Source organism: Streptomyces sp. WAC03905 (assembly GCF_057371075.1).
In genome coordinates this window covers 5,981,821-6,039,491 of sequence record NZ_JBXYDZ010000003.1, presented here as the reverse complement: position 1 = coordinate 6,039,491, position 57,671 = coordinate 5,981,821, and the positions used below count along the sequence as shown (strand labels likewise).

The 57,671-nt window shown below is 71.6% G+C and carries 46 protein-coding genes, 3 rRNA genes and 1 pseudogene (2 of these 50 only partly in view); 17 read left to right on the top strand and 33 right to left on the bottom strand.

The annotated features are described in order from the left end of the window. The 7 genes from AC2RP6_RS29795 to pyrG all read right to left on the bottom strand — a co-directional run. A protein-coding gene (locus AC2RP6_RS29795) for a segregation and condensation protein A (protein WP_486448972.1) crosses the window boundary here: on the bottom strand, positions 1–986 show its 5' portion. It extends 160 nt beyond the left edge of the window; 986 of the gene's 1,146 nt are visible here — the first part of the coding sequence; its start codon is at positions 984–986; its stop codon lies off the left edge, out of view. 357 nt (positions 987–1,343) lie between these two features. After that, the gene (locus AC2RP6_RS29790) at positions 1,344–1,883 is read right to left on the bottom strand and encodes a hypothetical protein (RefSeq protein ID WP_486448971.1); all 540 of its coding nucleotides are present in this window, start codon (positions 1,881–1,883) and stop codon (positions 1,344–1,346) included. Beyond that, positions 1,868–3,028: a ParA family protein gene (locus tag AC2RP6_RS29785; RefSeq protein ID WP_486448970.1), complete on the bottom strand. Its 1,161-nt coding sequence runs from the start codon at positions 3,026–3,028 to the stop codon at positions 1,868–1,870. The genes AC2RP6_RS29790 and AC2RP6_RS29785 overlap by 16 nt, the downstream gene beginning before the upstream one ends. Positions 3,029–3,354: 326 nt before the next feature. Beyond that, positions 3,355–4,470 carry an alanine dehydrogenase gene (gene ald / locus AC2RP6_RS29780; RefSeq protein WP_486448969.1) on the bottom strand — a complete coding sequence of 372 codons (1,116 nt, stop codon included), beginning with the start codon at positions 4,468–4,470 and terminating at the stop codon, positions 3,355–3,357. A gap of 153 nt (positions 4,471–4,623) precedes the next feature. Next, complete coding sequence (locus AC2RP6_RS29775) at positions 4,624–6,600, bottom strand: tetratricopeptide repeat protein (protein WP_486448968.1); 1,977 nt, start codon at positions 6,598–6,600, stop codon at positions 4,624–4,626. Between the two features lie 402 nt (positions 6,601–7,002). Beyond that, the gene (locus AC2RP6_RS29770) at positions 7,003–7,635 is read right to left on the bottom strand and encodes an NUDIX domain-containing protein (RefSeq protein ID WP_486448967.1); all 633 of its coding nucleotides are present in this window, start codon (positions 7,633–7,635) and stop codon (positions 7,003–7,005) included. Positions 7,636–7,716: 81 nt separating this feature from the next. Next, a complete protein-coding gene (pyrG, locus tag AC2RP6_RS29765) occupies positions 7,717–9,369 on the bottom strand; it encodes a CTP synthase (protein ID WP_351001513.1) in 1,653 nt (550 codons plus the stop codon). Positions 9,370–9,833: 464 nt separating this feature from the next. Between pyrG and AC2RP6_RS29760 the strand changes: the two genes are divergently transcribed. The 4 genes from AC2RP6_RS29760 (at position 9,834) to AC2RP6_RS29745 (ending at position 16,143) form a co-directional block, all read left to right on the top strand. Then, positions 9,834–11,645: a glycoside hydrolase family 15 protein gene (locus AC2RP6_RS29760; protein ID WP_486450497.1), complete on the top strand. Its 1,812-nt coding sequence runs from the start codon at positions 9,834–9,836 to the stop codon at positions 11,643–11,645. A gap of 191 nt (positions 11,646–11,836) precedes the next feature. After that, complete coding sequence (locus AC2RP6_RS29755) at positions 11,837–12,910, top strand: IS630 family transposase (RefSeq protein WP_486448966.1); 1,074 nt, start codon at positions 11,837–11,839, stop codon at positions 12,908–12,910. 208 nt (positions 12,911–13,118) lie between these two features. Then, positions 13,119–14,501: an FAD-binding protein gene (locus AC2RP6_RS29750; protein ID WP_486448965.1), complete on the top strand. Its 1,383-nt coding sequence runs from the start codon at positions 13,119–13,121 to the stop codon at positions 14,499–14,501. A 22-nt stretch (positions 14,502–14,523) separates the two neighbouring features. Continuing rightward, positions 14,524–16,143, top strand: a complete 1,620-nt coding sequence (locus AC2RP6_RS29745) for a PucR family transcriptional regulator (RefSeq protein WP_486448964.1) — start codon at positions 14,524–14,526, stop codon at positions 16,141–16,143. A 430-nt stretch (positions 16,144–16,573) separates the two neighbouring features. On the opposite strand, the gene AC2RP6_RS29740 is transcribed toward AC2RP6_RS29745, so the two are convergent. From AC2RP6_RS29740 to AC2RP6_RS29720, 5 genes and pseudogenes are all read right to left on the bottom strand, one after another. Then, positions 16,574–17,683: a glycosyltransferase family 4 protein gene (locus tag AC2RP6_RS29740; protein WP_486448963.1), complete on the bottom strand. Its 1,110-nt coding sequence runs from the start codon at positions 17,681–17,683 to the stop codon at positions 16,574–16,576. A gap of 254 nt (positions 17,684–17,937) precedes the next feature. Beyond that, positions 17,938–19,663, bottom strand: a pseudogene (gene recN / locus AC2RP6_RS29735) (DNA repair protein RecN). 354 nt (positions 19,664–20,017) lie between these two features. Beyond that, positions 20,018–20,926, bottom strand: a complete 909-nt coding sequence (locus AC2RP6_RS29730) for an NAD kinase (protein ID WP_486448962.1) — start codon at positions 20,924–20,926, stop codon at positions 20,018–20,020. Then, positions 20,923–21,738: a TlyA family RNA methyltransferase gene (locus AC2RP6_RS29725; protein ID WP_486448961.1), complete on the bottom strand. Its 816-nt coding sequence runs from the start codon at positions 21,736–21,738 to the stop codon at positions 20,923–20,925. The genes AC2RP6_RS29730 and AC2RP6_RS29725 overlap by 4 nt, the downstream gene beginning before the upstream one ends. Positions 21,739–21,745: 7 nt before the next feature. Then, positions 21,746–22,075, bottom strand: a complete 330-nt coding sequence (locus tag AC2RP6_RS29720) for a hypothetical protein (RefSeq protein ID WP_486448960.1) — start codon at positions 22,073–22,075, stop codon at positions 21,746–21,748. 65 nt (positions 22,076–22,140) lie between these two features. Between AC2RP6_RS29720 and AC2RP6_RS29715 the strand changes: the two genes are divergently transcribed. Next, entirely contained in the window at positions 22,141–22,488 is a 348-nt protein-coding gene (locus AC2RP6_RS29715; RefSeq protein WP_486448959.1) for an SCP2 sterol-binding domain-containing protein, read from the top strand. Between the two features lie 45 nt (positions 22,489–22,533). Here AC2RP6_RS29715 and AC2RP6_RS29710 read toward each other — a convergent pair whose 3' ends face one another. Genes AC2RP6_RS29710 through AC2RP6_RS29695 form a run of 4 tightly spaced genes read right to left on the bottom strand, consistent with a single transcriptional unit; the run spans position 22,534 to position 26,616 of the window. Further along, positions 22,534–23,364, bottom strand: coding sequence for an ABC transporter ATP-binding protein (locus AC2RP6_RS29710; RefSeq protein WP_486448958.1), 831 nt, complete (start codon positions 23,362–23,364; stop codon positions 22,534–22,536). Next, positions 23,361–24,401, bottom strand: a complete 1,041-nt coding sequence (locus tag AC2RP6_RS29705; RefSeq protein WP_486450496.1) for a FecCD family ABC transporter permease — start codon at positions 24,399–24,401, stop codon at positions 23,361–23,363. The genes AC2RP6_RS29710 and AC2RP6_RS29705 overlap by 4 nt, the downstream gene beginning before the upstream one ends. 2 nt (positions 24,402–24,403) lie before the next feature. Then, positions 24,404–25,462, bottom strand: a complete 1,059-nt coding sequence (locus AC2RP6_RS29700; RefSeq protein ID WP_486448957.1) for a FecCD family ABC transporter permease — start codon at positions 25,460–25,462, stop codon at positions 24,404–24,406. Between the two features lie 50 nt (positions 25,463–25,512). After that, entirely contained in the window at positions 25,513–26,616 is a 1,104-nt protein-coding gene (locus AC2RP6_RS29695) for an HAD-IIA family hydrolase (protein WP_486448956.1), read from the bottom strand. 87 nt (positions 26,617–26,703) lie between these two features. Here AC2RP6_RS29695 and AC2RP6_RS29690 point away from each other — a divergent pair, with 87 nt between their 5' ends. Then, positions 26,704–27,975, top strand: a complete 1,272-nt coding sequence (locus AC2RP6_RS29690) for a DUF1015 family protein (protein WP_486448955.1) — start codon at positions 26,704–26,706, stop codon at positions 27,973–27,975. An 84-nt stretch (positions 27,976–28,059) separates the two neighbouring features. Here AC2RP6_RS29690 and AC2RP6_RS29685 read toward each other — a convergent pair whose 3' ends face one another. The 5 genes from AC2RP6_RS29685 to AC2RP6_RS29665 form a co-directional block, all read right to left on the bottom strand. After that, positions 28,060–30,282 carry a tetratricopeptide repeat protein gene (locus tag AC2RP6_RS29685; protein WP_486448954.1) on the bottom strand — a complete coding sequence of 741 codons (2,223 nt, stop codon included), beginning with the start codon at positions 30,280–30,282 and terminating at the stop codon, positions 28,060–28,062. 141 nt (positions 30,283–30,423) lie between these two features. Continuing rightward, a 5S ribosomal RNA gene (rrf, locus tag AC2RP6_RS29680) occupies positions 30,424–30,540 on the bottom strand. A 106-nt stretch (positions 30,541–30,646) separates the two neighbouring features. Then, positions 30,647–33,770 (bottom strand): 23S ribosomal RNA (locus AC2RP6_RS29675). A 286-nt stretch (positions 33,771–34,056) separates the two neighbouring features. After that, positions 34,057–35,580 (bottom strand): 16S ribosomal RNA (locus tag AC2RP6_RS29670). The 16S, 23S and 5S rRNA genes sit together here, the layout of an rRNA operon. A 555-nt stretch (positions 35,581–36,135) precedes the next feature. Then, a complete protein-coding gene (locus tag AC2RP6_RS29665) occupies positions 36,136–36,777 on the bottom strand; it encodes a DNA-3-methyladenine glycosylase (RefSeq protein ID WP_486448953.1) in 642 nt (213 codons plus the stop codon). A 108-nt stretch (positions 36,778–36,885) separates the two neighbouring features. On the opposite strand from AC2RP6_RS29665, the gene AC2RP6_RS29660 reads away from it, so the two are divergent. The 3 genes from AC2RP6_RS29660 (at position 36,886) to AC2RP6_RS29650 (ending at position 38,937) form a co-directional block, all read left to right on the top strand. After that, positions 36,886–37,668: a sporulation protein gene (locus AC2RP6_RS29660; protein WP_385915526.1), complete on the top strand. Its 783-nt coding sequence runs from the start codon at positions 36,886–36,888 to the stop codon at positions 37,666–37,668. Positions 37,669–37,747: 79 nt separating this feature from the next. Further along, positions 37,748–38,284 carry a YbhB/YbcL family Raf kinase inhibitor-like protein gene (locus AC2RP6_RS29655; protein ID WP_486448952.1) on the top strand — a complete coding sequence of 179 codons (537 nt, stop codon included), beginning with the start codon at positions 37,748–37,750 and terminating at the stop codon, positions 38,282–38,284. A 149-nt stretch (positions 38,285–38,433) separates the two neighbouring features. Beyond that, the gene (locus tag AC2RP6_RS29650) at positions 38,434–38,937 is read left to right on the top strand and encodes an HNH endonuclease (RefSeq protein ID WP_486448951.1); all 504 of its coding nucleotides are present in this window, start codon (positions 38,434–38,436) and stop codon (positions 38,935–38,937) included. Positions 38,938–38,974: 37 nt separating this feature from the next. Here the strand turns inward: AC2RP6_RS29650 and AC2RP6_RS29645 are convergent, their stop codons facing one another. The 4 genes from AC2RP6_RS29645 to AC2RP6_RS29630 form a co-directional block, all read right to left on the bottom strand. Continuing rightward, complete coding sequence (locus AC2RP6_RS29645; protein WP_486448950.1) at positions 38,975–39,745, bottom strand: sulfite exporter TauE/SafE family protein; 771 nt, start codon at positions 39,743–39,745, stop codon at positions 38,975–38,977. A gap of 89 nt (positions 39,746–39,834) precedes the next feature. Further along, positions 39,835–40,821: an SPFH domain-containing protein gene (locus tag AC2RP6_RS29640; RefSeq protein WP_486448949.1), complete on the bottom strand. Its 987-nt coding sequence runs from the start codon at positions 40,819–40,821 to the stop codon at positions 39,835–39,837. 83 nt (positions 40,822–40,904) lie between these two features. After that, positions 40,905–41,333, bottom strand: coding sequence for an NfeD family protein (locus AC2RP6_RS29635; RefSeq protein WP_486448948.1), 429 nt, complete (start codon positions 41,331–41,333; stop codon positions 40,905–40,907). A gap of 134 nt (positions 41,334–41,467) precedes the next feature. Then, complete coding sequence (locus tag AC2RP6_RS29630) at positions 41,468–42,262, bottom strand: ABC transporter ATP-binding protein (protein WP_030829467.1); 795 nt, start codon at positions 42,260–42,262, stop codon at positions 41,468–41,470. 133 nt (positions 42,263–42,395) lie between these two features. Here AC2RP6_RS29630 and AC2RP6_RS29625 point away from each other — a divergent pair, with 133 nt between their 5' ends. Next, positions 42,396–43,178, top strand: a complete 783-nt coding sequence (locus AC2RP6_RS29625) for a hypothetical protein (protein WP_486448947.1) — start codon at positions 42,396–42,398, stop codon at positions 43,176–43,178. Between the two features lie 312 nt (positions 43,179–43,490). Here AC2RP6_RS29625 and AC2RP6_RS29620 read toward each other — a convergent pair whose 3' ends face one another. From AC2RP6_RS29620 to AC2RP6_RS29610, 3 genes are all read right to left on the bottom strand, one after another. Beyond that, positions 43,491–43,736, bottom strand: a complete 246-nt coding sequence (locus AC2RP6_RS29620; RefSeq protein WP_486448946.1) for a chaplin — start codon at positions 43,734–43,736, stop codon at positions 43,491–43,493. Positions 43,737–43,884: 148 nt separating this feature from the next. Further along, positions 43,885–44,547 (bottom strand): response regulator, encoded by a 663-nt coding sequence (locus AC2RP6_RS29615; RefSeq protein WP_486448945.1) that lies wholly within the window; start codon positions 44,545–44,547, stop codon positions 43,885–43,887. Beyond that, entirely contained in the window at positions 44,540–45,688 is a 1,149-nt protein-coding gene (locus AC2RP6_RS29610; protein WP_486450495.1) for a GAF domain-containing sensor histidine kinase, read from the bottom strand. Before AC2RP6_RS29610 ends, AC2RP6_RS29615 begins: the two co-directional genes overlap by 8 nt. A 194-nt stretch (positions 45,689–45,882) precedes the next feature. Here AC2RP6_RS29610 and AC2RP6_RS29605 point away from each other — a divergent pair, with 194 nt between their 5' ends. The 3 genes from AC2RP6_RS29605 to AC2RP6_RS29595 all read left to right on the top strand — a co-directional run bounded on the left by AC2RP6_RS29605 (position 45,883) and on the right by AC2RP6_RS29595 (position 48,952). Beyond that, positions 45,883–46,623: an SDR family NAD(P)-dependent oxidoreductase gene (locus AC2RP6_RS29605; RefSeq protein WP_486448944.1), complete on the top strand. Its 741-nt coding sequence runs from the start codon at positions 45,883–45,885 to the stop codon at positions 46,621–46,623. A 263-nt stretch (positions 46,624–46,886) separates the two neighbouring features. Continuing rightward, positions 46,887–47,963, top strand: a complete 1,077-nt coding sequence (locus AC2RP6_RS29600) for an S-adenosylmethionine:tRNA ribosyltransferase-isomerase (RefSeq protein WP_486450494.1) — start codon at positions 46,887–46,889, stop codon at positions 47,961–47,963. Positions 47,964–48,259: 296 nt separating this feature from the next. Then, positions 48,260–48,952, top strand: a complete 693-nt coding sequence (locus AC2RP6_RS29595) for a transglycosylase SLT domain-containing protein (protein WP_486448943.1) — start codon at positions 48,260–48,262, stop codon at positions 48,950–48,952. Between the two features lie 96 nt (positions 48,953–49,048). Here the strand turns inward: AC2RP6_RS29595 and AC2RP6_RS29590 are convergent, their stop codons facing one another. Continuing rightward, entirely contained in the window at positions 49,049–51,568 is a 2,520-nt protein-coding gene (locus tag AC2RP6_RS29590; protein ID WP_486448942.1) for an ABC transporter ATP-binding protein/permease, read from the bottom strand. Positions 51,569–51,665: 97 nt separating this feature from the next. Between AC2RP6_RS29590 and AC2RP6_RS29585 the strand changes: the two genes are divergently transcribed. From AC2RP6_RS29585 to serB, 3 genes are all read left to right on the top strand, one after another. Then, on the top strand, positions 51,666–52,211 hold the full coding sequence (locus AC2RP6_RS29585; protein WP_486448941.1) for a streptophobe family protein: 546 nt from the start codon (positions 51,666–51,668) through the stop codon (positions 52,209–52,211). A gap of 206 nt (positions 52,212–52,417) precedes the next feature. Beyond that, entirely contained in the window at positions 52,418–53,257 is an 840-nt protein-coding gene (locus AC2RP6_RS29580; RefSeq protein ID WP_486448940.1) for a streptophobe family protein, read from the top strand. Positions 53,258–53,358: 101 nt separating this feature from the next. Next, positions 53,359–54,558 carry a phosphoserine phosphatase SerB gene (serB, locus tag AC2RP6_RS29575; RefSeq protein ID WP_486448939.1) on the top strand — a complete coding sequence of 400 codons (1,200 nt, stop codon included), beginning with the start codon at positions 53,359–53,361 and terminating at the stop codon, positions 54,556–54,558. A 93-nt stretch (positions 54,559–54,651) separates the two neighbouring features. On the opposite strand, the gene AC2RP6_RS29570 is transcribed toward serB, so the two are convergent. The 4 genes from AC2RP6_RS29570 to AC2RP6_RS29555 form a co-directional block, all read right to left on the bottom strand. Continuing rightward, entirely contained in the window at positions 54,652–55,173 is a 522-nt protein-coding gene (locus AC2RP6_RS29570; RefSeq protein ID WP_486448938.1) for a SixA phosphatase family protein, read from the bottom strand. A gap of 82 nt (positions 55,174–55,255) precedes the next feature. Continuing rightward, entirely contained in the window at positions 55,256–55,477 is a 222-nt protein-coding gene (locus tag AC2RP6_RS29565; protein ID WP_486448937.1) for a hypothetical protein, read from the bottom strand. Positions 55,478–55,647: 170 nt separating this feature from the next. Then, entirely contained in the window at positions 55,648–55,767 is a 120-nt protein-coding gene (locus AC2RP6_RS29560) for an SGM_5486 family transporter-associated protein (protein WP_253910784.1), read from the bottom strand. Positions 55,768–55,771: 4 nt separating this feature from the next. Next, positions 55,772–57,070 carry a CynX/NimT family MFS transporter gene (locus AC2RP6_RS29555; protein ID WP_486448936.1) on the bottom strand — a complete coding sequence of 433 codons (1,299 nt, stop codon included), beginning with the start codon at positions 57,068–57,070 and terminating at the stop codon, positions 55,772–55,774. Positions 57,071–57,138: 68 nt separating this feature from the next. Between AC2RP6_RS29555 and AC2RP6_RS29550 the strand changes: the two genes are divergently transcribed. Further along, on the top strand, positions 57,139–57,671 hold the 5' portion of the coding sequence (locus AC2RP6_RS29550) for a FadR/GntR family transcriptional regulator (protein ID WP_486448935.1). Its footprint extends 247 nt past the window's final position; only the first 533 of its 780 coding nucleotides appear in the window; it begins with the start codon at positions 57,139–57,141; its stop codon lies beyond the right edge, outside the window.

The window sequence follows — 57,671 nt, the reverse complement described above, 5'->3', positions numbered from 1 at the left end:
GCCACGACGGTGAGGGTGTCCTCGGCGTCCTCGGTGAGTTCCTGGAAGGTGGCCTCCCCCCGCGCCTTCAGCATCCGCACCACGAGCCCGGCCTGCTCGCGCACGCTGACGAGGGGCGCGTGGATGTGGTCCACGTAGACCTGGGGCTTCGCCTTGGGCTGCATGGCCTTGACCGCGAGCCGGGCGAATCCGTCGGCACCGATGCTGATGACCACGTCGGGCAGCAGGTCCGCGTGGTGCGGTTCCAGCCCCACCGTACGCGGGTAGCGGCGGCCCTCGCTCTCCGCGCGGCGCTCGAAGATCTCGGCGATCTGCTTGTACGCGCGGTACTGGAGCAGGCGCGCGAAGAGCAGGTCCCGTGCCTCCAGGAGGGCGAGGTCGGCCTCGTCCTCCACCTCGGCGGCCGGCAGCAGCCGGGCGGCCTTCAGGTCGAGCAGCGTCGCGGCGACGACGAGGAACTCGGTGGTCTGGTCGAGGTCCCAGTCGGGGCCCATGGCCCGGATGTACGCCATGAACTCGTCGGTGACCTTGGACAGCGCGACCTCGGTCACGTCGAGCTTGTGCCGTGAGATCAGCTGGAGCAGCAGGTCGAAGGGACCCTCGAAGTTGTCGAGCCGCAACGTGAACCGCCCGTCGCCCCCGGCGGGCGCCGCCCCGGCCCCGTCCGCAGTCCCGGCGGGCACGTCGGCGGTCACGACCGGCTCCCCCGTCCCGGCGGCCGCGTCGGCGGGCCCGTCGGTCACCTCGGCCGGCTCCGGTCCCGGCTCGGGCGCGGCCGGGGCCCGGGGGGCTCCGCTCGGAGGCCCCGCCGTGTCCGCGTTCCCGCCGGACACGTGAGCACGCCGTGCCGGGCCCGTGCCGGGTGGCTCGGCCGCCGTCGGCTCGGACACCGGGAACCGTCCGGCAACCGTGGTCTCGGCGGCCACCGCCGGCCCGCGCCCCAGGCTCCGGCGGGCCGGGCGGGCGGCGTCGTGGTCGAGGGGCATGGCGGTCCAGGTGGGTACGGAAGAAACGGCAGGTCGGCCAGGAAGAGCCTAGGGGGTGTGGTGGCGATCGGGCCGGATCGGGGAGCGGAGTCCGGTGTCGTGCGCCGCGCGGCGCACGACAGAGGCGACGCGGAGCGCCGTCGACCGAGGACGAAGCGGCAGGGCGCGGCGCCGGACCCCGCGAGCTCGGCGTGCCGGCACGACACACCCCAAGGCGTGAGGGAGGGCGCGCAGGGGGCACGGCGGGCCGCGAAGCCGAAAGGCCGCCGACGGCGGGTCGGCGGCCTTCGGCGGAGCGTCGGGCTCACCCGGCGGACCGGTCCGGATCGGCGGCGCCGCGGAGCGGCCGGCAGGCGGTCAGCGGCCGCGGAGGCGGCGGACCAGGATGCTGGCGTCGCCGCGCGACTCCAGGTCGGCCAGGACGACCGCCACCGCCTCGCGGACGATGCGGCCGCGGTCGACGGCCAGGCCGTGTTCGCCGCGCAGCACCAGCCGCGCGTGCTCCAGGTCCATCAGTTCCTCGGCGGAGACGTAGACCGTGATCTTCTCGTCGTGCCGCTCGCGGCCGCTGGGCCGCCGGTTCGCGCCGCGGCCCTGCCCCTTGCCCCGCCGGGTCGCGCCGGCCGGGGCGGAGGCCGCCCCGGCGGTCGGCCCGACCGGGCTGACAGAACCTTCCTGCGGTCGCCTCGGCTGCCCCACCACGGGGCCGACCGCATCCGTACCGGCCTCAGCCTCCCGGCTGCGGCCCTCTCCCGTCGTGCCCCCGGCCGGAGCGGCCGAGTGTTCCGCGGCGGGCGCCTCCTCGGCCCCGCGGCGCGGCGAGGACGACTGGAGCGCCATCCCACCCGTCGTACGGAACAGTTCGTCGGCTCCGGGCAGACTCACTCGGCGTGACACCGGGCGAGCACCTCCCTGGCGAGCTGGCGGTAGGCGGCGGCGCCGACGGAGTTGGAGGCGTACGTCGTGATCGGCTCGCCGGCGACCGTGGTCTCCGGGAAGCGCACCGTCCGGCCGATGACCGTGTGGTAGACGTGGTCGTCGAAGGCCTCGACGACGCGCGCCAGCACTTCGCGGCTGTGCACCGTACGGGAGTCGTACATGGTGGCGAGGATCCCGTCGAGCTCCAGCTCGGGGTTGAGCCGCTCCTGCACCTTCTCGATGGTCTCGGTCAGCAGCGCCACGCCGCGCAGCGCGAAGAACTCGCACTCCAGCGGGACGATGACCTTGTGAGCCGCCGTCAGGGCGTTCACGGTCAGCAGACCGAGCGAGGGCTGACAGTCGATCACGATGTAGTCGTAGTCGGCCATCAGGGGCTTGAGGGCCCGCTGCAGGGTGGACTCGCGCGCGACCTCGCTGACCAACTGCACTTCCGCAGCGGACAGGTCGATGTTGCTCGGCAGCAGGTCCATGTTGGGGACCGCCGTCTTGAGCAGCACCTCGTCGGCCGACATGCCCCGCTCCATGAGCAGGTTGTAGACCGTCAGGTCGAGCTCCATCGGGTTCACGCCGAGTCCCACGGACAGCGCGCCCTGCGGGTCGAAGTCGACGAGCAGCACGCGGCGCCCGTACTCGGCGAGCGCCGCACCCAGATTGATGGTCGACGTGGTCTTGCCCACGCCGCCCTTCTGGTTGCACATCGCGATGATCTTCGCCGGACCGTGGTCGGTCAGCGGACCCGGGATCGGGAAGTACGGAAGCGGGCGTCCGGTCGGGCCGATCCGCTCACGGCGCTGACGGGCAGCGTCGGGGGCGAGGGTGGCCGCGTACTCGGGGTCCGGTTCGTACTCCGCGTCGGGGTCGTAGAAGTGCCCCTCGGGCACCTTGTCGTAGTCGGCGAATCCCGTGGGCGTATCGCCGCTCAGGTCGCCGGCCCTGGAGTTCACGTCTAGGCCGTCCATGCTCTTTTGGGGCGTCGTCATGTGCTGGTGGTTTGCGAAGGTGCGTACTGCGACGGAGCCGACAGCTTCGAGTCCGGCAGGACTCTGGCCCCGCTCAGGGACTCCTGCTCCACCACCCCCAGGAGTAAATGTCGACTCATTCACAAGTCGTCTTACCTCCTCGGACGTGACCAGGACACTTATCGATAGGTCAGCGTGGCACCATGCCGACGGTTGGCGACTCTATGGCGTGTCACCACTCAGCGGCAACACAATCCGCCGGACCCGGCACGATGTGTCGGCAACCGAACACCACTCTGTCAAGGGCGTCCGAGCTGTCGCTGCGAAGTTTCGCGGGTGCGCGAAAGGGTTAAAGGGTTACGTTCGAGGCGAGTTGAGCCGGATCCCGGCCCGCCGCGCATACGCGTCCGGCCGGACCTTGCGGGCAAGGTCCGGCCGGATACGTGAGATTGACGTCAGTCGTTGACGTGTCAGCCGAGCAGGGTGCTGAGCTCCAGGGTCTCCAGGCCGTGGGCCTCGGCGACCGGACCGTAAACGACCTGGCCGTCATGGGTGTTGAGGCCCAGCGCGAGCGCGTGGTCACGGCGCAGCGCCTCGGCCCAGCCGAGGTTCGCGAGCTGCACGATGTAGGGCAGCGTGGCGTTGGTCAGCGCGTAGGTGGAGGTGTTCGGCACCGCGCCCGGCATGTTGGCGACGCAGTAGAAGACCGAGTTGTGGACCTGGAAGGTCGGCTCGGCGTGGGTGGTCGGACGGGAGTCCTCGAAGCAGCCGCCCTGGTCGATCGCGATGTCGACAAGTACACTTCCCGGCTTCATCTTGGCGACGAGCTCGTTGGTGACCAGCTTCGGGGCCTTCGCACCCGGGATCAGGACGGCGCCGATGACGAGGTCGGCCTCGACGACGGCCTTCTCCAGCTCGTAGGCGTTGGAGACGATCGTCTTGATCTTCGTGCCGAAGATCTTGTCGGCCTCGCGGAGCTTGTTGATGTCGCGGTCGAGCAGGGTCACGTGGAAGCCCATGCCGATGGCGATCTGCGCGGCGTTCCAGCCGGAGACGCCGCCGCCGATGACGACGCACTCGCCGGCGTGGGTGCCGGGGACACCGCCCGGGAGGACGCCGCGGCCGCCGGCCGAGCGCATCAGGTGGTAGGCGCCGACCTGCGGGGCCAGGCGGCCCGCGACCTCGGACATCGGGGCGAGCAGCGGGAGGGCGCGGTTGGCGAGCTCGACCGTCTCGTACGCGATGGCGGTGGTGCCGGACTCCAGGAGGGCGTCCGTGCACTCGCGGGAGGCCGCGAGGTGCAGGTACGTGAAGAGCGTCTGGTCCTTGCGGAGGCGGTGGTACTCCTCCGCGATCGGCTCCTTGACCTTGAGCAGCAGGTCGGCGATGGCCCAGACCTCGTCGGCGGTGCCGAGGATCTCGGCGCCGGCCGAGACGTACTCGGCGTCCGTGATCGAGGAGCCGACGCCGGCGTTCTGCTCGATGAAGACCTGGTGGCCGTTGCGGACCAGCTCATGCACGCCGGCGGGCGTGATGGCGACCCGGAACTCGTTGTTCTTGACCTCGCGGGGGATGCCGACCTTCATCGTCGATCACGGTCCTTGACTCAGGGGGAAATAACGGGGCACTTCCATACATACCCGCCCACAAGAGTGCGCAACGGGATGCACCACGAGATGACGTGGTGAACCCAGTTTAATGAAGGACGACGCGCTGTCTAGCCTTGCAAACCAATAATCTCAGTCGGATCCACTGCGGATTTCGCAGGCTGCGGGGTCATCTCCCAGCAATCTGTCTGCGGCGGAGCGGTGCAGCCGGGCCGCCGCGGGGTCCCCGAGCCGGTCCAGCGTGTCGGCCAGCCGGACCTGCAGCGCGGCCTGAAGCCGCTGGTCGCCGGCCCTGCGCGCCAGCTCCACCGCCTCGCGGCAGGTGTGCAGGGATTCCTCGGGCCGGCCGGCGTACTCCTGGACCCGCGCCATCTCGCTCAACGCCTTGGCCTGTCCCGGGACATCGGCCAGTTTCCGGTAGCCCGCGGCGGCCGCCCGCCAGCTGCGCAGCGCGTCCCCGTACCGGCCCGCGTACGTGTGGACGTTGCCGAGCCGTCCGTACAGCCGGGCCTCGTCCGCGCGCTCCCCCCGCGAGAGGGCCTGGGCGAGCGCCCGGCCGAACCAGTCGGCGGCCCGGTGCCAGTCGGCCAGCTCCTGGTAGGCACCGCCTACGGATTCCATCGCGCGGCCCGTCGCGTACGGGTCGTTCGCGGCCCGCCCGGCGTCCAGAGCGGCCCGGTAGCGCTCCAGGGCCTCCTGGGTGCGGCCGGTCTCGGCGTCCAGGTCGGCCAGGTTCAGCAGTGCGGCGGCCTGTTCCCGGTGCAGGTCGCGGCGCTCGGCCACGTCGAGGACCAGGCGGTGCAGGCCGTACAGCTCGGGGGCGGCCTCGGCGGTGCCGCGGTGGTCCGCGAGCGCGCGGACGAGGGCCGCGACGAGCCGGCGGGCGAGGGTGTCCAGCTCGCCGTCGGCCACCGCGAGGGACGCGGCCGCGGAGAGGGCCGGCAGGCGGGTGTCCAGCCAGACGGCGGCGGCCCGCCGGTCGGGGAACCGCAGGGCGCGCGGGAGGCCGTCCATCAGCTCCTGGAGGTCGGCGTCGAGGTCGTCGCCCTCGGCGGCCGCCATGGCCCGGCAGGAGTGCAGGAGCCGGACGGTGCGCTCCAGCATCCGGGCGCGGGCCAGCTGGACCTCGGCGGGGCGCTCCTTGGTCTCCAGCAGGGCCTGGAGCATCGGTGCGAGGCAGCCGGGCAGCAGGAACAGGCCGTCGGGGGCGTGCCGGACCAGTCCCAGCCCGGCGAAGTCGTCCAGCGTGGACTGGGCGGCGGCCACGGAGCAGCCGGCCAGCGCGGAGGCGGTGTGCGAGTCGACGAGGCCGGCGGGGGCCAGCGGCAGCAACCGCAGGGTCCGCTGGGCGGGCTGTGGCAGGGAGTCGTAGACGAGCCGGAAGGCGCGGCCCAGCGGCCCGCCGGAGCCGGCGGGCATGTCGTGGAGCTGCTTGGCCACGTCGGCGACGGCGGCCTTGGGGCGGGCCGCGAGCCAGCCGCCGACGAGTTCGAGGGCGGCGGGCTGGCCCCCGCAGGCCTCGGCGAGGGTCTCGGCGGCCCGCGGGTCGGTGGTGACGCGGGTGTCGCCGATGCGGCGGGCGAGCATCCCGACCGCGGAGACGGTGTCCAGTCCGCCCAGGGTGCAGGGACGCACGTCGGGGATGCCGGTGAGCGGGCCCTCGGCGGTCACCACGACGAGGCAGTCGGGGGTGTCCGGGAGCAGGGCGTCGACCTGGTGCGGGTCGGCCGCGTCGTCGATCAGGACGATGGCGCGCCGGTCCTTCAGGGCGGTGCGCAGGGCGGAGCTGAGCTCGTCCTCGGCGGCGCCGGGCGGGGTGGGCCGGCCCAGTGCCACCAGCAGGCCGCGCAGGACCCGCTCGGTCGCCACGGTCTGCCCGCCCGGGGTGGTGAGCCGGGTGCGCAGCACGCCGTCGGGGTACTGGTCGGCGACCTCGCGGACGAGCGTCTCGGCGAGGGCGGTGCGGCCGGAGCCCGGGCGTCCGGCGACGAGCAGCACCCGCGCCCGGGGGGCCTTGGCCTTGCGGCCCGAGAGGGTGTCGAGCCCGGTCCGCGCGATGTCCTCGCGCAGCTCCTTGAGCTCACGCCGCCGCCCGACGAAATCCGTCACGGATCCGCTCCTCTCCCTGCCTTCGGATTGCGAGCGTAGTTCACGCAGAGCGACGGCCCGTGTGGAGCGCGGCGGGTAAATCCCCCAATCGGATCAGCGGATGGTCGGCTTTTCCGCCCGCCCTGGGCGGGGGCGGTTTCCCCCGCGAGCGGCGGCGGCTTCCGCCGCCGGCGGCACCGATGGTTCGTGCCGGCTGCCGTGCGGGCGGTCGTTGAACCCCCCTGTGTCCCGAGCGGGAAGGGCCGGCCTGCGCGGCGGGCGGCCCGGTGCGGCCGGTTCGCGCCGCCCCGGCTCGCCGCCCCGCGGCGGCGGGGCCGGAAACCTCCGTCCGGGACGGAGGCCGCGGCGGGGCGGTGCCCCCAAGGCGGCGCCGCGGGGGCAACCGCGGGCGGGGCGCCCCCGCTACGCCTCGTACGGCCGGGCCGGCCACGGCGCGAGGGCCGGGCGCAGGGCGTCGACGCCGCCCTCGGAGGCCAGTGCGGCCGACAGTGCCAGCACCCCGGTCACCAGGCCCGGGTTGCCGAGCTCGCCCGCCAGGATCCCGCGCACCAGCTCGGCCAGCGGCACCCAGGCGACCTCCATGTCCGCCTCCTCCGAGCCCGTCTCGGCGTAGCGTTCGCCGTCCGCCTCCGAGACACCGCGGGCGAGGAAGACCCGGATCGCCTCGTCCGACCCGCCCGGTGAGGCGTAGAAGTCGACGAGCACCCGCCAGTCCTCCGCCTTGACGTGCGCCTCCTCGTAGAGCTCGCGCTGCGCGCCGAGCAGCGGGTTCTCCCCGGGCACGTCCAGCAGGCCGGCCGGCAGCTCCCACAGCCGCCGGCGCACCGGGTGCCGGTACTGGCTGAGGACGAGCACCCGCCCCCGCTCGTCCAGCGCGAGCACGCAGACGGAGCCGGGGTGCACCTGGTAGTCGCGGCGGGCGGTGGAGCCGTCCGGCATCCGGACCTCGTCGGAGTCCACCGCCGTCTTCGCGCCCTGGAACGGCCGCCGGGTCGACAGGGTCTCCCAGGTTTCCGACGTGTCCTTGATGTTCATGCCCCGAAGCCCTCCACAACGCGCGACAGCCGGGGTACGGATCTTCCGTACCCCGGCCGTCTACGTTATGCGGTCAGGCGCTCACTTCGCGGACTGCTGCCGCTCCACGGCCGCCTTGACCAGACCCGCGAACAGCGGGTGCGGGCGCGTCGGGCGCGAGCGCAGCTCCGGGTGGGCCTGCGTGGCCACCAGGTAGGGGTGGACCTCGCGCGGGTACTCGACGTACTCGACGAGCTTGTTGTCCGGGGAGGTGCCGGAGAAGACCAGGCCCGCCTTCTTCTCGAGCTCGCCGCGGTAGGCGTTGTTGACCTCGTAGCGGTGGCGGTGGCGCTCGTCCACGTACGCCTCGTCGCCGTAGACCTCGCGCACGATGGACCCCTCGGCGAGCTTCGCCGGGTACATGCCCAGGCGCATGGTGCCGCCCAGGTCGCCCGCGCCCTCGACGAAGGCCAGCTGCTCCTCCATGGTCGAGATGACCGGGTGCGGGGTGGAGGCGTCGAACTCGGTGGAGTTGGCGTCCTCGATGCCCGCCAGGTTCCGCGCGGCCTCGATGACCACGCACTGCAGGCCGAGGCACAGGCCGAGCAGCGGGATCCGGTTCTCGCGGGCGTAGGTGATCGCGCCGACCTTGCCGTTCACGCCGCGGTCGCCGAACCCGCCGGGCACGCAGATCGCGTCCACGTCGGACAGCTGGGCCGCGGCGCCGGCCGGGGTCTTGCAGTCGTCGGAGGTGACCCACTTGATCTGGACGCGGGCCTTGTTGGCGAAGCCGCCGGCGCGCAGCGCCTCGGTCACCGACAGGTAGGCGTCGGGCAGGTCGATGTACTTGCCGACGAGCGCGACCTTGACCTCGTGGTCGGGGTTGTGGACGCGGTCCAGGAGGTCCTCCCAGACGGTCCAGTCGACGTCGCGGAAGGGCAGGTCGAGCTTGCGCACGACGTAGGCGTCCAGGCCCTCGGTGTGCAGGACCTTCGGGATGTCGTAGATCGACTTGGCGTCGATGGCCGCGACCACGGCCGCCTCGTCCACGTCGCACATCAGCGAGATCTTGCGCTTGATCGAGGTGGGGACGTCGCGGTCGGCGCGCAGCACGATGGCGTCGGGCTGGATGCCGATGTTGCGCAGGGCGGCGACGGAGTGCTGGGTGGGCTTGGTCTTCAGCTCGCCGGAGGGGCCGATGTAGGGCAGCAGCGAGATGTGCACGACGAAGACGTTGTCGCGGCCGACCTCGTGGCGGACCTGGCGGACGGTCTCCAGGAACGGCAGCGACTCGATGTCGCCGACGGTGCCGCCGACCTCGGTGATGACGACGTCGACGTCATCGGTCGCCATGCGGCGGATGCGGTGCTTGATCTCGTTGGTGATGTGCGGGATGACCTGCACGGTGTCACCGAGGTACTCGCCGCGCCGCTCCTTGGCGATGACCGTGTTGTAGACCTGGCCGGTGGTGACGTTGGCCGAGCCGTCGAGGTCGACGTCGAGGAAGCGCTCGTAGTGGCCGATGTCCAGGTCGGTCTCGGCGCCGTCGTTGGTGACGAACACCTCGCCGTGCTGGAACGGGTTCATCGTGCCCGGGTCGACGTTCAGGTACGGGTCGAGCTTCTGCATCGTGACCCGCAGACCGCGCGCCTTCAGGAGCGCCCCCAGGCTGGAGGCCGTCAGGCCCTTGCCGAGGGAGGAAGCGACACCCCCGGTGACGAAGATGTGCTTGGTCGTCATGGATTTGGGCGGCATCGCCAAGAGGGGGCTCCCGTGGTCGCGAGGTGAGGTGCGTCCGGCGCCGGCCACCGTCGATCCGGAAGGGTCTCAGGGGGCGCCGAAGCTGCGGTTTCGGGGCCCCTGATTCGCACAGGCAGACCACCGGTCCACGGGGTACCAGCCTATCAGCGCCGGGGCCGGTCCGCCTCCGGCCACGCGCCGTCGACGGCTCGTAGCAGAGCGCCGAAGTGCGCCGGGGCGCGGAGCCCGCCGCTCACCCGTTCGGCCGAACGGCATTCCCCGCGGCCTGGAGAAGATCACTAGGGTGCCGTCATATCCTGCTCGGATATTGCACACATCACCGCCGGGCAGTCCGTCGGACGGCCTAACCGAGCCGATATACGGAATCATGGGCTCACGCGGAGGTCCCTGCACACAGGAGACCGCGCAAACGCGCATTGCAAGCGCCCTTCGGGGCGGACGTGGCCGTTCGACTGGAGATGCACGTGTCCGGGCGCATCGAGGATTACGCACTGATCGGGGACATGCAGACCGCCGCGCTGGTCTGCCGGGACGGGGCGGTGGACTGGCTGTGCCTGCCCCGCTTCGACTCCCATGCCGTGTTCGCGAGCATTCTCGGCACCGAGGATCACGGGTTCTGGCGGATCGGGCCGGCGCACCCGGCCGGCGCCGGGGCCCCGCCTGCCACCCGCCGCCGCTACCGCGGTGATTCGCTGGTGCTGGAGTCCGAGTGGGACACCCCCCGGGGCACCATCCGCGTCATCGACTTCATGCCGCCGCGCGAGCACCACGCGCCGCAGCTGATCCGCATCGTGGAGGGCGTCAGCGGGCGCGTCCCCATGCGCTCCAGCCTGCGGATGCGCTTCAGCTACGGCCGGGTCGTGCCGTGGGTGCACAAGGTCGACGGGCGCACCGTCGCCGTGGCCGGTCCCGACTCGGTCTGGCTCGACACGGACGCCGAGACGTACGGCAAGGACCTGACGACGTACTCGGACTTCACCGTCGGGCCCGGCGACCGGGTCGCCTTCAGCATCAGCTGGCAGGCCTCGCACCGCGGGGCGCCCGAGGCGCCGGACGCCGAGGCGGCCCTGGAGTCGACCGCCGAGTTCTGGCGCGAGTGGGTCGGGCAGTGCACGTACCACGGGCCCTACCGGGAGGCGGTGGTACGCTCCCTGATCACCCTCAAGGCCCTCACGTACGGCCCCACGGGCGGGATCGTCGCCGCGCCGACGACGTCCCTGCCGGAGGAGATCGGCGGCGTCCGCAACTGGGACTACCGCTACACCTGGCTGCGGGACGCGGCCATCACCCTCTCCTCGCTGCTGCGCACCGGCTACCGCGAGGAGGCCCGCGCCTGGCGCGAGTGGCTGCTGCGCGCGGTCGCCGGCGACCCGGAGAACCTGCAGATCATGTACGGGATCGCGGGCGAACGGGAGCTCGGCGAGACCGAGCTGGACTGGCTGCCCGGCTACGAGGGCTCCCGCCCGGTGCGCGTCGGCAACGGCGCCGCCGGCCAGCTCCAGCTGGACGTGTACGGCGAGGTCACCGAGGCCCTGCACCTGGGCCACATGACGGGTCTGGCCCGCAGCGACTACGCCTCCGTCCTCCAGCTCAAGCTGATCCGCTACCTGGAGACGCACTGGTCGGAGCCGGACGAGGGCATCTGGGAGGTCCGCGGCCCGCGCCGGCACTTCGTGCACTCCAAGGTCATGGCCTGGGTGGCCGTCGACCGCACGATCAAGCTGATCGAGAGCGGGGACGCGGACGGCCCGCTGGAGCGCTGGCGGGAACTGCGCGACGAGATCCACCAGGACGTGTGCGAGAAGGGCTACGACAAGGAGCGCAACACCTTCACCCAGTCGTACGGGTCGAAGGAACTGGACGCCTCCCTGCTGCTGATCCCGCAGATGGGCTTCCTGCCGCCGGACGACAAGCGGGTCATCGGCACCATCGAGGCGATCCAGCGCGAGCTGTCCACGCCCGACGGTTTCATCCTGCGCTACCCGACGGCGGGCGAGGAGGCCGGTGTCGACGGCCTGGAGGGCGACGAGGGCGCCTTCCTCGCCTGCTCGTTCTGGATGGCCGACGACCTGGCGATGATCGGCCGGGTGGACGAGGCGCGGCGGCTGTTCGAGCGGCTGCTGGCGCTGCGCAACGACCTGGGCCTGCTGGCGGAGGAATGGGATCCGCGGCTCCAGCGGCAGGTGGGCAACTTCCCTCAGGCGTTCAGCCACGTCCCGCTGATCGACACGGCGCTGCGGCTGACCGCGAGCGGGGCGTACGGCGGCTGACGCGCCCGGCCGCGCCCGGCGGGGGGTGCCCACGGGGCGGCCCACGCCGGGGCGCGGGCTCGCCGTGCCCCGGTGATCCGCCGGGCCTAGTGATCTGGTCGTGAGTTGATTCGGCACCACGTGAGTCGCTTTGCGTACCAATTCGCGGGTTTGGCTGACGGGCGCTGGCCGGCTTCGGTGTGCTGTGGGTTGTGGGTGACAGCAGGCTGGAGCCGCTGGTCCTCAGTGAGGCCGAGCGGCAGGTGTTGAGCAACTGGGTCAAGCGCCGGGCGACCGCGCAGGGTCTGGCCCTGCGGGCGAGGATCGTGCTGGCGTGCGCGGAGGGTGGGCCGAACCTGGCGGTGGCCGCCCGGCTGGGAGTGAACCGCGGCACCGTGGCGAAGTGGCGGGCCCGGTTCCTGCGAGACCGGCTCGATGGACTCGCGGACGAACCGCGGCCCGGGGTCCCGCGGACCATCACCGACGCCCAGGTGGAAGAGGTGGTGGTCCGCACCCTGGAGGAAACCCCTCCTGGCGGGACGCACTGGTCCAAGCGGGAACTGGCCAAGGCCGTGGGCATCTCGCCAGCCAGTGTGCTGCGGATCTGGCATGCCTTCGGCCTCCAGCCGTGGCGGACCGAGACCTTCAAGATCTCCCCGGACCCGTTCTTGATCGAGAAGATCCGCGACGTCGTCGGCCTGTATCTCGCTCCGCCGGCGAACGCGGTGGACGAGAAACCGCAGATCCAGGCCCTTCAGCGGACCGCGCCGGTGCTGCCCATGATCCCGGGGGTGCCCGAGCGGCGCAGTTTCGACTACGTCCGGCACGGCACCGTCGACCTGTTCGCCGCCCTGAACACCGCGACGGGCAAAGTGATCACGAAACTGTCCGCGCAGCACCGGGCAGTGGACTTCCGGGACTTCCTCGACGAGATCGACCGCCAGACCGACAAGGGCCTGGCGGTCCACGTGATCTGCGACAATCTCTCCGCCCACAAGGCGCCGGTGGTGCACAGGTGGCTTCTGGCGCACCCCCGGTTCCAGCTCCACTTCACCCCCACGTACTCGTCGTGGATCAACCAGGTCGAGCGGTGGTTCGCCGAGCTGGAACGGCGCTGCCTGGAGCGCGGAGTGTTCTGCTCACTCGACGACCTCAAAACCGCACTCGAAGGCTGGATCAAGGTCTGGAACGACGACGCCCGGCCCTTCAAGTGGACCAAGACCGCCGACCAGATACTCGACCGGATCTGCCGCTACTGCTCACGCATCTCCGAACCAGATCACTAGGTCCTGTCGTCAAAGTGGCGCCGGTCAGGCCCGCGGTGTCCGGTGCCGTGCATCGCAAGGCGGAGGGGCGCCCGAGTACTGGACGTACTTGGGCGCCCCGACAACGCGGCGAGGTGCGGTGCCGGGCGCCGCGGGCCAGGTGCAACTTTGACGACAGGGCCTAGGCTGGAAGGGTCTTTCGCCCTCCGTCCGTTGGAAGGGGGCAGCCATGGCTCCCCTCTCGAAGGCGGGCGCGGCCCTGACCGCGCTCCGCGAGGATCTGTCCGGTGAGGTGTTCGCCCCGGAGGATCCGGGCTACGACGAGGCCCGGACCGTCTTCAACGCGATGATCGACCGCAGGCCCGCCGTCATCGCCCAGTGCGAGAGCGCGGAGGACGTGGTCACCGCGGTGCGCTTCGCGAGGGAGCTGGACCTGCACATCGCCGTGCGCGGGGGCGGGCACAGCGTCGCCGGGATGGCCCTCAACGACGGCGGACTCGTGGTGGACCTGCGGCGCATGCACGAGGTGACGGTCCACCCGGCGGCCTTGGCCGCGCACGTCGAGGGCGGCGCCACCATGAGCCACCTGGACCGTGCCTGCCAGCCGTACGGTCTCGCGACGACCGGCGGCCGGGCCTCCACGACCGGGGTCGGCGGCTTCGTCCTGGGCGGCGGCACCGGCTGGCTGGACCGCGCCTTCGGCCTGGCCGTCGACAACCTGCTCGGCGTGGACCTGGTCACCGCCGAGGGCGAGCTGGTCCACGCGACCTCGGAGGACCACCCCGAGCTGTTCTGGGGGCTGCACGGCGGCGGCGGGAACTTCGGCATCGCCACGTCGCTGACGCTGCGCCTGCACGAACTGCCGCACATGTCGATCGCGTTCCTGCTCTACCTGCCCGAACGCGGGCCCGAAGCGGTCCGCGCCTACCGGGACCTGATCGAGGCCGCGCCTCCGGAGGCCTCCGGCGCCGCCCTCTACATCACCGGGCCGCCCGAGGAGTTCGTACCGCCGCACCTGGTCGGCCGGTTGCTGGCCGGGGTGCTGCTGACGTACGCGGGCCCGGAGGACGAGATGCGCAAGCTGGCGCAGCCGCTGCTGGCGATCCCGCACGAGTCCGAGATCGTCACCGCCATCCCGTACGCCGACCTCCAGTGCATGATCGACGACCCGCCCGGCATGCGGAACTACTGGTCGGCGGAGTACCTCACCGGGCTGCCCGACGCCTTCGTCGACGTCTTCTGCGCCCGCGCCGGGTCGATGCCCGTCCCGACCGGCACCCAGCACCTGGTCTTCCCGCAGGGCGGCGCCATAGCCTCCGGCCCGGCCGACTATCCGGTGCCGTACCGCGGCGCGCCCTGGGCGGTCCACCCGTTCGGGGTGTGGGCGGACGCGGCCGACGACGAGCGGTGCCGGCAGTGGGTCAAGGACGTCCGGTCCGACGCCGCGCCCTGGAGCACCGGAGCGGTGTACCTGAACTTCACCGGGAACGAGGGAACGGACCGGGTGGTCTCCGGCCTCGGCAGCGAGAACATGCAGCGGCTGGGCGCCCTGAAACGGCAGTACGACCCGGACAACGTCTTCCGCTTCAACCACAACATCCGGCCGGCCTGACCCCCTGGTAGCGTCCCGCGACATGGACAACCAGGGCGGGATCACGGTTCAGCGGGCACTGGAGCTGCCGGGACTGCGCAGCGGCCTGCCTGAGGTGGTCGCGTGCGCCGACCGCCTCGGCCGCACCGTCCGCTGGGTGCACGCGGGCGAGGTGCCCAACATCGCCTCCCTCCTCAAGGGCGGCGAGCTGCTGCTGACCACGGGCCTCGGCCTCGGCACCCGCCCCGCCGAACAGCGGGCCTTCGTACGCCGCCTCGCGGACCGGGGGATCGCCGCGCTGGTCGTCGAACTGGGACCGCGCTTCACCCGGCTGCCCGCGACGCTCGTGGAGACGGCGCGCGCGGCGGGACTGCCGCTGGTCCAGCTCCACCGGGAGGTGCCCTTCGTCGCGGTCACCGAAGAGGTCCACACCGAGATCGTCAACGGCCACTACGCCCTGCTCCAGCGGGCCGAGGAGGTCCACCGGCGCTGTACGGAGGCCCTGTTGGGCGGCGGGGGCATCCCGCAGGTGCTGCGCATCCTGGCCGACTTCACCGGGAACCCGGTCTTCCTGGAGACCCCGGACGGGCAGCTGCTGTACGCGGCCGCCAGCTCGGCCGGGGACCAGGGCGCGGACCCGCTCCAGGTGTGGGAGGGGCTGCGCGGCCAGCGCGAGGCGGAACCGTCCGCGAACACGGTGGTGGTCGACGTACCGGGCGGCGGCCACGGCACGGGCTCGGTGCGGGCCCGGGTGGTCCTGGTCGGCGTCTCGGGACCGCTGCTCCCGGTGCACCGGATGGCGGCGGAGCGGACGGCCGGGGTCCTGGCCGTGGTCCTCATGCAGGCGCGGCAGGAGGAGGAGCTGGCGGCGCGCGGTCGCGGCGACTTCCTCACGGACCTCGCGGAGGGCCGCATCTCGGCGGAGGACGCGCCGGCGCAGGCCCGCGTACTGGGTTTCAAGCCGGGCGCCGGGCCGCTGCTGCCGGTGGTGATGCGGCTCTCGGACCTCGGCCCGTCGGGCAACTGGGCCGTCCTGGCCCGGGCGGTCCTGGAGGAGCTGTCGTCGGTCGGGGTCCCGGTCCTGCTGGGCGTCCGCCCGGTCGAGGGCCGGGTACCGCTGCTGGTGTCGCTGCGGGCGGAGTCGGAGCGCACGGCGGTGGCCGACCGGGTCGCGGCGGCCCTGCGGGCCGGTGTCGAACGCGCAGGCCTGGACCGGGCCACCGCCCCGCCGGCCGTCGTCGTCGGCGTCGCGGGCGGCTGGGCGGCCGCCTCGGCGGGCCTGCGGCACGCGGCGGAGACGGCGACGGCGGCGCACGGCCTGCCGGCCCGCCCCTGGTACGACGCCCGCCGCCTCGACATCGACCTGCTGCTGTGGCGGCTGCGCGAACACCCCGACCTGGCGGCCTTCGTGGACCGGGCGATCGGTCCGCTGCGGGCGCACGACGCGGCGTCGCGGCCGCCGCTGCTGCCGACGCTGGAGACGTACCTGGCCCATGCGGGGCGCAAGGCGGAGACGGCCCGCGAGCTGCACCTGAACCGGCAGACCCTCTACAACCGCCTGGCGCGCATCTCGGAGCTGCTGGGCACGGACCTGGACGACCCGGAGACGGTCCTCTCCCTCAGCCTGGCCCTCCGCGCCCGCCGCCACGCCCAGCCGTCGTGACGCGCCCCTTCGCACCGCCCGGCCGTGTCAGCCCCGCGGGCGTGCGAGGAGCGGAATCCGGCCACCTCAGCCCCGCCGGCGTTCGAGGCGCGGGGCACGGGGCGGACCCCCGGAGCGGTGGCGCGGCCGGATGCGACGGGGCGGCCCTGCGGCGCTCATCCCCTGCCCGCCCTTCCACCGTTCCCCGGGCGCTGCCCGGACCCGCGCCTCACACGCCGCCGAGGCTGGAAAAGGCGGCGGCGAGGCCGGGTACGCCGGGCCATCCCCTGGGCCCTGTCGTCAAAGTTGCACCTGGCCCGCGGAGCCCGGCACCGCACCTCGCCGCGTTGTCGGGGCGCCCAAGTACGTCCAGCACTCGGGCGCCCCTCCGCGTTGCGATGCACGGCACCGGACACCGCGGGCCTGACCGGCGCCACTGTGACGACAAGACCTAGCGGCGGCGTTCCGTCAGTTCGTCGTAGACCGACAGGATCTGGGCCACCGTGTCGTCCTCCGACGGCCACGTCGCCGCCTGGATGCGCCCCGCCGCCGCCAGGTCGGCCCGGCGGGCCGGGTCGGCCAGCAGGCCGGTCACGGCCGAGGCGAGGGCGTGCGCCTCCCCCGGCGGGACGAGCACCGCGCCGTCCCCCACCAGCTCCGGCACCCCGCCCACCGCCGTGGCGACCAACGGCACGCCCGCCCGCAGCGCCTGCTGCGCCGGCAGGGCCCGCGCCTCCCAACGGCTCGGCAGCACCGCCAGGTCCGCCGCCGCCAGCAGCTGCGCCGCGTCCCGGCGGCGGCCGAGCAGCCGGACGGGGAGCCCCTCCGCGTCGATCCGCCGGGCCAGTTCGGCCCGCAGCGGCCCCTCGCCCGCGATCACCAGCAGCGGCGCGGGCTCCAGGGCCCGCCACTCGCGTGCGGCGTCGAGCAGGACCGAGTACCCGCGGTGCGCCACCAGGCTGCCGACCGCGATGAGCAACGGCCGTTCCACCACGCCGAGTTCCGCCCGCAGTTTGCCCGGGTCCGACGTCCCCTCCGGGGCGGCGGGGACCGCCACGGGCGCCAGCCGCGCGTCCCTCGCGCCCCGTTGCCGCGCGAGGTCCACGAGGTCCGAGGAGGCTCCGAGCACCACCGCGGCGGCCCGCGCCACGCGCCGTTCCAGTATCCGGCTCAGCCGGCCGAGCGCGCCGGGCGCCGTCGGGCCCTGGCCGTGCCAGCTCACCACGAGCGGCACCCGTCGTCCCCGTATGGCCAGCGCGGCCCGCAGTCCGGCCCGCACCCCGTGCGCGTGCACGACGTCCGCACCGGCGCACGCCGCCCGCAGCACGCTCACCGCGTCGGGCGCGAACTCCGCCCCGGCACCGGTGAAGTCGTACTCCCCCTCCGCCTGGACGGGCGCGCACACCGTGACCCGTACCCCGCGTGCGGCGAGCCCGGTGGCGAGCGAGCGGACGTGCGTGCAACTGCCCGCGCCCGCACCGTCTCCGAGCACGTGGACGGTGCGCAGCGGGCGCCCGTAGGGCTGTGCCGCGGCGGGGGTGGAGACCGGGGAGCTGCTCACGGGCCGAAGCTCCAGGGTGAGGGGAGTCAGAGACGTCGCCAAGGATGCCAGTCCGTACGCGCGTTCCGGGACCATATGGGTGCGGATCCTGTGCGAGATACGGCCGGACACCCCCGAGCCTCACCCACACGGCTTAAGTGGAATCCGGAGCGTGACGCGCCGATCGGTCTATTTCGGGTCCGAACCGGTCGTTCGCGGACAAGCGGAGGGCCCGGAACGTCACGCGTTCCGGGCCCTCCGGCCGGTGTACGGGCTCACGCGTCGGCGCGCGCCGCCTCCAGCAGTTCCTCCGCGTGCGCCCGCGCGGAGACGGAGTCCTCGTGCCCGGCGAGCATGCGCGAGAGCTCGCGGACGCGGTCCTCGCCCTCCAGGACGGTGACACCGCTGCGGGTGACCGAGCCGTCGTTGGTCTTCTCCACCAGCAGCTGCCGGTCGGCGAAGGCCGCGACCTGTGGCAGGTGGGTGACGACGACGACCTGCGCCGTCCGGGCGAGCTTCGCCAGGCGCCGGCCGATCTCGACCGCCGCCTTGCCGCCGACGCCCGCGTCGACCTCGTCGAAGAGGTAGGTGGGCACCGGGTCGGTGCCCGCGAAGACGACCTCGACCGCGAGCATCACCCGGGAGAAGCTCACCGCCCGAGGCGCCCTTGGCGATCGGCCGCGGCTGGGCCCCCGGGTGCGGGGCCAGCAGCAGTTCGACCTCGTCGGTACCGGAGGGACCGTAGGCGACCGGGCGGCCGTCCACGTCCACTCCTTCGGGGTCCTCGGTCTGCCGGATGTCGATCGTCACCCGGGCGTGCGGCATCGCCAGCGACGCCAGCTCCTGCGTGACCGCGGAGGCGAAGCGGGTCGCCGCCTCCACCCGCGCGTCGGTCAGCGCCTGGGCCAGCAGCGACAGTTCGGCACGCAGGCCGTCCCGCTCCGCGGTCAGCTCGGTGATCCGCTCGTCGTCACCGTCCAGTTCCAGCAGCCGCGCGGCACCCTGCTCGGCCCACTCCAGTACGGCGTCGACGGTGCCCTCGGAGCCGTACTTGCGGGTCAGCTGGGTCAGGGCGGCCCGGCGCTCCTCCACCGCGGCCAGCCGCAGCGGGTCGGCGTCGAGGTCGTCGGCGTATCCCGCCAGTTCCCCGGCGACGTCGGACAGCAGGATGCCCAGCTCCCCGATCCGCTCGGCGAGCGCGCCGAGGGCCGGGTCGTGCGACCGTACGGATTCCAGTGCCCGGTGGGCCCCGGCGACGAGCATGTTCGCGTCGATGGCCTCGGGGTCCTCGGGGTTGCCCGCGAGCGCGGCGTGCGCCGTCTGGGCCGCGGAGGCCAGCGCTTCGGCGTGCCCGAGCCGCTCCGCCTCGGCCGCCAGCTCGGTGTCCTCGCCGGCCACCGGTTCCACGGCCGCGATCTCGTCCAGCCCGAAGCGGAGGAGGTCCGCCTCCTGGGCCCGTTCCCGGGCCCTGGTGGTGATCTCGTCGAGTTCCACGGCGACCGCGCGCAGCCTGCGGTAGGCCGAGACGTACTTCTCCAGCGGGACGGCGACGGCGTCACCGGCGTACCGGTCGAGCGCCTGTCGCTGCCGGGCCGGCCGGAGCAGGCCCTGCTGGTCGGTCTGTCCGTGTACGGCGACGAGGTCGTCGGCGAGTTCGCCGAGCAGGCCGACGGGCACGGAGCGGCCGCCGACGTGGGCGCGCGACCGCCCCTCGGCGGACACGGTCCGGCTGATCAGCAGCGCGCCGTCGTCGAGCTCGGCCCCGGCTTCCTCGGCGCGCAGCGCCGCGGGGGCGTCCGGGCGCATGACGATGCGGCCCTCGACCACCGCCGCCTTGGCCCCGATCCGTACCAGGGCCGGGTCGGCGCGACCGCCGAGCAGCAGCCCGAGGCTGGTGACGACCATCGTCTTGCCCGCGCCGGTCTCGCCGGTCACCGCGGTGAAACCGGGCGACAGCTCGACCACCGCGTCGTCGATGACCCCGAGCGACCGTATCCGCATCTCCTCAAGCACGGGACGACGATACCGAGGTTTCCCCGGTGCCATGTGACGTCACCCGTCCCGAGTTTTGCGAACGCATGTGCTATTAAGTGTCTCGCGGCGGCGCCTGAACGACAACACCGCCCGGCGCCACCGTGCTTGCACCGGCGAGGTCCCGTGCACCGCCTCGCCCGGCCCGATCCGCCGGACACCCCTAGGGGGTGTCCGGCGGATCAAGGTCGGACAGCCCGGGCTGTCCGGTGCCGTGGATTGCAAGGCGGAGGAGGGAGTCGACGCGGAGCGTCGGCGACCGACGACAACGCGGCAAGGCGCGACCGGGCGGGCCGGGCCCGGCCATGATCCGCCGGACACCCCCTAGTGGGGCGCGCCGCGCCAGCCCGACACCGGCAGCGCGAACTTCGCGACGAGCCGGTCCGTGAAGGACGCGTGGTGCAGCCGGGCGAGCCGCACGGGCACCGCGCCCCGGCGGACCTCCACACGGGCCCCGGCCGGCAGCTCCAGCATGCGCCGGCCGTCGCACCACAGGACGCCGTGCGGGGTGCCGCTCTGCACCTCCACCGCCAGCACCGAGTTCGGCGAGGTCACCAGCGGCTTCGCGAACAGCGCGTGCGCGCTGATCGGCACCATCAGCAGCGCCTCCACCTCCGGCCAGACCACCGGCCCGCCCGCGGAGAAGGCGTACGCCGTCGAGCCCGTCGGAGTGGCACAGACGATCCCGTCGCAGCCGAAGCCGGTCACCGGGCGCCCGTCGATCTCCAGGACCACCTCCAGCATCCGCTCCGGCGACACCTTCTGGACCGCGGCCTCGTTCAGCGCCCAGTCGCGGTGCAGCACGTCGCCGTTCGTGCGCACGATCACGTCGAGGGTCATCCGCTCCTCGACCTCGTACGAGCGCGTCACGACCCGGTCCACGACCTTGTCCAGGTCGTCGCGCTCGGCCTCGGCCAGGAAGCCGACGCGGCCCAGGTTGACGCCGAGCATCGGCACGCCCGAGGCGCGCGCGAACTCGGCGCCCCGCAGCAGGGTCCCGTCGCCGCCCAGCACCACCAGCAGCTCGCACCCGTCGAGCACCCCCGGCGTGGACTCGGTGACGATCTCCACCTCCGGAGGCAGCGGCAGGTCCACCGCCTCGTGGTCGAAGACCCGTACGCCCAGCCCGCAGCGCAGCAGCCCCTTGACGACCAGCTCGGCGCTGCGGATGGCCGCCGGCCGTCCGGTGTGCGCGAGCAGGAATACGGTCCGTTCCCCCGAAGAATCTGTCACTGCGGCCCCTCCGCCACTGCACGGTCAACATCCGCCGGGTCGAGCGCCGGTGCCCCCGCCCTCAGCCAGAGAAAGTACTCGACGTTCCCGGACGGCCCCGGCAGCGGACTGGCGGTGACTCCGAGGACACCCAGCCCGAGTGCCGCCGCACTGGCCGCCACCTCGCGCACGGCCTCCGCCCGCAGCTCCGGGCTGCGCACGACGCCGCCGCTGCCCAGCCGTTCCTTGCCCACCTCGAACTGCGGCTTGACCATCAGCACCAGGTCGGCGTCCGGGGCGGTGCACCGCACCAGCGCGGGCAGTACCAGGCCGATGGAGATGAAGGACAGGTCGCCGACGACGAGGTCCACCGGGACGCCGTCGATCTGCTCGACCGTCAGCTCGCGCACGTTCGTCCGGTCCTTCACGGTGACCCGGTCGTCGCTCTGCAGCGACCAGGCGAGCTGCCCGTAGCCCACGTCGACGGCCATCACGTGGGCCACGCCCGCGCGCAGCAGCACGTCGGTGAAGCCGCCGGTGGACGCGCCGGCGTCCAGTGCCCGGCGGCCCTCGACCCGCAGCCCCTGCGGCCGGAAGGCCGCGAGGGCGCCGGCGAGCTTGTGTCCGCCGCGCGAGACGTAGTCGGGGTCCGCGTCGTCCTTGAGGACCACGAGGGCCGCGCTGGTCTCGACCTGGGTGGCCGCCTTGGTCGCGGTGGCGCCTCCGACGGTCACCCGGCCCGCGGCGATCAGCTGCGCGGCGTGCTCGCGCGAGCGGGCCATGCTGCGGCGTACCAGTTCGGCGTCCAGGCGGCGGCGTGCCACTCCTGCCACGTTCGGTTCAGCTCCTGTTTTCGTACGGTCCGGGGGCGGGAGGTGCGTCCAGCGCCGTCAGCGCCGCACGCAGCCCCCGGTGGACATCCTCGTACACCTCGACGTGTCCGTCCGCCCCGAGGTGGTCCGCGTCCGCCAGCCGCGCCAGGTGCGCGTCCACCCCGGCGTGGCCGGTGGGGGTGCGTACGACGCCCAGCGGGACGGGCCCGGCCGGCCCGTCGGCGGCTCCGGGCCCGGCCCCGGCCGCGGGCCCGGCCGCGGGCCCGGCCGCGGGCCCGGCCCCGGATCCGTCCGCGGTCCGGGCCTCCGCCGGGATCCCGGCTGCTTCGTCGGTCATGCCACGACGCTACCCCGAAGCGCCCCCGCGGCGGCGCGCGGCTCTGCGGTACGGTCGTGATCACGATGGCTACGATCCAGGAGTGCCGTGACGCACTCGACGAACTCTCCGGCAACCTCGCGCGGGCCGAGGAAGGCGTGCGCGGCGCGGCCGCCTTCGACCGCTCCCTCAGCTGCCACATCACCGACCTGGACCAGACGTTCACGGGCCGCCTCGACGGGGGCCGGATCCGGGTGGACGCGGTCACCCCGGGCCCGCCGGCCCGGAAGGCCGAGATCCGCCTCGCGATGACCGGCGACGACCTGGTCGCGCTGGTCGCGGGCGAGCTGAAGTTCGCGAAGGCCTGGGCCTCCGGCCGGGTCCGGCTGGAGGCCGGCATCCGCGACCTGCTGCGGCTGAAGAGCCTGCTCTGACGTGCCCGGGGCCCCGGCCCCGGGCACGTCACCCCGCTACGTCCGCTACGCCCCGGCGGCCGTCTGCGCGCGGGCGCGCCGTGCCGCCGGGATCACCAGCGGCGTTCCCGTCTCCGGGTCGTCGATGACCTGGCAGCGCAGCCCGAACACCTTCCCCACGAGTTCGGCGGTGACCACCTCCTGCGGCGGTCCCTCGGCGATGACCTTCCCGCCCCGCATCGCGATCAGGTGCGTGGCGTAGCGGGCGGCGTGGTTGAGGTCGTGCAGCACGGCGACGAGGGTGCGCCCCTGTGTCTCGTGCAGTTCGGCGCACAGGTCCAGCACGTCGATCTGGTGCTGGATGTCCAGGTACGTCGTCGGCTCGTCGAGCAGCAGCAGCGGGGTCTGCTGGGCCAGCGCCATGGCGATCCACACGCGCTGCCGCTGCCCGCCGGACAGCTCGTCCACGGCCCGGTCGGCCAGCTCGGCGACCCCGGTCGAGGCCATCGACTCGGTGACGATCCGCTCGTCCTCGGCCGACCACTGCCGCAACAGGCCCTGGTGCGGGTACCGGCCGCGCGAGACCAGGTCGGCGACGGTGATGCCGTCGGGCGCGATCGAGGACTGCGGGAGCAGCCCGAGGGTCTTGGCGACCTTCTTCGCGGGCATCGAACCGATGGCCTGCCCGTCCAGCAGCACCCGTCCCCGGGACGGCTTCAGCATCCGCGACAGGGCCCGCAGCAGCGTGGACTTGCCGCATGCGTTGGGGCCGACGATCACCGTGAAGGAGTTGTCGGGGATCTCCACCGACAGGTTCTCGGCGATGACCCGCTGGTCGTAGCCGAGGGTCACGTTCTCCGCGGTCAACCGCTGCACTTGCGCACTCCTGAGGTTCATATACGTCCCGCCTTGCGCTCGGTGACGAGCAGCCAGAGCAGATAGACACCGCCGACCAGCCCGGTCACCACGCCCACCGGCAGCTGGTCCGCGCCGAAGGCCCGCTGCGAGGCCCAGTCCGACAGCAGCAGCACCACCGAGCCCATGAGGGCCGCGCTCAGCAGGTTGGCGCCGGGCGAGCGGGTCAGCCGCCGCGCCAGCTGCGGAGCGGCCAGCGCGACGAAACTGATCGGACCGGCCGCGGCGCTCGCCGCCGTGGTGAGCAGGATGGCGGCGAGCATCAGCAGCAGCCGGGTGCGCTCCACCCGTACCCCCACCGCGTACGCGGCGTCGTCGCCCATCTCGATCATCCGCAGGGCCCGGCTCTGGCCCAGCACCAGCGGGAACAGCACCGCGCAGCTCAGCAGCAGCGGCCACACCTGCGCCCAGTCCCGGCCGGCCAGCGAACCGGTCAGCCAGACCATCGCCCGGGAGGCCTCCACCAGCTGGGCCTTGGTGATCAGGTACTGGATGACGGCGAGCAGCATCGCGGACGCGCCGATGCCCACCAGCACCAGCCGGTAGCCGTGGATGCCCCGCTTGTACGCCAGCAGGTAGACGGCGGCACCGGCCAGCAGTCCGCCGAGCAGGGCGCCGACGGCGACCTCGCCCGCCGAGCCGTTCAGCAGGATGATGACGACGAGGGCGCCGACCGCGGACCCGTAGGAGAAGCCCAGCAGGTCGGGCGAGCCCAGCGGGTTGCGGGTCACCGACTGGAAGACGGCTCCGGCCATCCCCAGGGCCGCGCCGACCAGCAGGGCGACCAGTACCCGGGGCAGCCGCAGGTCGTTGACGATGAAGTCGTTGGCGGGGGTACCGTTGCCGAACAGGGTCTGCACGACGTCCCAGGGCGCGATGTCGAAGTCGCCGGTGCCGATGAGCAGGACGGCCATCACGAAGGCGGCGAGGACGAGCAGGACGCCGACGGCCAGGGCGCGCCGCTCGATCCGCAGGGATATCCCGCCCGGGAGCCGCACGGGACGGGCTTTGGCGGTCACGGTCACAGCTGGGCCATCCTCTTGCGCCGGACGAGGTAGATGAAGACGGGCCCGCCGACGAGCGCGGTGACGACGCCGACCTGCAGCTCGGCGGGCCGGGTGACGACGCGGCCGACGACGTCCGCGCCGAGCAGCAGGACGGGCGACAGGACGGCCGAGTACGCGAGCACCCAGCGCATGTCCGGTCCGGTGAACGTGCGCACGAGGTGCGGGATCATCAGGCCGATGAAGACGATGGGCCCGCAGGCGGCGGTCGCCGCACCGCAGAGCAGGGTGATGGCGAGCATCGCGCCGATCCGGGTCCGCGTCAGGTTCGCACCCAGCGCCCGGGCGGTGTCGTCGCCCATGGCCATCGCGTTGAGCGGCCGGCCGAGCGACAGCGCGAGCACCGCGCCGACCAGCAGGAACGGGGCGACCTGCCGGACGGTGTCCATGTTGGCCGAGGCCAGCGAGCCCACCGTCCAGAAGCGCAGCTTGTCCAGTGCCTTGCTGTCCATCAGCTGCACCGCGTTGATGTAGCCGACGAGGGCCGCGCTGGCCGCCGTACCGGCGAGGGCGAGGCGCACCGGTGTGGCACTGCGGCTGCCGCCGAGGACGTACACGACGACCGAGACGACGGCGGCGCCGAGGAAGGCCCACCACACGAACTCGCCCAGCGAACTCGCGCCGAAGAAGCTGATCGCGGAGACCACGGCGGCCGCGGCACCGGCGTTGACGCCGAGGATGCCGGGCTCGGCCAGCGGGTTGCGGGTCAGCGCCTGCATCACCGCCCCGGACAGGCCGAGTCCGAGCCCGACCATCAGCCCGAGAAGGGTGCGCGGGACCCGGAGGTCCCGCACGACCACGTCCGAAGTGGTCCCCGAGAAGTGGAAGAGACCGTGCCAGACCTCTTCCAGGGACATCTGCTTGGCGCCCACGGCGATGCTCACCACCGCGATCAGGGCGAGCACCAGGAGGGCGCCGGCCAGGCCGGCGGCACGCGCGGCATGGCGTGGGCGGGCGACGGCGTCGGGCGGGGGCGCCGCGCTCGGTCCGGATTCAGGGGGACTCTCAACCAACACGCAGGTTAGGTTAGCCTAGCCTCCGCCCGGAACGGACCCCCGGGAGGTACCTAAAGACCCAGCCTGGTCAGCGCCTTCGCCGCGTCGAGCGTGCACACGTCCTCACCGGCGGCCGTCCATGCCGCCGCGCACAGCGCCCGCAACCCGTCCAGGGGGTCCCGGCCGGCGCCGTCCGACCCGCCCGTACCGTCCCCGTCGCCCGCGGAGCCCTCGGCTTCGGAGCCCTCCGAGCCCTCGCGGAGTTCGAGCACGCCGTTGTTCAGCGCGACCGCCGTCCAGCCGCCGCAGCGGAACCCCTCCGCGGCCGGCACCACCTCCGGCTGCCCGGACAGCAGCCCGCGCAGGTCCCGGTCGACGTACGTCGGCCGGTGCCGGGGCTCGGCCCGCAGCAACTGCTCCGCGTCGGTCACCCCGGTCAGCACCAGCAGCGAGTCCACCTCCCCGTTGAAGGCTCCCTCGATGTCGGTGTCCAGCCGGTCCCCGACGACCAGCGGCCGCCGCGCTCCGGTCCGCAGCACCGTCTCCCGGTGCATCGGCGGCAGCGGTTTGCCCGCCACCTGCGGGTCCGCGCCCGTGGCGATCCGTACGACCTCCACCGCGGCCCCGTTGCCCGGCGCGATGCCCCGCGCCCCGGGGATCGTCAGGTCGGTGTTCGACGCGAACCACGGCACGCCCCGGTTGACGGCGTACGCCGCCTCCGCGAACCGCCCCCACGCCAGGTCCGGCCCGCCGTAACCCTGCACGACCGCCGCGAGCCCCTCCTCGTCGGCGGACTCGACGGGCACCAGCCCGCGTTCGCGCAGCGCGACCCGCAGCCCCTCCCCGCCGATCACCAGCACCTTCGATCCCGGCTCGACCTGCTCGGCGATCAGCCGGGCCACCGCCTGCGCCGAGGTGATCACCTCGGCCGCCTCCGTCGGGATGCCCAGTTCGCCGAGGTGCTCGGCGACGGCCTCGGGGGTCCGCAGCGCGTTGTTCGTGACGTAAGCGAGGTGCATGCCGTCGGCGCGGGCCGCCGCGAGGGACTCCACGGCGTGGCCGATGGCCCGCCCGCCCGCGTACACCACACCGTCCAGGTCCAGGAGAGCGGTGTCGTACGCCTGGTGAAGACTCTGGTCACACGCCGCAGGACTGGTCCTGATCTGCCGGGTCATTCTGGCCGCTCCCTCTGTGATCGATCTTGTCCGATTCGCTACTGCCCCGATCATCCCGCATGGCGAGACGCGACTTACCATGCACCAATGACCATTTCTGGCACCGCGGAGCACGGACTGCGCCTGATCCCGTTCCATGGCCTGCGCTACGTCCCCGAGCGTGTCGGCAGCCTGGCCGCCGTCACCTCGCCGCCGTACGACGTGGTCGTGCGCCCCGACGGAGTCGACCACCTCGAATCCGCCGACCCGCACAACATCGTCCGTCTGATCCTCCCCCAGGCCGGCACCCCGGCCGCCCGCAACGAGCAGGCCGCGCGCACCCTGCGGGACTGGCTCGCCGAGGGCATCCTCTCCGCCGACCCGGAGCCCGCGCTGTACGTGTACGAACAGCGCCGGGCGGGCCTGCTCCAGCGCGGCGTCATCGGCGCCCTGGCCCTGTCCGCCGCGGACGCGGGCATCGTCCTCCCCCACGAGGACGTCATGCCGGACGTGGTCACCGACCGGGCGGGCCTGATGCGGGCCACCTCCGCCAACCTCGAACCGCTCCTCCTCACCTACCGCGGCGACGACCCCGGCACGGGTGCGGCGGCGGTCGTCGAACGGACCGCCCGGCGCGCCCCCCTGCTGTCGACCACCACCGAGGACGGCTTCCAGCACCGGCTGTGGGCCATCACCGATCCGGCCGAACTCACCACCGTCACAGCGGATCTCAGCCACCGCCAGGCCCTCATCGCCGACGGCCACCACCGCTGGGCGACCTACCTGCGCCTCCAGGAGGAGCACGGCTCCCCCACCGCGTGGGACTTCGGCCTGGTCCTCCTCGTGGACACCGTCCGCTACCCGCTCCAGGTCCGCGCCATCCACCGGATGCTGCGCCGCCTGCCGGTCGCCGACGCGCTGGCAGCGGTCGCCGGGCACTTCCGGGTCCGCCCCGTCGACGGGCCGCTGCCGCTGGCCCTGGAAGCCCTCTCGGACGCGGCGGAACGCGGCAACGCCTTCCTCCTCGGCGGCGACGGCACCTTCCACCTGGTCACCGATCCGGACCCGGCCCTCCTCGACCGCACGGTCCGCCACGACCGCCCCGAGGCCTGGCGCCGGCTGGACGCCACCGTGCTGCACGCGACGCTGCTCGACGCCCTGTGGAACGTCCCGGACACGCCCGACCAGATCACGTACATCCACGACGCCGCGTCCACGGTGGCGATGGCCGAGCGCCACGGCGGCACCGCCGTCCTGCTGCACCCCGTACGGGAGGAGGTCGTGCGCGACCTCGCGCGCCAGGGGGTCACCATGCCGCGGAAGTCCACGTCCTTCGGGCCGAAGCCGGCCACCGGCCTGGTGCTGCGCGGGCTGGGCTGAGCCCGCCGGGCCCCGGACGCGCGGAAGGGCGGTACCCCGGCCGGGGTACCGCCCTTCTGCCTCAGTACTGCGTCACGACGTGGCTCAGGCCTTGTCGCCCCGGGCGTCGGCGGCGTCCGCGGACTGCTCCGGCGACTCGTACTCCTCGTCGTCCTCGTCGTAGTACTCGGTGACGTCGGTGGCCCGCTCGGCCGCGGCGATCTCCGCCGGGTCCTCGTCGTCGTCCTCTTCGTCCTCGTCGTCGACGCGGTTCACGGCGCCGTCCTGGTCCTCGTCCGCGTCCAGGTCGACCGAGGCGTCGACGAACTCGACGCCGTCGAGCTCGGCGAGCCGGTCGGAGGCGTCGGTGGCGCCGTCCTTGTCCGCTTCGAGGGCCTTGCCGAACCACTCGCGGGCCTCGTCCTCACGGCCGGCCGCCAGCAGGGCGTCGGCGTAGGCGTACCGCAGGCGCGCGGTCCACGGCTGGACGGCGTTGGACGCGAGCTCGGGGCTCTGCAGAGTGACGATGGCGGCTTCGAGCTGCCCCTGGTCCCGCCGGGCACCGGCCGCGACCAGCCGCATCTCGACCTGGCCGGCCTTGTCGAGCTTCTGCACCTCGGGCTCGCCGGCCATGGCCAGGGCGCGCTCGGGGCGGCCGAGGCCGCGCTCGCAGTCGGCCATGACGGGCCACAGCTCGACGGAGCCGGTCATCCGCTTGGCGGCACGGAACTCGGCGAGGGCCTCGCTGTACTTCTGCGTGGCGTAGGCGGCGAAGCCGGCGGCCTCACGGACGGCGGCGACGCGGGAGGCCAGGCGCAGGGCGATGCGCGAGTACGCGTACGCCTGCTCGGGGTCCTCGTCGATCAGCCGGGCGACCATGACGAGGTTCTTGGAGACCTCTTCGGCCAGGCCCTTGGGCAGGCTCAGCAGCTCCTGGCGCACGTCGGCGTCGATCTCGAGACCGGTGACGTCCTCGTCGATCGGAAGGCGCTTGACCGGGTCGCGGTCGCGGTCCGAACGGTAGCCGCGGTCGCCGCCGCGGTCATCGCGGCCCCGGTAGCCGCCACGGTCGTCCCGGCCGCCCCGGTAGCCACCGCGGTCGCCACCCCGGTCGTCACGGCGGGGGTACGAGGGGCGGTCGCCCCGGTCGCCCCGGTCGTCGCGACGCGGGTAGGACGGGCGGTCCCCGCCACGGTCGTCGCGGCCGCCGCGGTAGCCACCGCGGTCGTCGTCGCGACGCGGGTACGAGGGGCGGTCACCGCGGTCGCCCCGGTCGTCGCGACGCGGGTAGGACGGGCGGTCCCCGCCACGGTCGTCGCGGCCGCCGCGGTAGCCACCGCGGTCGTCGTCGCGACGCGGGTACGACGGACGGTCACCCCGGTCGTCCCGGCGCGGGTACGACGGGCGGTCCCCGCCACGGTCGTCGCGGCGGGGGTAGGACGGGCGGTCGCCGCGGTCGTCGCGACGGAAGGAGGGACGGTCGCCACCGCGGTCGTCACGACGCGGGTACGAGGGACGGTCGCCACCACGGTCATCGCGACGGTCGCCGCGGTATCCACCGCGGTCGTCGTCGCGACGCGGGTACGACGGACGGTCACCCCGGTCGTCACGGCGCGGGTACGAGGGGCGGTCGCCACCGCGGTCGTCGCGGCGGGGGTAGGACGGGCGGTCGCCGCCACGGTCGTCGCGTCCGCCGCGGTAGCCACCGCGGTCGTCGTCGCGGCGCGGGTACGAGGGGCGGTCGCCACCACGGTCGTCGCGACGGGGGTAGGAGGGGCGGTCGCCGCGGTCGTCGCGACGGAAGGAGGGACGGTCGCCACCGCGGTCGTCACGACGCGGGTACGACGGACGGTCCCCGCCACGGTCGTCACGGCCGCCGCGGAACCCACCGCGGTCGTCGTCACGGCGCGGGTACGACGGACGGTCACCCCGGTCGTCACGGCGCGGGTACGAGGGGCGGTCGCCACCACGGTCGTCGCGACGGGGGTAGGACGGGCGGTCGCCGCGGTCGTCGCGACGGAAGGAGGGACGGTCGCCACCGCGGTCGTCACGACGCGGGTACGACGGGCGGTCGCCACCACGGTCGTCACGACGGTCGCCGCGGTCGTCACGGCGGAAGCCGCCACCACCGGAGGGACGACCACCGCGGTCATCGCGACGGAAGCCGCCGCCACCGCTGGACGGCCGGCCACTGGTACCTCGGTCGTCACGACGGAACGGGGGACGGTCGCCACCACGGTCGTCACGGCCCCCGCGGTAGCCGCCCCTGTCACCGCCGTCGTTGCGCCGAGGCTCGCGCTCCGGACGATCGTCGGGAGAGTTGGACATGGGTGTGACTCCTGTCTTCGGGGTACCGCTAGTCATTCTCGCGCAACCAACCCATGGCCGCGCTTCGGCGTAAAGAAGGGAAAAACAAAAAGGACCCTTGGTCCAGCGTTGAACGCTGGACCAAGGGTCCTTTGAAAGATTGTTCGGCGGCGTCCTACTCTCCCACAGGGTCCCCCCTGCAGTACCATCGGCGCTGAAAGGCTTAGCTTCCGGGTTCGGAATGTAACCGGGCGTTTCCCTAACGCTATGACCACCGAAACCCTATCGGTTTCGAGCGAACAAGCACACTTTGTAGTTATGTTCTAGCTCTAGAAACCAGCAACTGTTCGTTGCTTCAGAACTAACACAGTGGACGCGAGCAACTGAGGACAAGCCCTCGGCCTATTAGTACCAGTCAGCTTCACCCGTTACCGGGCTTCCACATCTGGCCTATCAACCCAGTCGTCTACTGGGAGCCTTACCCTCTCAAGGAGGTGGGAATACTCATCTTGAAGCAGGCTTCCCGCTTAGATGCTTTCAGCGGTTATCCCTCCCGAACGTAGCCAACCAGCCATGCCCTTGGCAGGACAACTGGCACACCAGAGGTTCGTCCGTCCCGGTCCTCTCGTACTAGGGACAGCCCTTCTCAATATTCCTACGCGCACAGCGGATAGGGACCGAACTGTCTCACGACGTTCTAAACCCAGCTCGCGTACCGCTTTAATGGGCGAACAGCCCAACCCTTGGGACCGACTCCAGCCCCAGGATGCGACGAGCCGACATCGAGGTGCCAAACCATCCCGTCGATATGGACTCTTGGGGAAGATCAGCCTGTTATCCCCGGGGTACCTTTTATCCGTTGAGCGACGGCGCTTCCACAAGCCACCGCCGGATCACTAGTCCCGACTTTCGTCCCTGCTCGACCCGTCGGTCTCACAGTCAAGCTCCCTTGTGCACTTACACTCAACACCTGATTGCCAACCAGGCTGAGGGAACCTTTGGGCGCCTCCGTTACCCTTTGGGAGGCAACCGCCCCAGTTAAACTACCCATCAGACACTGTCCCTGATCCGGATCACGGACCGAGGTTAGACATCCAGCACGACCAGAGTGGTATTTCAACGGCGACTCCACCCCAACTGGCGTTGGGGCTTCAAAGTCTCCCACCTATCCTACACAAGCCGAACCGAACACCAATATCAAACTGTAGTAAAGGTCCCGGGGTCTTTCCGTCCTGCTGCGCGAAACGAGCATCTTTACTCGTAGTGCAATTTCACCGGGCCTATGGTTGAGACAGTCGAGAAGTCGTTACGCCATTCGTGCAGGTCGGAACTTACCCGACAAGGAATTTCGCTACCTTAGGATGGTTATAGTTACCACCGCCGTTTACTGGCGCTTAAGTTCTCAGCTTCGCAACCCCGAAAGGTCACTAACCGGTCCCCTTAACGTTCCAGCACCGGGCAGGCGTCAGTCCGTATACATCGCCTTACGGCTTCGCACGGACCTGTGTTTTTAGTAAACAGTCGCTTCTCGCTGGTCTCTGCGGCCACCCCCAGCTCACGGAGCAAGTCCGATCACCAGTGATGGCCCCCCTTCTCCCGAAGTTACGGGGGCATTTTGCCGAGTTCCTTAACCATAGTTCACCCGAACGCCTCGGTATTCTCTACCTGACCACCTGAGTCGGTTTAGGGTACGGGCCGCCATGAAACTCGCTAGAGGCTTTTCTCGACAGCATAGGATCATCCACTTCACCACAATCGGCTCGGCATCAGGTCTCAGCCTTGTATGAGGGACGGATTTGCCTACCCCTCGGCCTACACCCTTACCCCGGGACAACCACCGCCCGGGCTGGACTACCTTCCTGCGTCACCCCATCGCTTACCTACTACAAGTCTGGTTCGTCGGCTCCACCACTTTCCTTTCCCCGAAGGGTCCGGAACGGCTTCACGGACTTAGCATCGCCTGATTCGATATTGGGCGTTTCAAAGCGGGTACCGGAATATCAACCGGTTGTCCATCGACTACGCCTGTCGGCCTCGCCTTAGGTCCCGACTTACCCTGGGCAGATCAGCTTGACCCAGGAACCCTTAGTCAATCGGCGCACACGTTTCTCACGTGTGTATCGCTACTCATGCCTGCATTCTCACTCGTGAACCGTCCACAACTAGCTTCCGCTGCTGCTTCACCCGGCACACGACGCTCCCCTACCCATCACAGCCTCCGTTGGGAGTATTGCTGCAATGACACGACTTCGGCGGTACGCTTGAGCCCCGCTACATTGTCGGCGCGGAATCACTTGACCAGTGAGCTATTACGCACTCTTTCAAGGGTGGCTGCTTCTAAGCCAACCTCCTGGTTGTCTCTGCGACTCCACATCCTTTCCCACTTAGCGTACGCTTAGGGGCCTTAGTCGATGCTCTGGGCTGTTTCCCTCTCGACCATGGAGCTTATCCCCCACAGTCTCACTGCCGTGCTCTCACTTACCGGCATTCGGAGTTTGGCTAAGGTCAGTAACCCGGTAGGGCCCATCGCCTATCCAGTGCTCTACCTCCGGCAAGAAACACACGACGCTGCACCTAAATGCATTTCGGGGAGAACCAGCTATCACGGAGTTTGATTGGCCTTTCACCCCTAACCACAGGTCATCCCCCAGGTTTTCAACCCTGGTGGGTTCGGTCCTCCACGAAGTCTTACCTCCGCTTCAACCTGCCCATGGCTAGATCACTCCGCTTCGGGTCTAGAGCGTGCAACTCAAACGCCCTGTTCGGACTCGCTTTCGCTACGGCTTCCCCACACGGGTTAACCTCGCTACACACCGCTAACTCGCAGGCTCATTCTTCAAAAGGCACGCAGTCACGACTGCATGTGCAAGCACATACAGCGACGCTCCCACGGCTTGTAGGCACACGGTTTCAGGTACTATTTCACTCCGCTCCCGCGGTACTTTTCACCATTCCCTCACGGTACTATCCGCTATCGGTCACCAGGGAATATTTAGGCTTAGCGGGTGGTCCCGCCAGATTCACACGGGATTTCTCGGGCCCCGTGCTACTTGGGAGATGAGCAAGCAAGCCGCTGATGTTTCGTCTACGGGGGTCTTACCCTCTACGCCGGACCTTTCGCATGTCCTTCGACTACATCAACGGTTTCTGACTCGCCCAGCCGCCGGCAGACGACTGAAGCTCATTCCCACAACCCCGCATGCGCAACCCCTGCCGGGTATCACACGCATACGGTTTGGCCTCATCCGGTTTCGCTCGCCACTACTCCCGGAATCACGGTTGTTTTCTCTTCCTGAGGGTACTGAGATGTTTCACTTCCCCTCGTTCCCTCCACACTGCCTATGTGTTCAGCAGTGGGTGACAGCCCATGACGACTGCCGGGTTTCCCCATTCGGACACCCCCGGATCAAAGCTCAGTTGGCAGCTCCCCGGGGCCTATCGCGGCCTCTCACGTCCTTCATCGGTTCCTGGTGCCAAGGCATCCACCGTGCGCCCTTAAAAACTTGGCCACAGATGCTCGCGTCCACTGTGTAGTTCTCAAACAACGACCAGCCACCCATCACCCTGCACTCCAAAGAGCAGCAAGTTCACTGGGGCCGGCACTGAAGATTCCAACCTTGCGGCCGTACCTTCAGGACCCAACAACGTGCCAAGCACAGTCGACCATCCGTCTTTCCGTTCCACGCCGAAGCAGTACTTGGAAACCATCCGGTTCAACCGTGCCAACTAATCAACGTTCCACCCATGAGCTGACCGTGCAGAACGTTTGTCTGCAATCGGTACTGTGCTCCTTAGAAAGGAGGTGATCCAGCCGCACCTTCCGGTACGGCTACCTTGTTACGACTTCGTCCCAATCGCCAGTCCCACCTTCGACAGCTCCCTCCACAAGGGTTGGGCCACCGGCTTCGGGTGTTACCGACTTTCGTGACGTGACGGGCGGTGTGTACAAGGCCCGGGAACGTATTCACCGCAGCAATGCTGATCTGCGATTACTAGCGACTCCGACTTCATGGGGTCGAGTTGCAGACCCCAATCCGAACTGAGACCGGCTTTTTGAGATTCGCTCCACCTCACGGTATCGCAGCTCATTGTACCGGCCATTGTAGCACGTGTGCAGCCCAAGACATAAGGGGCATGATGACTTGACGTCGTCCCCACCTTCCTCCGAGTTGACCCCGGCGGTCTCCTGTGAGTCCCCATCACCCCGAAGGGCATGCTGGCAACACAGGACAAGGGTTGCGCTCGTTGCGGGACTTAACCCAACATCTCACGACACGAGCTGACGACAGCCATGCACCACCTGTATACCGACCACAAGGGGGGCACTATCTCTAATGCTTTCCGGTATATGTCAAGCCTTGGTAAGGTTCTTCGCGTTGCGTCGAATTAAGCCACATGCTCCGCCGCTTGTGCGGGCCCCCGTCAATTCCTTTGAGTTTTAGCCTTGCGGCCGTACTCCCCAGGCGGGGAACTTAATGCGTTAGCTGCGGCACCGACGACGTGGAATGTCGCCAACACCTAGTTCCCAACGTTTACGGCGTGGACTACCAGGGTATCTAATCCTGTTCGCTCCCCACGCTTTCGCTCCTCAGCGTCAGTAATGGCCCAGAGATCCGCCTTCGCCACCGGTGTTCCTCCTGATATCTGCGCATTTCACCGCTACACCAGGAATTCCGATCTCCCCTACCACACTCTAGCTAGCCCGTATCGAATGCAGACCCGAGGTTAAGCCTCGGGCTTTCACATCCGACGTGACAAGCCGCCTACGAGCTCTTTACGCCCAATAATTCCGGACAACGCTTGCGCCCTACGTATTACCGCGGCTGCTGGCACGTAGTTAGCCGGCGCTTCTTCTGCAGGTACCGTCACTTTCGCTTCTTCCCTGCTGAAAGAGGTTTACAACCCGAAGGCCGTCATCCCTCACGCGGCGTCGCTGCATCAGGCTTTCGCCCATTGTGCAATATTCCCCACTGCTGCCTCCCGTAGGAGTCTGGGCCGTGTCTCAGTCCCAGTGTGGCCGGTCGCCCTCTCAGGCCGGCTACCCGTCGTCGCCTTGGTAGGCCATTACCCCACCAACAAGCTGATAGGCCGCGGGCTCATCCTTCACCGCCGGAGCTTTCAACCCCCGCCCATGCAGGCAGGAGTGGTATCCGGTATTAGACCCCGTTTCCAGGGCTTGTCCCAGAGTGAAGGGCAGATTGCCCACGTGTTACTCACCCGTTCGCCACTAATCCACCCCGAAGGGCTTCATCGTTCGACTTGCATGTGTTAAGCACGCCGCCAGCGTTCGTCCTGAGCCAGGATCAAACTCTCCATGAATGTTTACCCGTAATCGGGTGAACACCACGAAAGAGCGGGCGCATCATGTCGGAATATGACCGACGCGCCACAACGTCCTCGCTGTGTTGTGTCGCCTGCCAGTGCCCGAAGGCCCGACAGGACTTTTTCAAAGGAACCTCATCCACCGAAGTGGACGGGGTATCAACTTCTGGCGTTGATTTTTGGCACGCTGTTGAGTTCTCAAGGAACGGACGCTTCCTTCGTACTCACCCTCGCGGGCTTTCCTCCGGGCTTTCGTTCTGCTGTCTTGCGTTTCCAACTCTACCAGATCATTTCCGCGCCCTGCTTCTCGAAAGTCGCATTCGATTCGGATTTGAATTCGGTGACCGTTGGGGGTCTTTGCCTTGCGGCTTCCACCACGTTAGCGCTTTTCCCTTGCGACTCATAATCGAGGCGCCGGCCGGGAATTCGGGCATGCCGAACAGGACCCCGCCAGGGGTAAGTCGTAGGTAGTGGGTTGGCCGCTCCGGGGTCCGCCGATGGCGGTGCCCGTAAAAGCGGCTCGAGCAACGTTAGGCGTCCGGCCAGGGCGAGTCAAGTTGAGCGGCGGCGTGGTGCGTGGGCGCGGTACGGGCTCACCGTCGGGTCGTCGGTGATCCAGAAGCGGTACGGGTGGTCCGCGCCGGCTCCGCCGACCCCCGTGCGTGGACCGCTGCTCACCAGGTCGGCCGAGGTCGGGGTACCCGTGAGCACGGCCAAGGGGGATCCGGGGCCACCGCAGAGGTCGGTCCCGTCCAGCGAGCGGTCCACGTCCAGGGCGGTGGCCAGACGGGCCGGGCCTTTGGCGAGTTCTCTCGGGTTTCTGGCTGAAACTCGACGTTTGGCGGCCAGGTCGGCGCCGGTCGTGATCTCGCCGGCGCGGACCAGGACCCCGCTCGCGTGGCCGGGCGGGCCGCACACCAGGTTGAGGCTGAACCACATCCCGTAGATGAAGTAGACGTACGCGTGTCCGGGTGGCCCGAACATCGATGCGTTCCGCGCGGTGCGCCCGCGGTAGGCGTGCGAGCCGGGATCGGATTCCCCCTCGTACGCCTCGACCTCGGTGATGCGCAGCTCGAGGAGGCCCTCCTCGGTACGGCGGACCAGGGTGCGGCCGAGGAGGTCGGGGGCCACGGTGAGGACCGGGCGGTCGAAGAAGGACCGGGGCAGGGGCGTACGGTCGTGTCGCGCGCTCATCCGGTCGAGCGTAGTGGAACGCGCTCACCTGCAACCGGGGCCTAATGTTCGGCGTTGGTAAGGGGTAGTCGCGGCGTAGTCGCCAGATCGTTCAAGGGGAGTTTGAGCATGGGCTTCAAGAAGCTGTTCGCGAGCCTGGGTGCCGGTGGTGCCTCGGTGGACACGATCATCACCGAGCCGAACGTCGTACCGGGCGGGATCGTCCAGGGCGAGGTCCGGATCCAGGGCGGATCCGTGGAGCAGCAGATCGAGGGGCTGTCCGTCGGGCTGCAGGCGCGGGTCGAGGTCGAGGGTGGCGACCAGGAGTACAAGCAGGACGTCGTCTTCACCAAGCAGCGCCTCGGCGGTGCCTTCCAGGTGCAGGCCGGCGCGCTGCACGTGGTGCCCTTCGCGCTGGAGATCCCGTGGGAGACGCCGATCACCCACTTCGGTGGCCAGCACCTGCACGGTATGAACATCGGGGTCAGCACCGAGCTGGAGATCGCGCGGGCGGTGGACGCGGGCGACCTCGACGCCATCAACGTGCACCCGGTGCCGGCGCAGCAGGCGATCCTCGACGCCTTCCGCCAGCTCGGCTTCACCTTCCGCAGCGCGGACATGGAGCGGGGGCACATCCGCGGGACGCGGCAGACGCTGCCCTTCTACCAGGAGATCGAGTTCCTGCCGCCGTCGCAGTACCGGGGTCTGAACCAGGTCGAGCTGACCTTCGTCTCGGACGGTCGGGAGATGGACGTCGTCCTGGAGATGGACAAGAAGCCGGGTCTGTTCAGCGAGGGCAGCGACACCTACCGCTGCTTCCAGGTGGGTCTGCAGTCGTACCAGAGCACGGACTGGGCGGCGTACCTGAACCAGTGGATCGCCGGCGTCGGTTCGCAGCGCAACTGGTTCTAGGCTCGGGTTCCAGGTTCGGATCGCGCCCGTACACGGCGGGCGCGTCCGGTGTACTCCCCCTTCCCCCGGAGGTTCAGCAGTGTCAGAGCAGAGCAGGGCGCCCCTTCCGCACGACTTCCACCCCGAGGTCGAGTCCTTCACCGTGACGAGTGAGGACGTCTCCCACGGAGCCGACCTGAACGCCGCGCAGGTCCTGACGGGGAAGAACGTCTCGCCGCACCTGCGCTGGGAGGGCTTCCCCGAGGGGACGAAGAGCTTCGCCGTGACCTGCTTCGACCCGGACGCGCCCACGGGCAGCGGGTTCTGGCACTGGGTGCTCTTCGACCTGCCCGTCTCGGTGACGGAGCTGCCGGCGGGCGCGGGCACCGGGGACTTCGCGGGCCTGCCGGAGGGTGCGGTGCACGCGCGGAACGACTACGGCACGAGGGACTTCGGCGGCGCGGCCCCGCCGCGCGGGGAGCGGCACCGCTACGTCTTCACCGTTTACGCGGTGGACCGGGAACAGCTCGGCCCCGACGAGGACTCGTCGCCGGCGGTCGTCGGATTCCACCTGCGGTTCCACGCGCTGGGGCGTGCGCAGCTCGTCGCCGAGTACGAGGCGCCCGCCGCGCGCTGATTCTTCGCCCGCCGTTTGCCCGGTCCTGGTCTAAAGAAGGCCAGGACCGGGCATTTTTATTGCGTTGTCCCGCGTGGCGCGCGCGGCCAGAGTGGTTGCGGGCCCTGCCGCCGTGGTGGTCGCGGGCCTGCACACGGGAGGTGGGCGAGATGCGGGACACGCTGGTGCTGAATGCGAGCTTCGAGCCGCTGTCGACGGTGACGCTGAATCGAGCTGTGGTCCTGGTGCTCCAGGACAAGGCCGTCGTCGAACAGTCGCATCCCGATCTCCGTGTCCGTGCCGCCACCATGGAGCTTCCGATGCCGCGGGTGATCCGGCTCTGCAGGTACGTCAGGGTGCCCTTCCGAAGACATGCTCCCTGGTCGCGGAGGGGGGTGCTGGTCCGGGACCAGCACCGGTGCGCTTACTGCGGCAAGCGCGCCACCACGGTGGACCACGTGCTGCCGCGGGCCCAGGGGGGTGGGGACACCTGGCTGAACACGGTGGCGTCCTGCGCCGAGGACAACCACCGCAAAGCGGCCCGGACTCCGGAGGAGGCGGGGATGCCTCTGCTCCGGAAGCCGTTCGTACCGTCTCCGGCGGACGCCATGCTCCTCGCGCTGGGGGTGGCGGGGCAGGAGGCGCTTCCGGACTGGCTGGAGCGTTCCGCCTAGGGTGCGTGCGCTGGGCGGCGTAGGGGATCTACGTCGCTCAGCGGACCAGCAGCTGGACGATCGCGAGGATGCCCACCGTCACGATGACGGCGCGCAGGACCGTCGGCGAGAGCCGGCGGCCGACCTTGGCGCCGATCTGGCCGCCGATGGTCGAGCCGACGGCGATGAGGAGGACGGCCGTCCAGTCGAACTCGGCGACGAAGAGGAAGAAGACGGCCGCGATGCCGTTCACGAGGGCGGCAATGACGTTCTTGACGGCATTGATCCGTTGCAGGTCGTCGCGGAGCAGCAGACCCATCAGTCCGAGGTAGAGCACGCCCTGGGCGGCGCCGAAGTAGCCGCCGTAGGCGCTGGAGAACAGCATGCCGCCGAGCAGGGCCGGGCCGCCGTCGGGGTGGCCGGTGTCGCCTCCGGCGGCTTCCTGGCGTCGGCGCAGGGCGGCGGCGAGCCGGGGCTGCAGGACGACGAGGACGAGGGCGAGCCCGATCAGGACGGGCACGATCGTGTCGAAGGAGTCGGACGGCAGGGCCAGGAGCAGGGCCGCGCCCGCGAGTCCTCCGACGGCGGAGACCGAGCCGAGTCGCAGGATGCGGGCGCGCTGTCCGCGGAGTTCCTTGCGGTAGCCGATGGCTCCGCTGATGGAACCGGGCACCAGGCCGAGGGTGTTGGAGACGTTGGCGGTGACCGGTGGCAGACCGGTGGCGAGCAGCACCGGGAAGGTGATGAGGGTGCCGGAGCCCACGATGGTGTTGATCGTGCCGGCTCCGATGCCGGCGGCGAGGACCGCGAGTGATTCCCAGATGGACATGGACGGTGCCATCCCCTTTGCATGAGTGAGTCGCCTCCCCGCCATGAAGGTCGAGGGGCCTCACTGATCATGCAGGAAGGGGCGGCGGGTCAGTCGATGGGGGGCTGTTCGCGGCGGTCCGCGGAGTCCTTGTCCCGGGCGGCGGGGATGCCGCCGCCGTCCTTGCCGGCGTTCTGCGGGTTGAAGCCCGAACCGCCGCCCAGGGGGCCGAAGTTGCCCATGGCGCCGGAGAGGCCCTTGAGTGCGTCGCCGATCTCGCTGGGGACGATCCAGAGCTTGTTGGCGTCGCCCTCGGCGATCTTCGGGAGCATCTGGAGGTACTGGTAGGCGAGGAGCTTCTGGTCGGCGTCGCCGGCGTGGATGGACTCGAACACCGTACGGATGGCCTGCGCTTCGCCCTCGGCCTTGAGCGCGGCGGCCTTGGCCTCACCCTCGGCGCGCAGGATGGAGGACTGCTTCTCGCCCTCGGCGCGCAGGATCTCGGACTGCCGGACACCCTCGGCCTGGAGGATCGCGGCGCGCTTGTCGCGGTCTGCGCGCATCTGCTTCTCCATCGAGTCCTGGATGGAGGTCGGCGGCTCGATGGCCTTGAGCTCGACGCGGTTGACGCGGATGCCCCACTTGCCGGTGGCCTCGTCGAGGACGCCGCGCAGGGCGGCGTTGATCTCCTCGCGGGAGGTGAGGGTGCGCTCCAGGTCCATGCCGCCGATGATGTTGCGGAGCGTGGTGACGGTGAGCTGCTCGATGGCCTGGATGTAGCTGGCCACTTCGTAGGTCGCGGCCCGCGCGTCGGTCACCTGGTAGTAGATGACGGTGTCGATGTTGACGACCAGGTTGTCCTGGGTGATGACGGGCTGCGGCGGGAAGGGGACGACCTGTTCGCGCAGGTCGATCCGGTTGCGGATCGAGTCGATGAACGGGACGACGATGTTGAGGCCCGCGTTGAGGGTGCGGGTGTAGCGGCCGAACCGCTCGACGATGGCGGCGCTGGCCTGCGGGATCACCTGGATCGTCTTGACCAGTGCGATGAAGACCAGAACCACCAGAATGATCAGGACGATGATGATCGGTTGCATGCGGTTCCCCGTGCCCTTCCGGCTGTCTGTGCTGCCCCGTTGATCGGAGTCTCGCAGACCTGGGGGCCGCGAGCAGGCTGCTTTCACATGACGACGGCGGTCGCTCCGTCGATCTCCACCACGTCGACCGACTGGCCCGGTTCGAAGCTGGTGTCCGCGTCGAGGGTACGGGCGGACCAGATCTCGCCGGCGAGCTTGATGCGGCCGCCGCCGCCGTCGACGCGTTCGAGGACGACGGCGGTGCGGCCCTTCAACGCGTCGATGCCGCTGCGGTGTTGGGGCCGCTGGTCGCGATGGCGGTTGGCGATGGGCCGGACGACGGCGATCAGCGCGACCGACACGACGACGAACACGAGGACTTGGGCCACCACTCCCCCGCCCAGGGCCGCCGTGACGGCTGCCGCCACCGCCCCGACGGCGAACATGCCGAACTCCGGCATGGCGGTCAGGACGAGGGGGATGCCCAGTCCGACCGCGCCGATGAGCCACCACACCCACGCGTCGATGTCCACGTGGTCATGTTAGGTCGGCCGGGCGCGGTCGGGACAGGGTGCGGGGGGCCGTACCCGGAGCGTAATCGTGCGGGGGGGGTGCCCGGCCCGGGGTCGCGGCAGGCCGCGGCCCGGCGCGCCGGCCGGGCGCGGGCTCAGCCGAGGGGCAGGCCCTGGGCGGTCCAGCGGTCGGTCCCGTTGCGCTCGACGACCAGCGGGAGGCCGAAGCACAGCGAGAGGTTGCGGGAGGTCAGTTCGAGGTCGATGGGGCCCGCGGTGACGACCTTGCCCTGACGGATCATCAGGACGTGGGTGAAGCCGGGGGCGATCTCCTCGACGTGGTGCGTGACCATGACCATGGAGGGGGCGAGCGGGTCGCGGGCGAGGCGGCCGAGGCGGCGTACGAGGTCCTCGCGGCCGCCGAGGTCGAGGCCCGCCGCGGGCTCGTCGAGGAGCAGCAGCTCGGGGTCGGTCATCAGCGCGCGGGCGATCAGGGTGCGCTTGCGCTCGCCCTCGGAGAGCGTGCCGAACTTCCGGTCGAGGTACTCGGTCATGCCGAGGCGGTCGAGGAAGGCACGGGCGCGCTGCTCGTCGACGGCCTCGTACTCCTCCTGCCAGGTCGCCGTCATGCCGTAGGCGGCGGTGAGGACGGTCTGCAGGACGGTCTGCCGCTTCGGGAGCTTGTCGGCCATCGCGATGCCGGCCACGCCGATGCGGGGGCGCAGCTCGAAGACGTCGACCTTGCCGAGGGTGCTGCCGAGGATGGTGGCGGAGCCCTTGGTGGGGAAGAGGTAGCTGGAGGCGAGGTTCAGCAGCGTGGTCTTGCCGGCGCCGTTGGGGCCGAGGATCACCCAGCGCTCGCCCTCCTTCACCGACCAGGAGACCTGGTCCACCAGAGCCCGGCCCTCGCGGACCACGGATACGTCCACCAGCTCCAGAACATCGCTCATGAGCGTGTTGTCACCCCTTGCAGTCACGGTTCACTGTGCGCCGGAAGACGCAGCCCCAGGGGAAAACCTACGCCACTCGGGACGGGGTCCGGGGCCGGGGCCCGGTGCGGGTGGCGATCCGTAAAGTGGGGGGATGCTTTTCGAACCACGTTCAGGGCGGCTGGCCGCCTGGGGGAACGCGCTGCTGGCCGGTCTGGTCTCGCCCGACGAGGCCGCGATGTCGATCGTGGGCGAGGACGCCGTGCACCGGGTGGCCGGGCTGCCGGGCGAGGCGGGGCCGGTGGGACTCACGCTGGCGCTCGGCCGGCTGCGCGCGCTGGGGGTGTCGGGGCTGCGGGTCGCGCTGCCGGCGCCGGGTCATCCGCTGGGGCTGAGCGGTCCGCCGGAGTTCAACGCGCGGGCGCTGGAGGCCGAGGAGGCGGTCGTCGCGGTGGGTGCGGCGGTGGGTCTGGTGCCGGAGGTGGCCGAGGCCGGTCCGGCCGGGGACGTGCACGTGTCGGTGACCTGGCACGTGCTGCCGGTGCGGGAGGCCCCGCCGGCGGACGTGCCGTCCCTGGGCGAGGCGGAGCGGGAGCTGGCAGAGGCACTGCGCGAGGCGACCACGGTGCTGACCCGGCTGGACGTGGCGGGGTCCGGGCCCGTGGCGGACGCGGCGCTGTCGGCGTACCGGGCGCGGGCGGAGGCGGGACGGGACGCGCTGGCGCCGGGGTATCCGGCGCGGGCGGTGCGCGTGCTGGCGCTGGCGCAGCGGGTGGACCTGATGGTGTCGCTGGCGACCGAGAGCGGGCACGGGGGTGCGGTGGCCGCGTCGGAGATGGCGGCGCGGGCGGAGGCGCTGCGGCCGGTGGAGCGGGTCGCCCGGCGGGCGCTCGTGGCGGCGTACAACTCGGCCGTCGAGGAGCGCAAGCGGGGCTGACGCCGCTGGGCGGAGCCCCGTATCCCGCGCCTCGTGGGCGGGCGGGGCATGGTTCACGACGCCGGTCGGGTCTGCGTCGACCGGGACGACGGTCGTGTCCGGGCGGTGCCGGTGTCGATCAGCGCCAGGGTGTCCGGGGCGATGTCGGCGACGTGCAGGCGGGAGCCGCCCGGGGTGGCGGCGAGGCCGTGGGGGCCGGTTCGTCGTGATGCGGGTCGGGCCAGGGGTGCCTGACGGCACCGGACGCACCGACGCGGCCCCGCTTCCGGGGAGAGGGGGAAGCGGGGCCGCGTCGGCGGGGTTCGATGGGGGTCAGGCGTTCACGCCGGTGTTGCCCCAGGCGCCGTTGAGCAGGCCGATCACGGTGACCGTGTTGCCCACGACGTTCACGGGGACGTCCACCGGTGCCTGGACCAGGTTCCCCGAGGCCACGCCGGGCGAGTTCAGGGCCTCGCCCTCCGCCGACGCACCGCCGTGCGCCGAGGAGACACCGGCGCCGGCGGCGAGGAGGCCGCCCGCGATCATGGTGACGGCTGCGGCCTTCTTGAAGTTCTTCACGTTCTCGTTCCTCCGTTGCCCGGCCGCGACCAGCCGTCGCGGCACGCCATGGAGAACGGCCGGCCCGGCCGCCGGTTACGCCATGTGGGCTACATACACCCGACCGTATGAATCTCAGACCGGAAGGAGACGGTCCGATTCGGCCTCCTCAGTCGGTGATTCCGTGCCTGACCGCCCACAATGCGGCCTGGGTCCGGTCGGAAAGGTCCAACTTCATCAGGATGTTCGACACATGGGTCTTGACCGTCTTCTCGGACAGCACGAGGGCGCGGGCGATCTCCCGGTTGGAGCGGCCGTCCGCGATGAGGCCGAGGACCTCGCGCTCGCGGTCGGTCAGCGAGCCGGGCCGGCCCGCCGGGGAGCTCTGGTCGTCCTGGGAGAGCAGCGCCTGCGCCACCTCCGGCTGGAGCAGGACGTGTCCGGCGTGGACCGACCGGATGGCTCCGGCGAGGGCGTCGGGGTCGATGTCCTTGTAGACGTAACCCGCCGCACCCGCGCGCAGGGCCGGAACGACGGTCCGCTGCTCCGTGAAGCTGGTGACGATCAGGACCCGGGCCGGGTTGGCCAGCTCGCGCAGCCGGCGCAGCGCCTCGATGCCGTCCGTGCCCGGCATCTTCACGTCCATGAGGATCACGTCGGGGCGCAGCTCCTCGGCGCGGGCGATGCCCTCCTCGCCGTCGGCGGCCTCCCCGACCACCTCGATGTCCTCCTGGACCTCCAGGAAGGTGCGCAGGCCCCGCCGGACCACCTGGTGGTCGTCCACCAGCAGGACCCGGACGCGGCTGCCGTTGCGGCCCGTGCTGTCAGCCACCGGGGACCTCCATCTCGATCGTGGTGCCCCGACCGGGCTCCGAGTGAACGGCGAGGCGGCCGCCGGCGCCGCCCGCCCGGTCCCGCATGGAGACCAGGCCCAGGTGGCGGCCGGCCCGTCGGACGGCTCGCGGGTCGAAGCCCTTGCCGGAGTCGGCGACCGTGAGGACCGCGCCGCCGGCCGGGGTCCGGACGAGGGCGACCTCGACGCGGTCGCCGCCGGAGTGCCGCAGGGCGTTGTGGAGGGCCTCCTGGGCGACGCGGAGCACCGCCTCCTCCTGGGCCGCGGGGAGGGCCCGTACGCCGTCGCAGGTGAAGGTGACGTGCGCGGTGTGGGCGCGGTCGAGTACCTGGACGTGGGTGCGCAGGGTGGCGACCAGGCCGTCCTCGTCCAGGGCGGCCGGGCGCAGCTCGGTCACGGCGGCGCGCAGTTCGTCGGCGGCCTCGGCCGCCAGGGCGGCGACCTGCTGGAGCTCGTCCTTGGCCCGGGCCGGGTCGCGGTCGACGAGGGTCGCGGCGGCCTGGGCGGTGAGGCGCAGGGAGAACAGTTTCTGGCTCACGGCGTCGTGCAGCTCGTGGGCGAGGCGGGAGCGCTCCTCGGCGATGGTGAGCTCGCGGCTGCGTTCGTAGAGCCGGGCGTTGGTGAGGGCGATCGCGGCGTGCTGGGCGAGGAGGGAGAGGAGGTCCTGGTCCTCGTCGGTGAACACGCGACCGCTGCCGTCGGGGGCGCTGCGCTTGTTGGCGAGGAAGACCGCTCCGAGGATCTCGTCGCCGTCGCGGACGGGCATGCCGAGGAAGTCGGACATCTCGGGGTGGGCGGAGGGCCAGCCCTCGAAGCGGGGGTCCTTGCGTACGTCGGCCAGTCGCTCGGGGCCGTTCTCGTGGAGCATCGCGGCGAGGATGCCGTGCTGCCGGGGCAGCGGGCCGATCTGCCTCCACTGTTCCGCGCTGATGCCGTCGACGACGAACTGGGCGAAGCCGCCGTGGTCGTCGGGGACGCCCAGGGCCGCGTACTCGGCGTCCAGCAGCTCGCGGGCCGACACCACGATCGTGCGGAGCACGTCGCGGACCTCCAGGCGGCGGCTCATGGCGAGCAGCGCGGTGCTCACGGCGGCCAGGCCGCTGCGGGGTCCGCCCGGCAGGGGGCTTGCGGTCATGGCCTCACCGTACCCGCGGCCGTGACCTGCCGGATCGGGCGGTGGGAGGAGCCGGGGGCACCCCGCGGGACCTAGGCCGAAGGGCCCTGCGGGAGGGGGCCGGCGGCCGAGGCGGTGGCGGGCTGCCCGTTCCTAGGTTGAGGGCATCTGCTGATCGGAACGAAGGCGAGGGTGCTGTCATGTCGGTGGCGATCGTGACGGGGGCGTCCAGGGGGCTCGGCCGGGCGCTGGCCGGGGAGCTGGCGGCGCGGGGCTGGGACCTGGTGCTGGGCGCGCGCGGCGCGGCCGGGCTGGAGGAGGCGGCGGCCGGGCTGGAGCGGGCCGAGGGGGTGCGGGTGGTGGCGGTGCCCGGGGACGTGTCCTCGGCGGCGCACCGGTCGGCGCTGGTGGCGGCCGCGCGGGGGCTGGGCGGGCTGGACCTGCTGGTGAACAACGCGGGGGTGCTCGGGGCGGAGCCGCTGGTGCCGCTGGCGGTCCAGCCGGCGCAGGGGCTGCGCGAGGCGTTCGAGGTCAACGTGGTGGGGCCGCTGGGGCTGGTGCAGGAGGGGCTGCCGCTGTTGCGGGCCTCGGCGGCCGGGGCGGTGCTGAACGTCAGCTCGGACGCCGCGGTGGTTCCGTACGCCACGTGGGGTGCGTACGGGGCGACCAAGGCGGCGGTGGACCTGATGTCGGCCGTGCTGGCGGTGGAGGAGCCGGAGCTGCGGGTGTGGTGGGCGGATCCGGGGTCGATGCGGACGCGGATGATGGCGGCGGCCGAGCCGGATGAGGACCTGGCGGGGCTGCCGGCGCCGGAGGAGGTGGCTCCGGTGCTGCTGCGGCTCCTGGCGCAGGGTCTGCCGAGCGGGCGCTACACGGCGGAGGGGCTGGGTGCCGGCGCGGGGGCCGGGACGGCCGGCGCGGGCGCGGGGGGCGGCCGGTGAGCGGGGCCCGGGCGGTGCGCGGCGGCGGCCGGGACCTGCGGGAGGGCGGGCCGCGGGCAGGCGGGGCACGGGCAGACGCGGTCCGGCCGGAGGAGCGGGGCGCGCGGCAGGAGGAGGGCCGGCGCGGGGGCGGCGGCGCGCGGCAGGAGGAGGGCCGGCGCGGGGGCGGCGGCGCGCGGCAGGAGGAGGGCCGGCGCGGGGGCGGCGGCGCGCGGCAGGAGGAGGGCCGGCGCGGGGGCGGCGGCGCGTCGGGAGAAAGGGGACTGTATATAACGGACATTCCTCGCGAACTCCTGGCCGGCGTTCCGGCCGAGCAGCGGGGTCCGGGGCTGGGGCGGGACGCGGTGCGGCTGCTGGTCTCCCGGGGGACGGCGCAGCCGTCGCTGCACGCCTTCCGGGAGCTGCCGCACCTGCTGCGGGCGGGTGACGTGCTGGTGGTGAACACGTCGGCCACGCTCGCGGCCGCGGTGGACGCCCGGCTGGGCGGCGAGGACGTGGTGGTGCACTTCTCGACCCGGGGGGACGACGGCCGCTGGGCGGTGGAGCTGCGCGCCCCGGCGGGCCGGGGGACGACCCGGCCGCGGGCGGGCGGTCCGGCGGGCGCGGTGGTGGAGCTGCCGGGCGGCCGCCGCCTGGCGCTGGAGGCGCCCCTCGCCCCGGGCGCGGACCGGCTGTGGTGGGCGCGGCCCTCCCCCGCACCGTACGGGGTGCCGGAGCTGCTGCGGGAGCACGGGCGGCCGATCCGGTACGCCTACACCGAGCGGGATCAGCCGCTGTCGGCCTACCAGACGGTGTTCGCGGTGCCGGCGGCCGACGGGTCGGGGTCGGCCGAGATGCCGAGCGCGGGCCGGCCCTTCACGGCGGAGCTGGTGGCGCGGCTGGTGAGCCGCGGGGTGCGGTTCGCGCCGCTGACCCTGCACACCGGGGTGGCCTCGCAGGAGGCGCACGAGCCGCCGTACCCGGAGCGGTACGCGGTACCGGCCGCCACGGCGGCGCTGGTGAACGCCGCGCGGGCGGGCGGCGGCCGGGTGATCGCGGTGGGGACCACGGCGGTGCGGGCGCTGGAGTCGGCGGCGGACGCGCGCGGGGTGGTCCGCGCGGCGGGCGGGTGGACCTCTCTGGTGGTGACGCCGGAGCGCGGGGTACGGGCGGTGGACGGCCTGCTGACGGGGCTGCACGAGCCCGAGGCGTCCCACCTGCTGATGCTGGAGGCGGTGGCCGGTCGCGCCGCCGTACGCCTGGGGTACGCGCAGGCGGTGGCCCAGCTCTGCCTCTGGCACGAGTTCGGCGACGTCCATCTGCTACTCAAGGATGACAACCGTCACGGAGTGCATTGCTGAAGCAACACATGGTGAGAGCGACGTAAGGGCGGTGTGAGCCCCGGCATAGGACCCACATCACTTACGAAGCTGCCTAGTGGAAGAGGTCATGTCCCGCCTGGGCGGGCGGGGCGGGCGCCGGGGCCGGAAATCGGGCCGCGGCGCCCGCCCCTGATCCACTAAGCGGGATCGTACGTCACACCTTTGCCACAGGATTTTGCCGCCGCTAAGAATTGCTCCCGTCGCCAGGCGCCGCGGATCCCGGATCCGCTCGGCGCCTTCCTGCGGCCCCCGCTATTCGAAGAGGTTGCCCCGCCATGTCTGCTTCCCGCACTCCCGGTCACAGTCGTCTGACGAAGGCACACAAGCTGTCCATCGCCGGTGTCGCCACGCTGAGCGCCGCCGCCGTCGCCTTCTCCCTCGTCCCCGCCGACGCCGCCGAGGCCGAGACCACCATCTCCGCCGCCCCCGTCGCCTGGGCCCAGGCCGTGAACGGCACGCAGACGAAGGCGCTGTACGGCCACCTCTCCACGCAGCAGGTCATCGCCACGGCCAACGCCAAGGCAGCCGCCGTCGCCGCCAAGGCGAAGGCCGACGCCGACGCCAAGGCCAAGGCCGAGGCCGCAGCGAAGAAGGCCCGCGAGCAGAAGGCCGCCGCGAGCCGCTCCGCCGCCCGCACCCCGGTGTTCGCCAACAACCTGGATGGCTGGATCAAGGAAGCCCTCTTCATCATGAAGAAGGAGGGCATTCCGGGCACGTACGCCGGTATTCACCGCAACATCATGCGTGAGTCCAGCGGCAACCCGATGGCGATCAACAACTGGGACATCAACGCCCAGAACGGCATCCCCAGCAAGGGTCTGCTCCAGGTCATCCTCCCGACCTTCAAGGCCTACCACGTCAAGGGCACCAAGTTCGACCAGTACGACCCGGTCGCCAACATCGTCGCCGCCTGCAACTACGCGGCCGACCGGTACGGCTCGATGGACAACGTCAACAGCGCCTACTAGGCACTCGGCGGTCCTCGCCCCCACGTACGCACGCCGAAGGGCGGCACCCGGATCCCGGGTGCCGCCCTTCGGCGTTGGTGTGCCGCGCGGCGGCGGTTACTTGCCCGCGCGCATGACCTCGGGCTCGTGGCGGCGCAGCAGGCGCTGCACGAGGAAGCCGCACGCGATGCCGATGGCCAGCAGGATGATGATGTTCAGGCTCCACTGGCCGACCGTGGCGTCCCAGAGCGGGTCGGTGTTGGTCGGGTTGTCCTGGTCCCACGGCGGCATGAGCTTGCCGAGGTTCAGCGTGGTGCCGGCGGCGGCGACGGCCCAGCGGGACGGCATCAGCCAGGCGAACTGCTCCAGGCCCGGGGAGTCGTAGACCTGGAAGAGGATGCCGGTGAAGACGACCTGGACGATCGCGAACATCACGAGCAGCGGCATGGTCTTCTCGGCGGTCTTCACCAGCGAGGAGATCACCAGGCCGAACATCATCGAGGTGAAGCCGAGCGCGATGACCGACACGCACAGCTCGACGGCCGGCGGCATCAGCAGGCCCTCGGCGGGCAGGTCGCGCGGGGCGAAGCCGATCGCGCAAATGATCACGCCCTGGATGGCCGTGATGATGCCGAGGACGATCACCTTCGACATGAGGTACGCCGTCCGGGACAGGCCGGTCGCGCGCTCGCGCTCGTAGATGACGCGTTCCTTGATCAGCTCACGGACCGAGTTGGCGGCGCCGGAGAAGCACATGCCGACCGCGAGGATCAGCATGATCGTGCCCGCGTCGCCGTTGAACCGCGACGGCGGGGTCGGCGGCGCCAGGCCGAAGGTCGCCGGGATGACCGTGGAGACCACGCCCAGGACCGCGGGCAGGATCAGCATCAGGCCCATGAAGCCCTTGTCCGACGCGATGACCGAGACGTAGCGGCGGATCAGCGTCCACAGCTGCGAGCCCCAGCCCTGGGGCTTGGTCGGGCGCATCTGCTGCGCCGGCGGCATGACCACCGGCTGCGGGGCGACCGCGTCGAGCTCGGCGGCGTACAGCTGGTAGTGCTGCGAGCCCTTCCAGCGGCCCGCCCAGTCGTAGTCGCGGTAGTTCTCGAAGGCCGAGAAGACGTCCGCCCACGTGCTGTAGCCGAAGAAGTTCAGCGCCTCGTCCGGCGGCCCGAAGTACGCGACCGACCCGCCCGGGGCCATGACCAGCAGCTTGTCGCAGAGCGACAGCTCGGCGACGGAGTGCGTGACGACGAGGACCGTGCGGCCGTCGTCGGCCAGCCCGCGCAGCAGCTGCATGACGTCGCGGTCCATGCCCGGGTCGAGGCCGGAGGTCGGCTCGTCCAGGAAGATCAGCGAGGGCTTGGTGAGCAGCTCCAGGGCCACGGACACGCGCTTGCGCTGGCCACCGGAGAGCGCGGTGATCTTCTTGTCCTTGTGGATGTCGAGCTTGAGCTCGCGCAGCACCTCGTCGATGCGGGCGGCGCGCTCGGACTCGGCGGTGTCGCCGGGGAAGCGGAGCTTGGCCGCGTACTTGAGCGCGGTGCTGACCCGCAGCTCCTTGTGCAGGATGTCGTCCTGCGGGACCAGACCGATGCGCTGGCGGAGCTCCGCGAACTGCTTGTACAGGTTGCGGTTGTCGTAGAGGACGTCGCCCTGGTCGGCGGGCCGGTAGCCGGTCAGCGCCTTGAGCAGCGTCGACTTGCCGGAACCGGACGGGCCGATGACGCCGATCAGCGACTTCTCCGGGACGCCGAAGGTGACGTCCTTGAGGATCTGCTTGCCGCCGTCGACCGTGACGGTGAGGTGGCGGGCCGAGAAGGAGACCTCGCCGGTGTCGACGAACTCCTCCAGGCGGTCCCCGACGATGCGGAACGTCGAGTGGCCGACGCCGACGATGTCGTTCGGGCCGAGGAGCTGCGTACCGGACTTCGCCAGCAGCTGGCCGTTGACGTAGGTGCCGTTGTGGCTGCCGAGGTCGCGGATCTCGAATCTGCCGCCGGGCATCGAGTGGAACTCGGCGTGGTGGCGGGAGACCTGGAGGTCGGAGACCACCAGCTCGTTCTCCAGCGCGCGGCCGATCCGCATGACGTGGCCCAGCGAGAGCTGGTGGAAGGTCGTCGGGCTGCGGTCGCCGCCGTAGCCCGGCGCCGCGGCCTGCGGCTGGCGGGGCGCCGCGCCGCCGCCCTGCTGCTGCGGGACGTGGGCCTGCGGCTGGTGCTGCTGCTGGTTCCAGGCCTGCTGGGGCTGCTGCGGAGCCTGGTAGGCCGCGGCCTGCGGCTGGGCGTACGCCTGGGCCGGGGCCTGCTGCGCGTGCTGCTGCGCGACGGCGGGCTGCGGCGCCGCGGCGGCGCTCAGATTCAGCCGCGGTCCGTCGGTGGCGTTGCCCAGGTGGACCGGCGTACCGGGCACCAGTGCGGTCTGCTGGACCCTGGTCCCCTGCACATAGGTGCCGTTGGTGCTGCCGTGGTCCTCGAGCCCCCAACCCTGGCCGTTCCAGGCGATGGTGGCGTGCCGCCACGACACCCGCGCATCGTCGATCACCACGTCTCCCTGGGGGTCGCGCCCCAGCGAGTACGACCTGGACGGATCGAGCGTCCAAGTCCTGCCATTCAATTCCAGTACGAGTTCCGGCACTCCAGCCCCACTTAAGTCCCCCGAGATTCCCCCATGACGTCAGGGAGTCTAGGGATGGCGAACATCCGGGGGAACTATTTCAGGCCCGCAGCCGTATGTGGAATCCGGGCCTTGCCCGGGCGTCCACGTCTGCCCGTTGACGGGGTCGAAAGCCACCCGGAGAGTGAGATACGGGACTTCTCGCCCGGGGGTGGCCGGTACGGGGCTGGCCCTGCTGGGTGCGGACGCGGCCGGGGGTCTGCGGGGCCGGGGGTCTGCGGGGCCGATGACGGCCGCCGTGGTGGTCCTCGCGGTCGGTGGAACCGTGGACCCCTCGGGTGACGTCTCGGTCTTCGGAGTTGCCGGGGCGGGGGCCGAAGCCTCCCTGGACGTCATGCCCCTGGGGGTGTCGCTGGCCGGCGCCCTGGTGCCGGCGGCGTTGTTCCTGCGCTCGCTGCGGGCCGAACGGGCGCGCGCGAGACGGCCGCCAGGGTCGTCGCGGTCGCGGCGCTGCTCGTCGCGACGGCGGGCGGCCCGGCGTGGGCCGGGCACGACGTGGTCACCCTCGACGGCACGGCGCTGCCGCCGACCCAGGTGCGGATCGAGGTGCCGGGGGTCGGGGACATCGGCGGGCTGCTCCCGGGGCGCGTCGGGGACCTGGTGACGCGCGGAGCCGGGTGGGCTTCTCCGTGCGGCCCGACCGACCTTGCTCGGCGCGGCCGTGTGGGCGCTCACCGTGCTCGCGGTGGCGCTGCTGGTCTCGCGGCGCGGGCCGGCCGCGGCGGTGGGGGCGGCGGTGGGCGACGACCGTCCGAGGCCGGTGCAGGGTGCCGCGCTGCTCGGCGCTCCGAACGGGAGCTGGCTGGGGGCGTGCGTGCCGGGCGCGGCGGGGTCACGGGAGAGCCGGCGCGGCTGCTGCCGGATCCGCGGGACGACCTGCTGTCCGCGTCCCCGCGGGAGCCGGTGACGGTGGCCCGCCTCGCGGAGTACGACGGGCGGGTCCGGCTGCTGGTGGCGGGGGTGTGCCTGCTGCTGCTCGCCGCGGGCGTGCTGGCGGCCGTACGGACGCCCGGGCGCCGGGTCATGGGGGGCGCGGTACGGATGGGAGCGGTGACGGGGGTGGCCCTGGCGGTGCTGGTGGGGCCGACCCGGTTGTCGGCGGACGCCTCGATGGCGGTGCCGGGCGTGGGCATGGTGGACGCCGGGGTGGAGCTGCGCGGGACCTCCCCCACGCCCTGCTGCCGGGCACGGTGTGGGGGCGGTGGCCGGCGGGGCCGGTGCGCTGCTGGTGGACCGGGGCCGGACGCGGGCCGCTCGTGCGGCCGGTCCGGCGGGGCAGGCGGGGCGGACGGCCGCGGGCGGGCCCGCGGGCCGGGTCCGGCGGATCCCGGCCCGCCCACGGCGCCGCCGTACGCGCCGGGCCGGGGCGGGGACGGCGGTGGCGACCGCCGGGGCCGGGGCAGGGACGGCGGTGGCGACCCCCGCGGCCGGCGCAGGGGACCACGGTGGCGACCGCCGCGGCTGCGGCAGGGACGGCGGTGGCGACCGCCGGGGCCGGGGCGGCGGGCCGGGAGCGCCGCCCGGTGGGCCCTTCCGTACCTGGATCCGGACGTCTCGTGGGACGTGACGGTCACCGCAATCGCGCCGCCGAAACCGCCCCGGCCGCCGGAACCCCAGGAGCCACCGGAACCACCGGCTCCGCCGCGGTGACGCCGGGCGCGGTGCCGCACGTTCAGGCGGGGGACGCGGCACGTTCAGGAAGTGGGACGGGGGTCTCGTCGGGCGGGCGGGGAAGATACGGTGAGGGCACCATGAGCGCATCGCAGACCTCCGACGTCCCCACCCTCCTCGTCAAGATCTTCGGCAAGGACCGTCCCGGGATCACCGCCGGGCTGTTCGACACCCTCGCCGCCTACTCCGTCGACGTCGTCGACATCGAGCAGGTCGTCACCCGTGGCCGCATCGTCCTGTGCGCCCTCGTCACCAAGCCCGTCGGCAGCACCGAGGGCGACCTGCGGGCCACCGTCCACAGCTGGGCCGAATCGCTCAAGCTGCAGGCCGAGATCCTCTCCGGTACCGGTGACAACCGGCCGCGCGGCAGCGGCCGGTCCCACGTCACCGTGCTCGGCCACCCGCTCACCGCCGAGTCCACGGCCGCCATCGCCGCGGAGATCACCGGCGCCGGCGGCAACATCGACCGCATCTTCCGGCTCGCCAAGTATCCGGTGACCGCGGTGGAGTTCGCCGTCTCCGGTGTGGAGACCGAGCCGCTGCGGACCGCGCTGGCCACGGCGGCCGCACACATCGGCGTGGACATCGCCGTCGTGTCGGCCGGGCTGCACCGCCGGGCGCAGCGCCTGGTCGTCATGGACGTGGACTCGACCCTCATCCAGGACGAGGTGATCGAGCTGTTCGCCGCCCACGCCGGGTGCGAGGCGGAGGTCGCCGAGGTCACCGAGCGGGCCATGCGCGGTGAGCTGGACTTCGAGCAGTCGCTGCACGCCCGGGTGGCGCTGCTGGCGGGCCTGGACGCGTCGGTCGTGGACAAGGTCCGTGCCGAGGTGCAGCTGACCCCGGGCGCGCGGACCCTGATCCGTACGCTGAAGCGGCTCGGCTACCAGGTGGGCGTGGTCTCCGGCGGCTTCACCCAGGTGACGGACGACCTGCGGGAGCGGCTGGGGCTGGACTTCGCCTCCGCCAACACCCTGGAGATCGTCGACGGGAAGCTGACGGGCAGGGTCACGGGGGAGATCGTGGACCGGGCGGGCAAGGCCCGGCTGCTGCGCCGCTTCGCCGCCGAGGCGGGGGTGCCGCTGGCCCAGACGGTGGCCATCGGTGACGGCGCCAACGACCTGGACATGCTGAACGCGGCCGGGCTGGGCGTGGCCTTCAACGCCAAGCCGGTGGTCCGCGAGGCGGCGCACACGGCGGTGAACGTTCCGTTCCTGGACGCGGTGCTGTACCTGCTGGGCATCACCCGCGAGGAGGTCGAGGCCGCCGACCTGGCCTGACCGCTCGTCGGTGCCCCCGGCACCCCGATCCCGGACATGAGCGGGCCCCGGCGGCCGGAACGGCTGCCGGGGCCCCTTCGCGTGCGGGTCCCGTCAGTGCCCCTTGGGGGTCCAGTAGTCCAGCAGGGTGCCCACCCCGTGCTCCAGGGACTTCCACGAGCCGGTGAAGGAGACGACGGCGAGCGCGGCGGTCGGGAATCCCGTGCGGTTCATCCGGGCCAGGGTGTCGCCCTCCGCGCGGCCGGAGAGGGCGTCGGCGAGGGCGTGCATGCCCGGGTTGTGGCCGATGACGAGGAGGTCGGAGACCTCGTCGGAGGTCTCGTTCAGCAGGGCGATGAGCTCCCCCGGCGAGGCGTCGTAGATCCGCTCCTCGTAGTGGGTCTTCGGCCGGTGCGGCATCTCCTGCACGGCGAGCTTCCAGGTCTCGCGGGTGCGGACCGCGGTGGAGCAGAGGGCCAGGTCGAAGGCGATGCCGGTCTCGGCGAGCTTCAGACCGACGGCCGGCGCGTCCTTGCGGCCCCGTTCCGCCAGGGGGCGGTCGTGGTCGGACACCTCGGGCCAGTCGGCCTTGGCATGCCGGAGGAGGGCGATCCTGCGGGGTGTGTCTGCGCTCATGGCTCCCAGCTTCGCACGAAACGGGCCGTGGGGCGCAGGGCGTTGAGGGGGTTCGTCCCTGGTGGTGGGGGCGCTCGGGGGGTCAGCCGACGGCGCGCAGCAGCTGCTCGGCGACTTGGACGAGACCGGAGACCTCGCCGGTGGCCGCGTGCGCCTCGCCGGAGCCGGCGAGGAGCAGCAGGAGCAGGCCGAAGGCGAGTGCGGGCAGGGCCAGCGCCCACCAGTGCAGGCGGGTGCTCGCGGCGGGGGCGGCGCTCGCCCGGCGGGCGGACGGGAGGGACCGGGTGTGCGTGGGGGCCGACATGGCCGCCTCCGTGGGTGTGTGGACCGGACTGGCTCGCTGCCTACGAATCTATGGATCCGGGACGGCGGTTCCCATCCGGGGCACACCCCACTCCACCCTGAGCCTGACCCCCTAGGGGTTGGTGGGGATATCCCCACCACCAGGGTCGCCACCGGGGGTCGGCGGCGGCGTCAGGGGGAGGCGATCGTCGCGATGACGGAGATGATCACGGTGATGCCGAGGAAGGCGCCGAGGACGAGGCCGAGCTTCTTGCGGCCGTCCTGGGGGTTCGGTTCGAGTACGGGCGACATGCGGTCAGTCTCGCATGCCGCATTCGTCCTCGATCGTGCGGTCCCGCCCTGCCAGGACGCCGAGGACGATCTGCGGGACGAGCAGGGCCGCCATCAGGGCGAGCGGCAGGTCCCAGCCGCCGCTGTGCTGGTAGAGGGTGCCGATGACGAGCGGGCCGGGGATGGAGATGAGGTAGCCGGTGCTCTGGGCGAAGGCGGAGAGCCTGACCACGCCGGCCGGGGACTTGGCCCGCATCCCGATCATGGTGATGACGAGGGGGAAGGCGCAGTTGGAGACGCCGAGCAGGAGCGCCCAGGCCCAGGCTCCGGCGGCGGGGGCGAAGTAGAGCCCGAGGTAGCCGGTGAGGCCGAAGACGCCGAGGGTGACGGCGATGGCGCCCTGGTTCCGCATGCGCCCGGCCAGGCCCGGGATGACGAAGGCCAGCGGGACGCCCATGACCATGGTGACGGCGAGCAGCACCCCGGCGGTGGAGGCGGAGACCCCGGCGTCGCGGAAGATCTGCGGGAGCCAGCCCATGGTGATGTACGCGCCCGTGGCCTGGAGGCCGAAGTAGCAGGCCAGGGCCCAGGCGGTACGGCTACGGGTGATCCGCGGGCCCGCGTCGGCCCGTACGGCTGCGCGTCCGCCCGGGCCGGCGGCGGCCGCGGTCCGGTCGGCGCGCCGGGCGGCGCGGGCGATGGGCAGCCACAGCAGGAGGGCGACGACGGCGAGGAAGGACCACAGCAGCAGGCCGGTGCGCCAGCTGCCACCGAGGGCGGCGGTCAGCGGGACGGTCGCGGCGGCGGCGAGCGAGGTGCCGGCGGCCAGGGCCATCGAGTAGAGGCCGGTCATGGTGCCGACCCGGTCCGGGAAGTAGCGCTTGACGATCACCGGGAGCAGGACGTTGGTGAGCGCTATGCCGGCCAGCGACAGGGCGCTGGCGGCGAGGAAGCCGACGGCGCCGTCGGCGAAGGGGCGGATCAGCAGCCCGGCGGCGACGGCGGCCATCGCGGCGCAGACGACGGCGACGGGGCCGAAGCGCCGGGAGAGCCGGGGCGCGGTGACGCCGAAGACGGCGAAGCAAAGGGCCGGAACGGAGGTGATCAGTCCGGCGACGGTGCCGCTCATGCCCAGGCCGGTGCGGGTCTCCTCGAAGAGGGCGCCGAGGCTGGTGATGGCGGGCCGCAGGTTGAGGGCGGCCAGCACGATGCCGACGATGAGGACCGGGCCGAGCCAGGTCGGCTGCGCCGTCGCCTGCGGGGAGGCGGGTGTGGCACGGTCCGCAGCGGGCCGGTCGAGCGTCGTGGTTTCTTCGTCGGACATGGAACCATCATAGAATCATGGGATGATTGGTTGTCCAGTCGCCCGTATCCCATCCGCGTGAGGAACCCATGCCACTGACCTCGCCCCGGCGCTCCGCGCTCGTCGATCAGGTGATCGCCCAGTTGCGCAACCAGATCACCTCCGGCGAGTGGCCGGTCGGCTCGCGCATCCCCACCGAGCCGGAGCTGGTGGAGCTGATGGGCGTCGCCCGCAACACCGTGCGCGAGGCGGTCAGGGCGCTCGCGCACAACGGCCTCCTGGACATCCGGCAGGGCTCGGGCACGTACGTCATCGCGACCAGCGAGCTGGCCGGCGTGATGCACCGGCGCTTCGCCGGGGCCGAGCCGGGGCACGTCGCCGAGCTGCGCTCCACGCTGGAGTCCTCCGCGGCCCGGCTGGCGGCCGAGCGGCGTACGGAGCGGGACCTGGTGCAGCTGGACGCCCTGCTGGCGCGCCGCGAGGAGGCCTGGGCGGGCGGGGACGCCGAGCGCTTCGTCGCGGCGGACGTGAGCCTGCACATGGCGGTGGTGACGGCCTCGCACAACGAGGTGCTGATCGAGCTGTACGCGGACCTGGGCGAGCTGGTGGCCGACTGGCTGCG

What these genes read in the sequence shown, in the direction of transcription:
- AC2RP6_RS29760 (WP_486450497.1), top strand. Translation starts at nt 9,834, where the DNA reads ATGCACGTGTCCGGGCGCATCGAGGATTACGCACTGATCGGGGACATG.
- AC2RP6_RS29595 (WP_486448943.1), top strand. Translation starts at nt 48,260, where the DNA reads ATGTCTGCTTCCCGCACTCCCGGTCACAGTCGTCTGACGAAGGCACAC.
- AC2RP6_RS29625 (WP_486448947.1), top strand. Translation starts at nt 42,396, where the DNA reads ATGCTTTTCGAACCACGTTCAGGGCGGCTGGCCGCCTGGGGGAACGCG.
- pyrG (WP_351001513.1), bottom strand. Translation starts at nt 9,369, where the DNA reads ATGCCGCCCAAATCCATGACGACCAAGCACATCTTCGTCACCGGGGGT.
- AC2RP6_RS29745 (WP_486448964.1), top strand. Translation starts at nt 14,524, where the DNA reads ATGGACAACCAGGGCGGGATCACGGTTCAGCGGGCACTGGAGCTGCCG.
- serB (WP_486448939.1), top strand. Translation starts at nt 53,359, where the DNA reads ATGAGCGCATCGCAGACCTCCGACGTCCCCACCCTCCTCGTCAAGATC.
- AC2RP6_RS29630 (WP_030829467.1), bottom strand. Translation starts at nt 42,262, where the DNA reads ATGAGCGATGTTCTGGAGCTGGTGGACGTATCCGTGGTCCGCGAGGGC.
- AC2RP6_RS29685 (WP_486448954.1), bottom strand. Translation starts at nt 30,282, where the DNA reads ATGTCCAACTCTCCCGACGATCGTCCGGAGCGCGAGCCTCGGCGCAAC.
- AC2RP6_RS29555 (WP_486448936.1), bottom strand. Translation starts at nt 57,070, where the DNA reads ATGTCCGACGAAGAAACCACGACGCTCGACCGGCCCGCTGCGGACCGT.
- AC2RP6_RS29720 (WP_486448960.1), bottom strand. Translation starts at nt 22,075, where the DNA reads ATGACCGACGAAGCAGCCGGGATCCCGGCGGAGGCCCGGACCGCGGAC.
- AC2RP6_RS29570 (WP_486448938.1), bottom strand. Translation starts at nt 55,173, where the DNA reads ATGAGCGCAGACACACCCCGCAGGATCGCCCTCCTCCGGCATGCCAAG.
- AC2RP6_RS29690 (WP_486448955.1), top strand. Translation starts at nt 26,704, where the DNA reads ATGACCATTTCTGGCACCGCGGAGCACGGACTGCGCCTGATCCCGTTC.
- AC2RP6_RS29660 (WP_385915526.1), top strand. Translation starts at nt 36,886, where the DNA reads ATGGGCTTCAAGAAGCTGTTCGCGAGCCTGGGTGCCGGTGGTGCCTCG.
- AC2RP6_RS29605 (WP_486448944.1), top strand. Translation starts at nt 45,883, where the DNA reads ATGTCGGTGGCGATCGTGACGGGGGCGTCCAGGGGGCTCGGCCGGGCG.
- AC2RP6_RS29640 (WP_486448949.1), bottom strand. Translation starts at nt 40,821, where the DNA reads ATGCAACCGATCATCATCGTCCTGATCATTCTGGTGGTTCTGGTCTTC.
- AC2RP6_RS29650 (WP_486448951.1), top strand. Translation starts at nt 38,434, where the DNA reads ATGCGGGACACGCTGGTGCTGAATGCGAGCTTCGAGCCGCTGTCGACG.
- AC2RP6_RS29695 (WP_486448956.1), bottom strand. Translation starts at nt 26,616, where the DNA reads ATGACCCGGCAGATCAGGACCAGTCCTGCGGCGTGTGACCAGAGTCTT.
- AC2RP6_RS29710 (WP_486448958.1), bottom strand. Translation starts at nt 23,364, where the DNA reads ATGAACCTCAGGAGTGCGCAAGTGCAGCGGTTGACCGCGGAGAACGTG.
- AC2RP6_RS29750 (WP_486448965.1), top strand. Translation starts at nt 13,119, where the DNA reads ATGGCTCCCCTCTCGAAGGCGGGCGCGGCCCTGACCGCGCTCCGCGAG.
- AC2RP6_RS29715 (WP_486448959.1), top strand. Translation starts at nt 22,141, where the DNA reads ATGGCTACGATCCAGGAGTGCCGTGACGCACTCGACGAACTCTCCGGC.
- AC2RP6_RS29560 (WP_253910784.1), bottom strand. Translation starts at nt 55,767, where the DNA reads ATGTCGCCCGTACTCGAACCGAACCCCCAGGACGGCCGCAAGAAGCTC.
- AC2RP6_RS29770 (WP_486448967.1), bottom strand. Translation starts at nt 7,635, where the DNA reads ATGAACATCAAGGACACGTCGGAAACCTGGGAGACCCTGTCGACCCGG.
- AC2RP6_RS29565 (WP_486448937.1), bottom strand. Translation starts at nt 55,477, where the DNA reads ATGTCGGCCCCCACGCACACCCGGTCCCTCCCGTCCGCCCGCCGGGCG.
- ald (WP_486448969.1), bottom strand. Translation starts at nt 4,470, where the DNA reads ATGAAGGTCGGCATCCCCCGCGAGGTCAAGAACAACGAGTTCCGGGTC.
- AC2RP6_RS29645 (WP_486448950.1), bottom strand. Translation starts at nt 39,745, where the DNA reads ATGTCCATCTGGGAATCACTCGCGGTCCTCGCCGCCGGCATCGGAGCC.
- AC2RP6_RS29665 (WP_486448953.1), bottom strand. Translation starts at nt 36,777, where the DNA reads ATGAGCGCGCGACACGACCGTACGCCCCTGCCCCGGTCCTTCTTCGAC.